The 56,375-nt window shown below is 65.1% G+C and carries 55 protein-coding genes and 2 pseudogenes (2 of these 57 running past the window's edge); 32 read left to right on the top strand and 25 right to left on the bottom strand.

The window, feature by feature from the left end:
* The 4 genes from rnpA to U741_RS0105755 all read right to left on the bottom strand — a co-directional run.
* Positions 1-44 carry the beginning of a ribonuclease P protein component gene (gene rnpA / locus U741_RS0105770; protein WP_029889534.1) on the bottom strand. 295 nt of this gene lie to the left of the window's left edge, so 44 of the gene's 339 nt are visible here — the first part of the coding sequence; the start codon lies at positions 42-44; its stop codon lies beyond the left edge, outside the window.
* Positions 45-83: 39 nt separating this feature from the next.
* Complete coding sequence (rpmH, locus tag U741_RS0105765; RefSeq protein ID WP_029889533.1) at positions 84-221, bottom strand: 50S ribosomal protein L34; 138 nt, start codon at positions 219-221, stop codon at positions 84-86.
* Between the two features lie 127 nt (positions 222-348).
* On the bottom strand, positions 349-2,844 hold the full coding sequence (locus U741_RS0105760) for an ABC transporter permease (RefSeq protein ID WP_029889532.1): 2,496 nt from the start codon (positions 2,842-2,844) through the stop codon (positions 349-351).
* Entirely contained in the window at positions 2,841-3,521 is a 681-nt protein-coding gene (locus tag U741_RS0105755) for an ABC transporter ATP-binding protein (RefSeq protein WP_029889531.1), read from the bottom strand. The genes U741_RS0105760 and U741_RS0105755 overlap by 4 nt, the downstream gene beginning before the upstream one ends.
* Between U741_RS0105755 and U741_RS0105750 the strand changes: the two genes are divergently transcribed.
* The 7 genes from U741_RS0105750 (at position 3,508) to U741_RS0105720 (ending at position 9,283) form a co-directional block, all read left to right on the top strand.
* Positions 3,508-4,149: an arylesterase gene (locus U741_RS0105750; RefSeq protein WP_029889530.1), complete on the top strand. Its 642-nt coding sequence runs from the start codon at positions 3,508-3,510 to the stop codon at positions 4,147-4,149. The genes U741_RS0105755 and U741_RS0105750 overlap by 14 nt on opposite strands.
* 83 nt (positions 4,150-4,232) lie before the next feature.
* A complete protein-coding gene (locus U741_RS0105745) occupies positions 4,233-5,516 on the top strand; it encodes an NAD(P)/FAD-dependent oxidoreductase (protein WP_029889529.1) in 1,284 nt (427 codons plus the stop codon).
* On the top strand, positions 5,513-6,271 hold the full coding sequence (locus tag U741_RS0105740) for a DUF1365 domain-containing protein (protein ID WP_235200078.1): 759 nt from the start codon (positions 5,513-5,515) through the stop codon (positions 6,269-6,271). Before U741_RS0105745 ends, U741_RS0105740 begins: the two co-directional genes overlap by 4 nt.
* Positions 6,271-7,545 (top strand): SAM-dependent methyltransferase, encoded by a 1,275-nt coding sequence (locus tag U741_RS0105735; RefSeq protein WP_043110206.1) that lies wholly within the window; start codon positions 6,271-6,273, stop codon positions 7,543-7,545. Before U741_RS0105740 ends, U741_RS0105735 begins: the two co-directional genes overlap by 1 nt.
* On the top strand, positions 7,542-7,892 hold the full coding sequence (locus tag U741_RS0105730; protein WP_029889526.1) for a DUF1475 family protein: 351 nt from the start codon (positions 7,542-7,544) through the stop codon (positions 7,890-7,892). Before U741_RS0105735 ends, U741_RS0105730 begins: the two co-directional genes overlap by 4 nt.
* A 10-nt stretch (positions 7,893-7,902) precedes the next feature.
* On the top strand, positions 7,903-8,370 hold the full coding sequence (locus tag U741_RS0105725) for a DUF2062 domain-containing protein (protein WP_161776138.1): 468 nt from the start codon (positions 7,903-7,905) through the stop codon (positions 8,368-8,370).
* A gap of 4 nt (positions 8,371-8,374) precedes the next feature.
* A complete protein-coding gene (locus U741_RS0105720) occupies positions 8,375-9,283 on the top strand; it encodes a DMT family transporter (protein ID WP_052378534.1) in 909 nt (302 codons plus the stop codon).
* Here the strand turns inward: U741_RS0105720 and U741_RS0105715 are convergent.
* Positions 9,246-10,034, bottom strand: coding sequence for a PhzF family phenazine biosynthesis protein (locus tag U741_RS0105715; RefSeq protein WP_029889523.1), 789 nt, complete (start codon positions 10,032-10,034; stop codon positions 9,246-9,248). The two genes, U741_RS0105720 and U741_RS0105715, sit on opposite strands and share 38 nt — an antisense overlap.
* A 58-nt stretch (positions 10,035-10,092) precedes the next feature.
* Between U741_RS0105715 and U741_RS0105710 the strand changes: the two genes are divergently transcribed.
* Positions 10,093-11,757 carry a cation:proton antiporter gene (locus U741_RS0105710; RefSeq protein ID WP_029889522.1) on the top strand — a complete coding sequence of 555 codons (1,665 nt, stop codon included), beginning with the start codon at positions 10,093-10,095 and terminating at the stop codon, positions 11,755-11,757.
* Positions 11,758-11,768: 11 nt separating this feature from the next.
* Here the strand turns inward: U741_RS0105710 and U741_RS0105705 are convergent, their stop codons facing one another.
* From U741_RS0105705 to U741_RS18275, 7 genes are all read right to left on the bottom strand, one after another.
* Positions 11,769-13,415 carry an isovaleryl-CoA dehydrogenase gene (locus U741_RS0105705; protein ID WP_029889521.1) on the bottom strand — a complete coding sequence of 549 codons (1,647 nt, stop codon included), beginning with the start codon at positions 13,413-13,415 and terminating at the stop codon, positions 11,769-11,771.
* A 3-nt stretch (positions 13,416-13,418) separates the two neighbouring features.
* The gene (locus U741_RS0105700) at positions 13,419-14,333 is read right to left on the bottom strand and encodes a crotonase/enoyl-CoA hydratase family protein (RefSeq protein WP_029889520.1); all 915 of its coding nucleotides are present in this window, start codon (positions 14,331-14,333) and stop codon (positions 13,419-13,421) included.
* 116 nt (positions 14,334-14,449) lie between these two features.
* Positions 14,450-15,223, bottom strand: a complete 774-nt coding sequence (locus tag U741_RS0105695) for a crotonase/enoyl-CoA hydratase family protein (RefSeq protein ID WP_029889519.1) — start codon at positions 15,221-15,223, stop codon at positions 14,450-14,452.
* Positions 15,220-16,203 carry a fatty acid desaturase family protein gene (locus tag U741_RS0105690; protein ID WP_029889518.1) on the bottom strand — a complete coding sequence of 328 codons (984 nt, stop codon included), beginning with the start codon at positions 16,201-16,203 and terminating at the stop codon, positions 15,220-15,222. The genes U741_RS0105695 and U741_RS0105690 overlap by 4 nt, the downstream gene beginning before the upstream one ends.
* Positions 16,200-17,054, bottom strand: coding sequence for a PaaX family transcriptional regulator C-terminal domain-containing protein (locus U741_RS0105685; protein ID WP_084154680.1), 855 nt, complete (start codon positions 17,052-17,054; stop codon positions 16,200-16,202). Before U741_RS0105685 ends, U741_RS0105690 begins: the two co-directional genes overlap by 4 nt.
* 177 nt (positions 17,055-17,231) lie before the next feature.
* Positions 17,232-18,143, bottom strand: a complete 912-nt coding sequence (locus tag U741_RS0105680; RefSeq protein WP_152551506.1) for a hypothetical protein — start codon at positions 18,141-18,143, stop codon at positions 17,232-17,234.
* A gap of 104 nt (positions 18,144-18,247) precedes the next feature.
* Entirely contained in the window at positions 18,248-18,937 is a 690-nt protein-coding gene (locus U741_RS18275) for a lysophospholipid acyltransferase family protein (protein ID WP_052378533.1), read from the bottom strand.
* 77 nt (positions 18,938-19,014) lie between these two features.
* Here U741_RS18275 and U741_RS0105670 point away from each other — a divergent pair, with 77 nt between their 5' ends.
* Together U741_RS0105670 and U741_RS0105665 are read left to right on the top strand one after the other, a co-directional pair.
* Entirely contained in the window at positions 19,015-19,962 is a 948-nt protein-coding gene (locus tag U741_RS0105670) for an alpha/beta fold hydrolase (protein ID WP_052378532.1), read from the top strand.
* The gene (locus tag U741_RS0105665) at positions 19,959-20,474 is read left to right on the top strand and encodes a DUF2939 domain-containing protein (RefSeq protein WP_029889513.1); all 516 of its coding nucleotides are present in this window, start codon (positions 19,959-19,961) and stop codon (positions 20,472-20,474) included. The genes U741_RS0105670 and U741_RS0105665 overlap by 4 nt, the downstream gene beginning before the upstream one ends.
* A 47-nt stretch (positions 20,475-20,521) precedes the next feature.
* Here U741_RS0105665 and U741_RS0105660 read toward each other — a convergent pair whose 3' ends face one another.
* Positions 20,522-20,842, bottom strand: coding sequence for a high-potential iron-sulfur protein (locus U741_RS0105660; RefSeq protein ID WP_029889512.1), 321 nt, complete (start codon positions 20,840-20,842; stop codon positions 20,522-20,524).
* A 231-nt stretch (positions 20,843-21,073) separates the two neighbouring features.
* Here U741_RS0105660 and U741_RS0105655 point away from each other — a divergent pair, with 231 nt between their 5' ends.
* The 5 genes from U741_RS0105655 to U741_RS0105635 all read left to right on the top strand — a co-directional run bounded on the left by U741_RS0105655 (position 21,074) and on the right by U741_RS0105635 (position 27,238).
* Positions 21,074-22,024, top strand: a complete 951-nt coding sequence (locus U741_RS0105655; RefSeq protein WP_029889511.1) for an SPFH domain-containing protein — start codon at positions 21,074-21,076, stop codon at positions 22,022-22,024.
* 3 nt (positions 22,025-22,027) lie between these two features.
* Complete coding sequence (locus tag U741_RS0105650) at positions 22,028-22,459, top strand: NfeD family protein (protein ID WP_029889510.1); 432 nt, start codon at positions 22,028-22,030, stop codon at positions 22,457-22,459.
* Between the two features lie 84 nt (positions 22,460-22,543).
* The gene (locus U741_RS0105645; protein WP_029889509.1) at positions 22,544-26,173 is read left to right on the top strand and encodes a class I SAM-dependent DNA methyltransferase; all 3,630 of its coding nucleotides are present in this window, start codon (positions 22,544-22,546) and stop codon (positions 26,171-26,173) included.
* Position 26,174: 1 nt separating this feature from the next.
* Positions 26,175-27,002, top strand: a complete 828-nt coding sequence (locus U741_RS0105640; protein WP_029889508.1) for a hypothetical protein — start codon at positions 26,175-26,177, stop codon at positions 27,000-27,002.
* A 23-nt stretch (positions 27,003-27,025) separates the two neighbouring features.
* Positions 27,026-27,238 carry a type II toxin-antitoxin system HicB family antitoxin gene (locus U741_RS0105635; RefSeq protein WP_029889507.1) on the top strand — a complete coding sequence of 71 codons (213 nt, stop codon included), beginning with the start codon at positions 27,026-27,028 and terminating at the stop codon, positions 27,236-27,238.
* On the opposite strand, the pseudogene U741_RS17705 reads toward U741_RS0105635, so the two are convergent.
* Together U741_RS17705 and U741_RS0105625 are read right to left on the bottom strand one after the other, a co-directional pair.
* Positions 27,239-27,451, bottom strand: a pseudogene (locus U741_RS17705) (type II toxin-antitoxin system RelE/ParE family toxin); the annotation flags it as partial.
* Positions 27,452-27,540: 89 nt separating this feature from the next.
* Positions 27,541-27,780, bottom strand: a complete 240-nt coding sequence (locus U741_RS0105625; protein ID WP_029889506.1) for an addiction module protein — start codon at positions 27,778-27,780, stop codon at positions 27,541-27,543.
* A 412-nt stretch (positions 27,781-28,192) separates the two neighbouring features.
* Between U741_RS0105625 and U741_RS17700 the strand changes: the two genes are divergently transcribed.
* The 3 genes from U741_RS17700 (at position 28,193) to U741_RS0105610 (ending at position 32,750) form a co-directional block, all read left to right on the top strand.
* On the top strand, positions 28,193-28,801 hold the full coding sequence (locus U741_RS17700) for an inorganic diphosphatase (protein WP_152551505.1): 609 nt from the start codon (positions 28,193-28,195) through the stop codon (positions 28,799-28,801).
* A gap of 85 nt (positions 28,802-28,886) precedes the next feature.
* Entirely contained in the window at positions 28,887-31,700 is a 2,814-nt protein-coding gene (locus tag U741_RS0105615) for a TonB-dependent receptor (RefSeq protein ID WP_084154678.1), read from the top strand.
* A gap of 297 nt (positions 31,701-31,997) precedes the next feature.
* Positions 31,998-32,750 carry an SDR family NAD(P)-dependent oxidoreductase gene (locus tag U741_RS0105610; protein WP_029889503.1) on the top strand — a complete coding sequence of 251 codons (753 nt, stop codon included), beginning with the start codon at positions 31,998-32,000 and terminating at the stop codon, positions 32,748-32,750.
* 61 nt (positions 32,751-32,811) lie between these two features.
* On the opposite strand, the gene gpmA is transcribed toward U741_RS0105610, so the two are convergent.
* Together gpmA and U741_RS0105600 are read right to left on the bottom strand one after the other, a co-directional pair.
* Positions 32,812-33,564 (bottom strand): 2,3-diphosphoglycerate-dependent phosphoglycerate mutase, encoded by a 753-nt coding sequence (gpmA, locus tag U741_RS0105605; protein ID WP_029889502.1) that lies wholly within the window; start codon positions 33,562-33,564, stop codon positions 32,812-32,814.
* A 35-nt stretch (positions 33,565-33,599) separates the two neighbouring features.
* The gene (locus tag U741_RS0105600) at positions 33,600-34,496 is read right to left on the bottom strand and encodes an alpha/beta hydrolase (RefSeq protein WP_043110205.1); all 897 of its coding nucleotides are present in this window, start codon (positions 34,494-34,496) and stop codon (positions 33,600-33,602) included.
* 86 nt (positions 34,497-34,582) lie between these two features.
* On the opposite strand from U741_RS0105600, the gene U741_RS0105595 reads away from it, so the two are divergent.
* From U741_RS0105595 to U741_RS0105555, 8 genes are all read left to right on the top strand, one after another.
* On the top strand, positions 34,583-35,173 hold the full coding sequence (locus U741_RS0105595; RefSeq protein ID WP_029889500.1) for a LemA family protein: 591 nt from the start codon (positions 34,583-34,585) through the stop codon (positions 35,171-35,173).
* A gap of 6 nt (positions 35,174-35,179) precedes the next feature.
* Positions 35,180-36,124 (top strand): GIDE domain-containing protein, encoded by a 945-nt coding sequence (locus tag U741_RS0105590; RefSeq protein WP_161776136.1) that lies wholly within the window; start codon positions 35,180-35,182, stop codon positions 36,122-36,124.
* A 73-nt stretch (positions 36,125-36,197) separates the two neighbouring features.
* Positions 36,198-38,228 carry a M3 family metallopeptidase gene (locus U741_RS0105585; protein ID WP_029889498.1) on the top strand — a complete coding sequence of 677 codons (2,031 nt, stop codon included), beginning with the start codon at positions 36,198-36,200 and terminating at the stop codon, positions 38,226-38,228.
* A gap of 52 nt (positions 38,229-38,280) precedes the next feature.
* The gene (locus U741_RS0105580) at positions 38,281-39,693 is read left to right on the top strand and encodes an NfeD family protein (RefSeq protein WP_161776134.1); all 1,413 of its coding nucleotides are present in this window, start codon (positions 38,281-38,283) and stop codon (positions 39,691-39,693) included.
* Positions 39,694-39,695: 2 nt separating this feature from the next.
* Positions 39,696-40,493: a slipin family protein gene (locus U741_RS0105575; RefSeq protein ID WP_029889496.1), complete on the top strand. Its 798-nt coding sequence runs from the start codon at positions 39,696-39,698 to the stop codon at positions 40,491-40,493.
* Positions 40,494-40,782: 289 nt separating this feature from the next.
* On the top strand, positions 40,783-41,532 hold the full coding sequence (locus U741_RS0105565) for a hypothetical protein (protein WP_029889494.1): 750 nt from the start codon (positions 40,783-40,785) through the stop codon (positions 41,530-41,532).
* A complete protein-coding gene (gene xth, locus U741_RS0105560; protein WP_029889493.1) occupies positions 41,529-42,293 on the top strand; it encodes an exodeoxyribonuclease III in 765 nt (254 codons plus the stop codon). Before U741_RS0105565 ends, xth begins: the two co-directional genes overlap by 4 nt.
* Before the next feature lie 85 nt (positions 42,294-42,378).
* Entirely contained in the window at positions 42,379-43,344 is a 966-nt protein-coding gene (locus tag U741_RS0105555) for a hypothetical protein (protein ID WP_052378528.1), read from the top strand.
* Positions 43,345-43,380: 36 nt separating this feature from the next.
* Here U741_RS0105555 and gtfA read toward each other — a convergent pair whose 3' ends face one another.
* Complete coding sequence (gene gtfA / locus U741_RS0105550) at positions 43,381-44,823, bottom strand: sucrose phosphorylase (protein ID WP_029889491.1); 1,443 nt, start codon at positions 44,821-44,823, stop codon at positions 43,381-43,383.
* Between the two features lie 87 nt (positions 44,824-44,910).
* Here gtfA and U741_RS0105545 point away from each other — a divergent pair, with 87 nt between their 5' ends.
* The 5 genes and pseudogenes from U741_RS0105545 to U741_RS17695 all read left to right on the top strand — a co-directional run bounded on the left by U741_RS0105545 (position 44,911) and on the right by U741_RS17695 (position 50,259).
* A complete protein-coding gene (locus U741_RS0105545; protein ID WP_029889490.1) occupies positions 44,911-45,939 on the top strand; it encodes an AraC family transcriptional regulator in 1,029 nt (342 codons plus the stop codon).
* Positions 45,940-46,025: 86 nt separating this feature from the next.
* Positions 46,026-46,898: a metal-dependent hydrolase gene (locus tag U741_RS0105540; protein ID WP_029889489.1), complete on the top strand. Its 873-nt coding sequence runs from the start codon at positions 46,026-46,028 to the stop codon at positions 46,896-46,898.
* A gap of 100 nt (positions 46,899-46,998) precedes the next feature.
* Positions 46,999-48,120 (top strand): pyruvate dehydrogenase (acetyl-transferring) E1 component subunit alpha, encoded by a 1,122-nt coding sequence (pdhA, locus tag U741_RS0105535; protein WP_084154677.1) that lies wholly within the window; start codon positions 46,999-47,001, stop codon positions 48,118-48,120.
* The gene (locus U741_RS0105530) at positions 48,110-49,123 is read left to right on the top strand and encodes an alpha-ketoacid dehydrogenase subunit beta (RefSeq protein WP_052378527.1); all 1,014 of its coding nucleotides are present in this window, start codon (positions 48,110-48,112) and stop codon (positions 49,121-49,123) included. The genes pdhA and U741_RS0105530 overlap by 11 nt, the downstream gene beginning before the upstream one ends.
* Positions 49,124-49,143: 20 nt before the next feature.
* Positions 49,144-50,259: pseudogene (locus U741_RS17695) on the top strand (dihydrolipoamide acetyltransferase family protein).
* 11 nt (positions 50,260-50,270) lie between these two features.
* Here the strand turns inward: U741_RS17695 and U741_RS0105520 are convergent.
* The 5 genes from U741_RS0105520 to speA all read right to left on the bottom strand — a co-directional run bounded on the left by U741_RS0105520 (position 50,271) and on the right by speA (position 54,796).
* The gene (locus tag U741_RS0105520) at positions 50,271-51,317 is read right to left on the bottom strand and encodes an alpha/beta fold hydrolase (RefSeq protein ID WP_029889486.1); all 1,047 of its coding nucleotides are present in this window, start codon (positions 51,315-51,317) and stop codon (positions 50,271-50,273) included.
* A gap of 88 nt (positions 51,318-51,405) precedes the next feature.
* Positions 51,406-52,191 carry a sulfurtransferase gene (locus U741_RS0105515; protein WP_200872682.1) on the bottom strand — a complete coding sequence of 262 codons (786 nt, stop codon included), beginning with the start codon at positions 52,189-52,191 and terminating at the stop codon, positions 51,406-51,408.
* On the bottom strand, positions 52,173-52,601 hold the full coding sequence (locus tag U741_RS0105510; RefSeq protein WP_052378526.1) for a TA system VapC family ribonuclease toxin: 429 nt from the start codon (positions 52,599-52,601) through the stop codon (positions 52,173-52,175). Before U741_RS0105510 ends, U741_RS0105515 begins: the two co-directional genes overlap by 19 nt.
* Entirely contained in the window at positions 52,598-52,843 is a 246-nt protein-coding gene (locus U741_RS0105505; protein WP_029889483.1) for a hypothetical protein, read from the bottom strand. The genes U741_RS0105510 and U741_RS0105505 overlap by 4 nt, the downstream gene beginning before the upstream one ends.
* Positions 52,844-52,900: 57 nt before the next feature.
* Positions 52,901-54,796: a biosynthetic arginine decarboxylase gene (gene speA / locus U741_RS0105500; protein ID WP_029889482.1), complete on the bottom strand. Its 1,896-nt coding sequence runs from the start codon at positions 54,794-54,796 to the stop codon at positions 52,901-52,903.
* A gap of 66 nt (positions 54,797-54,862) precedes the next feature.
* Between speA and speE the strand changes: the two genes are divergently transcribed.
* Positions 54,863-55,708 carry a polyamine aminopropyltransferase gene (speE, locus tag U741_RS0105495; protein WP_029889481.1) on the top strand — a complete coding sequence of 282 codons (846 nt, stop codon included), beginning with the start codon at positions 54,863-54,865 and terminating at the stop codon, positions 55,706-55,708.
* On the opposite strand, the gene U741_RS0105490 is transcribed toward speE, so the two are convergent.
* On the bottom strand, positions 55,677-56,072 hold the full coding sequence (locus U741_RS0105490) for a DUF6713 family protein (RefSeq protein WP_052378525.1): 396 nt from the start codon (positions 56,070-56,072) through the stop codon (positions 55,677-55,679). The two genes, speE and U741_RS0105490, sit on opposite strands and share 32 nt — an antisense overlap.
* Before the next feature lie 71 nt (positions 56,073-56,143).
* Positions 56,144-56,375 carry the 3' portion of a TauD/TfdA family dioxygenase gene (locus U741_RS0105485; RefSeq protein WP_052378524.1) on the bottom strand. Its footprint extends 818 nt past the window's final position, so 232 of the gene's 1,050 nt are visible here — the last part of the coding sequence; its start codon lies off the right edge, out of view; the stop codon is at positions 56,144-56,146.

Below are 56,375 nucleotides of genomic sequence, written 5' to 3'. Positions count from 1 at the left end.
GATGCCGGCGTGAGCAAACGGGCGCTGCGGGGGAAGCGGTTCATGGAGCGTCCCCGAATCAATCAACGGTCGAAACGGCCCGCTTAGACTGCGAGGCGCTTACGACCCTTGGCACGGCGGCGGTTGATCACGGCGCGGCCGCCCGGCGTGGCCATACGTGCACGAAAACCGTGGGTGCGTGCGCGGCGGACTTTGCTGGGTTGAAAGGTACGTTTTGACATGACGAGGCTCTAGAAACCGACGGCAAAAAAGGGCGCGGAGCGTACCACCCGAACCGGAGCGCGGCAAGCAACGGGGGAATTGCGGCGCCAGATCGAATCAAATGTTGGAAGCGCTGCACTGGCCCCCTCAGGCACCGCGCAACACATGCGCCGGCGGCGTGTTGAGCGCGCGGCGAACGCTCAGCAGCCCCATCAGCGTGACCAGTGCGGCACCGGCCAGCCCCCCGCCCAACCAGATCAGCGGTCGCGGGCCGTAGCCGATCTCGAACACCTGGGTGGCCAGCACCCAGCCCACGCCTTGCGCGGTCAGCGACGCGGTCAATCCCGCCAGCAGGCCCAGCACCGCGTACTCGGCGAGCAGGCCGGCACGGATCACCGAGCGCCGTGCGCCCAGCGTGCGCAGCAGGGCGACCTCGCGGGCGCGCTCGTCGCGGGTGCCGATCATCGCCGAGGCCAGCACCAGCAGCCCGGCGACCAGCGCGAACAAAAAGATCAACTCCACCGCGCGCACGATGCGGTCCATGATGCCGCGCACCTGCGCCAGCAAGGCGTCGATGTCCAGCGCCGTGACGTTGGGGAACTCAGCCACCAGATCACGCAGCACCGGCCGCTGCTCGGCACTGAGGTAGGCGCTGGTCAGATACTGCGTCGGCACGGCGCCGTCATCGAGCGCGCCGGGCGGCGCCAGCAAGAAGAAGTTGGGCTGAAAACTGTCCCATTGCACGCTGCGGATGCTGGTAACGGTCAAGGTGACCGCTTCGCCTGCGAAGTCCAGCGTCAGGCGGTCGCCCAGGCCGATACCCAGCCGCTCGACCACGTAATCGTCGATCGACAGCCACGGCTGGCCGTCACCCTCGTCACCCCACCAATCGCCGGTGTGGACACGGTTGTCATCATTCAGCACCGCGCTCCACGACAAGTTGAAGTCACGGTTGATCCAGCGCCGGGTTTCCGGATCGTCGAACGAATCGACGGTAACGGCCTCGTCGTTGATCGCCCGCAACCGACCCCGCGCCTGCGGCCAGAAGCGCGGCGGGGGAATGTCGCGCGCGGTGAAGAACGCCTTCAGGGGCTCAACCTGCTCGGGCTGAATGTTGATGAAGAACTGGTTCGGCGTGCCCTCGGGCAACCGCTCACGCCAGCCATCGAGCAAGTCGCGCTGCACCACCGACACCAGCAGCAGCGCCACCAGCGCCACACCCAGGGCCACCAATTGCCCCACCGTGGCGCCCTGGCGGCGCACCAGGTTGCCCAGCCCGAAGCGCCAAGCCGCGCCCCCCGCCTGCCGCAAGGGGCCCAGCAGCCGGACCAGCGCGAAGCCGACGCCGCCCAGCAACAGCGCCAACGCCAGACCACCGCCGATCACCGCAGCTGCGGTCTTGACGCTGCTGGTCTGCCACAGCAGCAGCGCCAGCACCGCCGCCACACCGCTGAGCCGCGTGCCCCAGCCCAGTCGATCTGACGCTGCCGCACGCTGAAACACGCGCGCGGGAGGGGTGTTGCGCGCCGCCATCAGTGGCGGCAGACCAAAGCCCAGCACCAGCAACAGGGCCAGCACGCCGCCGCCGAACAGGGGCGCCAGTGACGGCGGCGGCAATTCAAGTTGAATCAGCTCGCTGAGAATGGCCGCGATGCCGGCCTGCCCGGCCCAGCCCAGCGCCGCGCCGACCAGCCCGCCGAGCACACCCAGCAAGGCCAGCATCAGCCCCAAGGTTTGCAGAATGAAACCGCCCGAGGCGCCGAGGCATTTCAGCAGGGCCACTTCATCGCGCAGCCGCAGACCGAACTGCCACGCGCTCAGCGCGATGGCCGCGGCCGCGAGCAGACTGGCAGCGCTGCTGGCCACGGCTAGAAAGGTGTCGGCGCGTGCCAGCGCCTGGGTCAACTCGGGTCGCGAGCCCTGCGGCGAGGTACGGCGCACGCCGTCGGGCAGTTCAAGGGTTTCGAGTGTGGCGCGACCTTCGGCATCGGCACGCGCCAGAAGGCCATAGCTGGCGCGGGCGCCTTCGTTGAGGAGGCCACTGGCGGCGGCATCGTCAAGGTTCACCATCAACCGCGGCGCCAGGTCGGCAAAGCCCGCGCCGCGTCCCGGCTCGTCAATGACCACGCCCGTCAAGGTCAGCGCCAAACTGCCGAGCTGCACGCTGACACCCGGGTCATCCACGCCCAGCGCCTGCCACAGCCGCGCGTCACCCCAGGCTTCACCGGGCGGCGGGCCGCCCTGGACGATCTCGCCGGGCTCGAAGGGCCGCGCGGCGACGCGCATCGTGCCGCGCGTTGGAAACGCTGCGTCCACGCCCTTGATGGACGCCAGCGCCGAGGTCTCGTCAACGAACACCACCGACGGGAACACCGTGTGCGCCGAGGTTTGTTGCGACAAGGCCGCAATCTCGCCGACCACCGATTCGGGCAGCGGGTTGCGACTGCTGAACAACCAGTCACCCCCCAGGGTGTCGCCGGTCTGCACACTGATCGCCTGGCTCATGCGCTCGCTGAACAGCGCCACGGCGGAGTGGCTGGCCACGGCAACGGCCACCGCCAGCATCAGAATCACCAGCTCGCCGGAATGTCCGGCACGGCGCAATCGACGCAGCGCCTGCGCCACCACCGCGGCCGGCCTCATGCGCCGCTTGCCTCGACCAGTCGGCCATCCTGCAAGGTCAACAACCGATCACAACGCTCGGCCAACGAACGGTCGTGGGTCACCAGCACCAGGGTCGCGCCGTGCTCGCGGTTCAGGGCAAACAGTTGTTCGACAATGGTTTCGCCAGTGGCGGTGTCGAGGTTGCCGGTGGGCTCATCGGCGAACAGCAGCTGCGGCTGCACAGCAAAGGCGCGCGCCAGGGCCACGCGCTGCTGCTCACCGCCGGACAATTGCGTCGGATAATGGCCCAGGCGCTCCCCCAGACCGATGGCCGACAGCGCCGCCGTCGCCGTCTGCCTGGCCCGGCGATGACCGGCCAGCTCCAGTGGCAACATCACGTTTTCCAACGCTGTGAAGCCGCCCAACAACTGGAACGACTGGAACACGAAGCCGACCTTGCCGGCGCGCGCGGCGGCACGGCCGTCTTCGTCCAGCGTGTCGATACGCTGGCCGCTCAACCAAACCTCTCCACCACTTGGCGTGTCCAAGCCGGCGAGCAGCGACAGCAAAGTGGTCTTGCCGGAGCCGGAACGACCGATGATGGCCACCCGTTCGCCCGCGGCGACGGCCAGGTCTAGCTGGTTCAAAATGCGCAGCGGCTGACCGCCGCTGGACACTTCATGACGTAACTGGTGAGCACTGATGACAGGTTTCATTCGAGCATTGACGGTCTTGATCGCGCTGGGGTTCAGTCTGGGCGCAGGCCACGTGGCGGCGGCCGCCCAGGGCGACGCGCCGGTGATCATGGTGTTGGGTGACAGTCTATCGGCCGCGTACGGCATTGACGCGCGACAGGGCTGGGTTTCCCTGCTCGAAGCGCGTCTCGAAGAAAAAGGCCTGCCGCACCGCGTGGTCAATGCCAGCGTCAGCGGTGAAACCTCGTCAGGCGGTCTGGCGCGGCTACCCCGCCTGCTTGAGCGCCACGCGCCCGACTGGGTGTTGATCGAACTGGGCGGCAACGATGGCCTGCGCGGGCTGCAGGTCAGCGAGCTGCAGAGCAATCTGACGCGCATGGTTGACCTGAGCCACGAGGCAGGGGCGCAGCCGGTGCTGTTCGAGATGATGATTCCCAGCAACTACGGCCCGACCTATACCGAGCAGTTTGTCGCCAGCTTTACCCGTGTGGCCAAGGCCAATGACGCACCGCTGGTGCCGTTTCTGCTCGCCAAGTTCGCCACCGACAGCGACGCTTTTCTGCCCGACGGCATTCACCCCACCGCCGCATCGCAACCGGCCATTCTTGACACCGTGTGGACCACGCTGGGGCCGCTGCTCGAAGACTGAGCCATTGGCCGCATCGGCATCCGCAGGCCGCTCGAAGACGTAAATTGGCCCATCGTTTCTCCACTTTTTCGACGTCTTTCCAAATGAACATTGCGGTCATCGGCTCCGGCATCTCTGGCTTGTCAGCCGCCTATTTTCTGGCGGCCAACGGCGCCCACCGCGTCACGCTGTTCGAGGCCGACGACCGGGTTGGCGGCCACACCAACACCATCGAGGTGCCGCTGCCCGATGGCGGCATGCAGCCCGTCGACACCGGCTGGATCGTCTACAACGGCACCAACTATCCCAACCTGACGGCGTTGTTCGAGGAACTGGGGGTGGTAACCCGCCCCACCGGCATGAGCTTTGCCGTGTCGCTGGGCGACGGCGCTTACGAGTGGAAGGGCTCGGACCAGTTGTTCACCGTGTTCGCGCAGAGCAGCAACTTTTTCAACCTCAAGCATTACCGCTTGATGTTCGACATTCTCAAGCTCAACAAGCGTGCCAAGGCTTTGCTGGCCGCCGGCACGCTGCCCACCGGCAGCCTCGGCGACTGGCTGGTCGCCGAAGGCTTTTCGCGTGAGTTGATGAGCCGCTATCTGCTGCCGATGGCCGGCCTGATCTGGAGTTGCTCGCCGTTGAAAGCGGCCGAATACCCGGTCGATGACTTCATGCGCTTCTTCGACAGCCACAGCCTGTTCAACACCCTTGACCAGCCGCAGTGGCGGGTCGTCAAAGGCGGCTCGCACCAGTACGTGAAAGCGCTGCTGCGGGACTTTGAGGGCGCGCTGCGCCTCAACACCCCGGTGCGCAAGATCCGCCGCAGCGACGCCGGCGTGACCTTGGTGCTTGATGACGGCGAGCAGCATTTCGACCAAGTCATCTGCGCCACACACTCCGACCAGGCACTGGCGCTGCTGGATGCACCCAGCGACGCGGAACGCAAGGTGCTGGCGGGCATGCCCTACAACGCCAGCCGCTGCGTGCTGCACACCGACACCTCGTTTTTGCCGCGCCGCAAGCTGGCGTGGGGCGCGTGGAACTATCTGCACCCCAACGACGACATTCACGACCAGCCGATCTCCGGCAGTTACTGGATGAACGCGCTGCAGCACATTCCGGGGCCGGTGAACTACATCGTCACGCTCAATCCGCAGCGTGAAATTCCGGCCGACCAGGTGCTCTACGACATCACCTATCACCACCCGCACTACGGGCCGGCCAGCACCCGCACTCACGCCGACCTGCCCGGCATCCAGGGCAACGGCGGCCTGTGGTGGGCGGGGGCATGGACGGCCTACGGCTTCCACGAAGACGGGCTGAAGTCGGGGCTGCGGGCTGTCCGGGGCGTTGACGCGCAATGCTTGCCGGAGTGGGCGCAGCTGTGAGCGACGCCGCCCTCTACCCCGCCAGGGTGATGCACCGGCGCCACGTGAAACCGTTTTACCGGTTCGTTTATCGCATCTTTTACCTGCTGGTCGACATCGACAAACTCGACGCCATCGCCGCGCGCACCCGCGGCTTTTCCGTCGACCATTTCAACCTCGCAAGCTTGCGGCGGCGTGACTTTGGCGATCAGTCCGGCGACCTGCGCGGCTGGGCCGAGGGCGTGCTGGCCGAACGGGGCGTGCAACTGGGCGGCGGCCGCATCCGCCTGCTGGCCCTGCCGCGCCTGCTCGGCTGGGGTTTCAACCCGATCGCCATCTGGTACTGCGAGCACGCCGACGGCGACCTGCGCGCGGTGATTGCCGAAGTGCACAACACCTTCGGCGAGCGCCATCACTACGTGCTCGCATCCGACGGCAAACCGCTGGCGTATGACCAGCCACACGCCAAAGACAAAAACTTCCACGTGTCGCCCTTCTTCGATCTGGTTGGCCGCTATCACTTCACGCTTTCGGCACCTGCCGAGCGCCTGCGTGTCGCCATTCATGAAACCCGCGAGGGTGCACCGTTGATGGACGCCATCCTGGCCGCCGAGCGCGTCGCGCTGACCAGCGGCAGTCTTTTGTCCCACAGTCTGCGCATGCCATGGATGACCCTGAAAGTGGTGCTAGGCATTCACTGGGAAGCGCTGAAACTGTGGCTACGCGGTGCCCGTTACCACGCCAAACCCTCGCCTCCCGAGCACGAGACCAGTTGATGAAAGACCCCCACGCGCCTGACAAATCAGAACCCCGTCCGCTGCCCCGCGACGGCTTCTCGCCCGAGTTGCCCGAGTCCCTGAAGGCCGATGGCGGTATGACCCTGGGTCTGCGCATGTTGCGTTACATGTTGCGTGGCGTCCGCATCGGCACGCTCGACGTCACCTGGCCCAACGGCGTGCAGGACCGATTTGGCGGGGCCGAGCGTCCCGACCTGCACGGCGTGCTCAACATCCACAACGGCGCGATGATTCGGCACGTGCTGAAAAACGGTGAAGTCGGCTTTGGCGAGGCCTACCTCGACAACTGCTGGGACTCGCCCGACCTCGCCCGCGTGCTGCAGGTGATGTACCTCAACGAGCCACATTACAAAGGTCCGTTCGAGAAAAACCCCATCGGCCGGTTCGCCGCGTGGCTCGGTCACAAGTTCAAGTCCAACACCAAATCGGGCTCGAAGAAAAATATCGAGTACCACTACGACCTCGGCAACGAGTTCTACAAGATGTGGCTGGACGAAACGATGGCCTACAGCTCGGGCATGTTCATCACGCCCAACGAGACGCTGATGGACGCACAGCTCAACAAGTTTCGCCTGATGTACGAGCGGCTGGACCTGAAACCCGAGCACACGTTGCTGGAAATTGGCTCCGGCTGGGGCGGTTTTGCCATCTACGCGGCACAGCACTCAGGCTGCCGGGTGCATTCCATTACCCTGTCGCGCGAGCAGCTCGCCGAAGCCGAAATCCGCGCCGCCCGCGCCGGGCTGGCCGACCGCATCAGCTTCGAGCTACGCGACTATCGCGACGTGACGGAAACCTACGATCGGGTCGTCTCCATCGAGATGTACGAAGCGGTCGGCGAGGAATATTGGCCGGGCTATTTCAAGGCCATCCACAAGGCGCTCAAACCTGGAGGCATTGCGGCGATTCAGGGCATCACCATCAACCCGGCCATCTTTGACCAGTACCGGGCCAAGCGCGATTTCATCCAGAAGTACATCTTTCCCGGCGGCATGCTCTGCCCGCCCGGCCGATTCCAGGACCTTGCCGCCAAGGCCGGCCTGACGCCGGACAACCCGCGCTTCTTTGCCAAGGACTACGCCGACACGCTGGCCCACTGGGACCGCAAGGTCCTCGGCGTGCGCGACAAGATCGTCCAGCAGTTCGACGAACGCTTTCTGCGCATGTGGCGTTATTACCTTGCCTACTGCGAATGCGGCTTCCGCGTCGGCAGCATCGACCTGATGCAGATCAGCCTCAAGCGCGCGGCGTGAAAACCCGGCTGACGGTGTTCTCGGTGGTGGTGCTGGCCGGCATTCTGGCCGCCACCTCCTGGGCAACCTCAGTGGTCGCCCTTGCCCCGGCGATTGCCGAGATCATCGACAACCCGACGGCCGGCTTCAATGCCTGGCAGTGGGCAACGCTGGTCGATGCCTATCTCGCCTTCGCGTGGTTCTACGTCTGGGTCGCCTACAAAGAGCCCGGCTGGGGGGCGCGCATCGGCTGGTTGCTGGCCATCTTGCTGACCGGCAACATGGCGATGGCGGTGTACATGCTGCTGCAACTTCGCGGCCTGCCCGACAACGCCACGGCCGCAGACGTGCTGTTGCGACGTGCCTGAACCGGCAGGCGTGCCGGCGCAATCCGGCCTCAAGGCGCGCCTGCGCGGCTGGTTGCTGCAAGGCCTGACGCCCGAACAGCTTGCGCACGCCATCGCGCTTGGGGTGGTCATCGGCTGCATCCCGGCACTCGGGGTTTCAACGTTCTTGTGCGCGGCCATCGCGCAGTGGCGCGGCATCAATCACGCGGTCATCCAGGCGGTGAACTACGCCGCCTACCCGCTGCAACTGCTGCTGATTCTGCCGCTGTGGCGCGCCGGGGAATGGCTGTTTGGCATGGCGCCACTGCCGCTGCTGGACGTGCCTGCACTGGTCGCGCGCTTCGAGGCCGACCTATGGGGTGCGGCGGCCGACTATCTGTGGGTGGCGGCGGCCGGTGTCGTGGTGTGGGCGCTGCTGGCGGCGCCGGTCACTGTGCTGATTGCCGCTGTTGTCCGACCTTTGTTGCAGCGCTTCGCACGCAGGCAGACCGCACAATAGCGGCATGACGCCCATCTTCTCATCCGCCTCCGCCGGCGGCCTGCTGTTCGTTCTGCTGTGGAGCAGCGGCTACCTGGGCGCGCATTTCGCGCTGCAGGGCTTCGCGCCGTTCACCGCCACCGTGCTGCGCTTTGCCGGCTCGGCGCTGATCATCGGCGTGTGGGTGGCCTTGCGTCGCAGCGCAGGCCCGGCGCCGACAAAACCCGACCTGCTGCGCGCGGCGCTGGCTGGACTGTTCCTGCAGGCCGGCTTCTTCGGCTTCACCTACGCGGCGATGCATACCGGCGCTTCGGCCGCCGCCGCCGGGCTCATCGCCGGCCTGATGCCACTGCTCACCGCCCTCGGTGGCCGGGTGTTTCTCGGCGAGTCGCTGGGCCGTTACACCGTGCCGGGCGCGCTCATCGGCCTGACCGGCGTCGGGCTGGTGCTGACGCCGATGCTGGCCACACCCGGCACCCTGCTGGGCCTGATGCTCGCGCTCTGCGCACTGGCCTCGCTCAGCGGCGGCACGCTGCTGCAGCGGCGGCATCCGGTCGCACTGGAGCCGCGCACCGCACTGCTGGTGCAGCTGCTGGTGGCGCTGGTGATTCTGCTGCCCTTTGCCGCACTCGAAGGCTTTGCCATGACCCCAACCCCAGCCGCCATCGCCGGCGTGGTGTGGGTGACCTTGATCAACTCCTGCTGCGGCCTGTTGCTCTACCTGTGGCTGCTGCGGACCGGCAGCGCACGCGTGGTGTCGGGCTGGTTTTACCTGGTGCCGCCGGTGACCGGGGTCATGGCGATGCTGGTCCTCGGCGATCGCTTCGGGCTCTGGCAATGGACCGGCTTTGCGCTCGCGGCGGTCGGCGTGTGGCTGGCGCAGCGCGGCCCGGCGCTCAGTTCCAACGGTCCAACGTCACCGTCCCGCGAATGACGGTGACGGCGTGACCGCGCAGCCGCACGGTCTGGCCGTCCACTTCACAGTCCACGTCGCCGCCACGCGCCGAGAGTTGCCGCGCCCTCAATCTTTTGCGGCCCAGCCGTGTCGCCCAATAAGGCGCCAGCGCGCAGTGTGCCGAGCCGGTGACCGGGTCCTCGGCAATGCCCGCGTTCGGTGCGAAGAAGCGGCTGACGAAATCCACCCCCGGCGCGTCGCCCTGCGCAGTCACACACAGGCCCCGCACGCCGGCAAAGGCCGGATGTCGCGCCCACTCAGGGTCGAAGCCGCGCACCGCATCGGCATCGGCGAGCACCAGCACCGTGTCCATGCCGACGAACGCCTCAAGCACTGGCACGCCGGGCAGATCGGGAACCTCACCGGGCGTCAGCCGCAGCACCGGCAACGTCAAGCACCAGGCGCCACCCTCGGCGGTGCAGGTCAGGCGCCCGCTGCGGGTCAGGAACTGCCATTGGGTCGCGTCACCCGCCTGCGTTTCAGCGAGCACCTGTGCCGCCGCCAAGGTCGCATGGCCGCACAGGTCCACCTCGGTGGTGGGCGTGAACCAGCGCAGTCGCCAATCTGCCCCCTCGGGCACCAGATAGGCGGTTTCTGACAGATTGTTTTCGGCCGCGAGGGCCTGCAGAAGGGCGTCGTCTGGCCAGCTCTCCAGCAAGCAGACCGCCGCCGGGTTGCCCGAGAAGGCGCGACGCGTGAACGCGTCGACTTGAAAAAAGGGAAAAGGCATCGCCGTTCCGAGGTGTCGCCCGATCTGGGGCATAGCGACTATATTCAAAGCCAACGCCATGCCCGAACTCACCCTGACCAGCGCGTTCTCCGAGATTGCCCTGCTGCTGCTGTTGGCGGCCCTGGCGGGTGCGGTCGCCGTACGACTCAAGCAGCCCGTGCTGATCGCCTACATCGTGCTCGGCATTGCCGTGGGTCCGGCCGGGTTTTCATTGGTGCAGGCCAGCGCCGAGATCCATCTGCTGTCACAGGTCGGTGTTGCGGTGTTGCTGTTCGTGGTGGGGCTCAAGCTGGACCTGCACCATATTCGCCACATTGGCGCGGTGGCGGTTGCCACCGGCCTCGGGCAACTGGCGTTCACCATCTTTTTCGGCTTCGGGCTGGTGCTGCTGCTCGGCAAGTCACCGATGGAGGCGGTCTATATCGCCGTGGCGCTGACGTTTTCCAGCACCATCATCATCGTCAAGCTGCTGTCCGACAAACGTGAGCTGGACTCGCTCTACGGCCGCATCGCCATCGGTTTTCTGATCGTGCAGGACATCGCCGTGGTGGTGGCGATGATGACCATGAGCGCCATGAGCGGTGCCGACGAAGACACCGCCATCGGCATGGTGGCAGTGCAACTGGCCGGCCGTCTGATCGCCGCCGGCGCGCTGATGTTCGTGCTGATGCGCTACGTGCTGCCGAAGCTGGTGGAAACCATGGCGCGCTCGCAGGAGCTGCTGCTGATCTTCGCCATCGCCTGGGGCGTGGGACTGGCCGCACTTGGCGAGTGGGCAGGCTTCAGCCGCGAGGCGGGGGCATTTCTGGCCGGCTTCTCGCTGGCATCGACGAGCTACCGCGAGGCCATCAACGCACGGCTGACCGGCATTCGTGACTTCCTGCTGCTGTTCTTCTTCATCGACCTCGGTGCCCAACTGGAGTTGTCGGTGCTCGGCGACGAGCTGCTTTCGGCCGGCGTGCTGTCGCTGTTCGTTTTAATCGGCAATCCGCTGATCGTCATGGCCATCATGGGTTACATGGGCTACCGCAAGCGCACCGGGTTTCTGGCGGGCCTGACGGTGGCGCAGATCAGCGAGTTCTCCATCGTCTTCGTCGCCATGGGCATTTCGCTGGGCCATGTTGGACGCGAAGCGCTGGGCCTGACCACGCTGGTGGGCCTGGTCACCATCACCGTGTCCAGCTACATGATCGTCTACTCGCACCGGCTCTATGAGTGGCTGGCGCCGGTGCTGGGCGTATTTGAACGCGCCCGCCCGGTGCGCGAGCTGGTGGTCGAGGCCAGCCGTCAGCCGGGGGCCGAACCGCGCATCATCATCTTCGGACTGGGGCGCTACGGCGAGCGGCTGCTGCGTCAGTTGCAGGCGCGCGGGGTGCCGGTACTGGGCATCGAGTTTGATCCCGAAATCGTCCGCCGACTGCGACATCAACGTCTGCCGGTGCGCTTCGGCGATGGCGAAGACCCCGGCTTCATCGAATCGCTGCCGCTGGCCGGCGTCGAGTGGGTGATCACCAGCCTGCCGCTGTGGGACGCCAACCGCGGGCTGCTGCACGCGCTCGCCGAAGGCGGCTATCGCGGCCCCATCGCCGGCGTGGTGCGCGACCACGCACATGGCGACCAGCTCAAGGCCGCCGGCGTCACCCGCGTCATGAACCCCTACCTGGATGCCGCCGATCACGCGGCGCGGCGCTTTGCCGACGAGTTGCACATTGAGGGCGCCTGAGCTGTCGCCCGTCAGCCCAGAAAACTTGCCTCCACTGCGCCTACATCCACCCACTCCGCCGGCAGCGTCCCCAGCGCCAGGCCATGTTCACGGGCAATGCGGCTGCGGATAAACGCCGTTGCATTGGGGTGATTCATGCGCAGCAGACAGGCCGCTTCCAGGGCCAGGGCGACGCGCTCGACGATCTGCCGCGAGCGGACTTCCAGCGTCGCCACGTCGTCGAACAGCCGCGGCAGGGCGGCCAGTTCACGGTCAAGATCGGGGTCGGCGCCCTGCATGGCCAACAGTTCGCCGAACAATGCTTCGCGGGTGTCGGGTTCGCGTGACAGCGCGCGCAGCACGTCGAGGCACTGCACGTTGCCGCTGCCTTCCCAGATCGAGTTGAGCGGCGCCTGCCGGTACAGCCGCGGCAGCAGGGTTTCTTCCACATACCCCGCGCCGCCCAGGCATTCCTGCGCCTCGTTGACCACTGAGGGCGCGCGGCGGCAGATCCAGTACTTGCCGATGGCGGTGGCGATGCGCGCAAACGCGGCCTGCGCGGGGTCGTTCGGACCCTGATCGACGGCCTGGGCGACGCGCATCGCCAGCGCCAGATGGCCGTCATTTTCAAGTACCAGATCGTGCAGCACGTTCTGCATCAGCGGCTGGGTGATCAGCGGCTTGCCGAAGGCGCTGCGCTGGCGGCAATGGTGAATCGCCTGCACGGTGGCCTGGCGCATCAGCCCCGCCGAGGCCACCATGCAGTCGAGCCGGGTCAGCGCCACCATTTCGAGAATGGTGCGCACACCGCGCCCTTCCTCGCCGACGCGCAGGCCCACCGCGTTGTGAAACTCGACCTCGGAGCTGGCGTTGCTGCGATCGCCCAGCTTGTCCTTGAGGCGCTGGATGTGGATGCGGTTGCGGGTGCCGTCTTCCAACATTTTCGGCAGCAGAAAACAGGTGATACCGGCCGGCGCCTGCGCCAGCACCAGCCAGGCGTCGCACATTGGCGCCGAGAAAAACCATTTGTGGCCGATCAGCGTGTAGTGGCCATCGGCCTGCGCGGTGGCGGTGGTGGTGTTGCTGCGCACGTCCGACCCGCCCTGCTTTTCGGTCATGCCCATGCCGATGGTGCAGCCATGCTTCTGCGAGGCAGGCAGCATCCGCGGGTCATACACCTTCGAGGTCAGGCGCGGCACCCAGACCTTGGCCAGCTCGGGGCTGTGGCGCAGCGCCGGGATGGCCGCGTAGGTCATGGTCAGCGGGCAGCCGGTGCCGGCCTCGAACTGGGCGTGCTGGTAGGTGATGGCCGAGCGGGCGACGTGCGCCGAGGGCTGATCGGCATGCCACCACGCAAAGGCGTGCAGGCCGTGTTTCATGGCCAGGGTCATGCAGCGATGGTAGGCGGGGTGAAATTCCACCTCGTCAATGCGATGGCCAAAGCGGTCAAAGGCCTTCAACCGGGGCGGGTTTTCATTGGCGATGCGGCCCTGTTCCAGCAGTTCGGAACCGGCCACCGCGCCGTAAGCGCTGAGCGCGGGGCGGGCCCAGTCGGCGCCGTAATGGCGCACCGCCGCCTGCAGCATCGGGTCGGTGTCGAAGGCGTTGAAGCCTTCGAGCACCGACGGCTGGTTGCTGACCTGATGGGTGTCGAACGAGGGAAATGTGGTCGCGGTCATGGATCAGCCTTTGAACGTGGAAAGCCCGAAGTCACCAAACGGTTCGTCGCGCTCGCGCACCGCCTGCTTGAACCCGGCCTCGGCAGCGCGCTGCTGAAAGGCGTAGCCCTCGGCGGTGTGGCGGGTGATGCCGTCAAACACCGTGCCCAGCACCTGGGTGGAGTGCAGGCCCTGCTGCATGACGCTCTGGTTGAGCAGCAGCTTCATCATCACCAGTTGGTTGATGGGCATGCGGGCGATGCGCGCCAGCAGCGCTGCGAAGCGCTCGTCAAGCTCATCTGCGGGTGCCGACTCGATGGCCAGGCCCCATTCCTTCGCCTCCTTGCCCGACAGGCAATCGCCGGTGAACAGCAGCCGCTTGGCCTTTTCCAGGCCGATTCGGTGAACCCACAGCGACGTGGTGGGCGAGCCCCAGACCCGCGCCGGCGGATAGCCGATCTTGGCGTCGTCGGCAATCACCAGCAGGTCGGAGCACAGCGCCATGTCGGTGCCGCCAGCCACGCAGAATCCGTGCACCTTGCAGACCACCGGCTTCTCGCTGTGAAACAGGCTCATGAAGCCCTTCACATTGCGCGACATCATCGCGTAGTCGGTCATCGGGTCCCAGGTGCGGGACGGGTTGTGATTGGCGGCGATCACCGCCGGGTCCAGCGGCGACCCGGCCTGCCCGGCGTCGCCGAAGGCCTGCGCGCCCATCTGCTCGGCCGACTGCAGCAGGTCGTAGCCGCCGCAGAAGCCGGTGCCGTTGCCGGCCAGCGCGATCACGTGCACCGCCGCGTCGAGATTGGCGCGCTCCACACAGGCTGACAGTTCGCGCGGCAGGTCCTGGGTGATGGCGTTGCCGCGCTGCGGGCGGTTGAGCGTGATCCGGGCAATGCGGCCGGTCACGGCGTAGGTCATCGTGTTCAGGGTGTCCATGGGGTCAATCTCGTTGCGACGCTTGGGTGGGGTTGGGGTCGGTCATCAAGCCGATGTTGCGCCTTGCCGGTCGGGTTGAGGCCACGCCTACGGGCCGGCCTGTGACCGTCATCGCCTCAAAACTGACCATGACGCCCGCTGCCATCCCGAAACCGGCTGGCACCGGCAACGGTCTCGCCGGCTTCAAGCGCCGCGAGGCCGTGCTGAAACTCGTTGGCGATCGCGACGCCTTCGATCTGGCCCCATTGCGCGCAGGCACTCAAGCGATCGCCGCGCAGGCAGGTCTGCGGAAATCCGCACAACTGTTCGGCCAGTTCCAGCGCGGCGTTCAAGGCCTCCCCGGCAGGTACGACGCGATTGGCCAGACCGAAACGCAGCGCTTCGGCCGCATCCACCGGGCGCCCTGTGAGGATCAGGTCCATCGCCCGGCTGTGCCCGATCAGGCGCGGCAGACGCACCGTGCCGCCGTCGATCAGCGGCACACCAAAACGCCGACAGAACACGCCGAACACGGCGTTGTCGGCTGCCACGCGCAGGTCGCACCAGCAGGCCAGTTCCAGCCCGCCAGCCACGGCGTGGCCTTCGACGGCGGCGATCACCGGCTTGCTGAGCTGCATGCGACTGGGGCCCATGGGGCCGTCGCCTTCGACCTCGATGCGGTTGACCCGATCAGGCACGCCGCTGGCCACCGCCTTCAGGTCGGCCCCGGCACAGAACGCGTCCCCGGCACCGGTCAGAATCGCCACGCGCAAGTCGGCATCGGCCTCGAAGGTACGGAACGCTGCCACCAAGGCATCGGCAGTCGGGCGGTCGACGCAGTTGCGGACCTCGGCTCGGTTGATCGTGACGATCCAGACTGCACCGCGTCGCTCGGTGAGGACCGTGCTCATCGCGCAGCGCCCGCTGTGGCAGCGCGCCAAACACCGAGATAGGTCGGCGGCTCGGCGACCACACCGCGTGCACGCAACAGCCGGTGCAGCGTCGGCAGGCGATAGCAGGGCACGGCGGCCATCAGGTGATGGTCCTGGTGGTAGTGCACGTTCAGCGGCGCCAGGGTGAGTCGCGCCAGCCAGCCTGCACGGGTGGTGCGGGTGTTGCGGCGCACGTCGGGGTCGCGGTCCATCGCCGCGTGCTCGGCAATCGCGCGCAGGCGGATGAACAGACTGAAGGTCGTCAGATAGGCCACCGCCCAGGCGAGGTAGGTCCAGCCGATGCCCAGTGTCATCAGCACCGCCAGCATCAAAAGGTTGGTGAGCACGAAGCCACTCATGTGCCGCACGCCGCTGCGCAGGTAATCGGTCCAGCGGCGGCCGTCCTGCGGCAGACGCTCGACCTCGGCGGCCACGGTGTAGCGAAACACGCCGATGTCCATCAGAAACTGCGCGGCGAGACGCCGCAGGCCGGTGAGGCCCAGCAGGTCGCGGATCACCCGCTTGCGCAGGGCGCGACGCGATCCCGGATACGGTCGGTTCAGCGACCGATCGGGGTCAGCATCGCTGCCGGTGTGGGCGTGGTGTTTCAGGTGGTGGGCGCGGTAGCGCGGCACGTCCTGCCAGACCCAGCGCGCGCCCAGCCAATCACCCAGAAAATCCCCCAGCCGCTCGTTGCGGCACAAGGTGCGGTGCGCGGCCTCGTGACCCAGCACCGCCAGCGCGTGCTGACGCCCGCCGAGCAGCACCACCACGGCGATGAACACCAGCGGATTCGGAAACAGCGCCAGCAGCGCGAAGCAGGCTGCGATGCTGGCCCAGAGGCCGGCGGTGACGGCGACGCCGGCCAGATCAGAACGCCGCGTCAGCGCCGCCAGTTCCTCGGGCGTGAACACGGCTCGGGGGCGAAACGGCGGTTCGGTCACGGCACTCGGACTCATGGCGCGCTCCTCAGGGATTCGGCAGCAAATACGGGGCGGGTTCGGGAACTGCGGCGTCCGCTGGATGCAGCCGTTTGGCTGCCAAGCAGATGCTGCCAACACGCATGGCCCAGCCGGTCGTACTGCAGCACGGCGTCGGTGAAGGCGGCGCGTGCGGCGACGTCGACCAAGGGTTCCGGCAACAGCGGGTCGAAGACCAGCGTTCGGATCGCGGCGTCGCCGATCACGAAGGCTTCGCGGGCGGCCACATCGGGCGCCAGGGTCGCGGCGTGCGCCATCCACTGCTCCAGTTGTGCGCGCTGTTGTCGGTAATGGGCCGAACACGCGGCGCCGTCCCAAAGGGATTGGGCACGCTGCCGCAGCCCGTCGTCCAGTTCATGCATGCCGAAGACCAGCGCCTCGGCCGGCATGCCCAGTGCGTGCAGGCGGCTGCGCACGGCCGCCACGCCGCCGCGCAGATTGTCGGGGCGCACATGCAGACCGGGCTGCAATTCGCGCAGGCCCAGCAAGCCGAAGGCACGTTCGCGTTGGCGCAGCACGCTGCGGTCACTGCGGCTCAGGGCGGCGGTGTGCACGGCAACCCAGTGGCCTGACCACGGCACCACCCGTGCCTCGCCGGAGCGCCAGCGTTTCACGTCGGCGGCGAGGCTCTGCCCGGCAGGGCCCAGGTGATAGGCGCCGCGCCCAAAGGCTTCGATCAGATGCTGGCTGGACAGCCGCGCCAGCGCCACCCGCACGCTGTTTTCGGTAAAGCCCATCAACTGCCCGGCCGCGACGGCCTCACGCGTGGAAAGCACGCCGCGATCGGCGGCGAGCAACAGCTTGAGAACGAGGCGTCGGGGGTTGAGCATTTGTTACATGATTTTGCGATCTACGCTAATCATCGACACATTACGCTTTTTTGCGGCACGTGCAACCGCCCGCTCGCGAGGGGGCGGCCACACGCGCGAGACGGCCCGTGCACGGCACGAACCGGTCGATGAACGGGGGTTGACCTTCACCACCGCGCCGGGCGCGGGATGGGCGCCTCAGTCGATGAGTGCTGCCTCACCGGCCAGGCGGCTTTCCTGAAAGCGCATCAGCCGCTTGAACAGGCGATCCGGGTCCACCCCCAGGGTCTCGAATGAGCTGGCGATGGGTTCGAGCATGCCGACCATGCCGCTGCGGGTCAGGTCGTAGCACTCGTGAAACTGGTCGGGGTTGAAGCCCAGGTCCACCGCGTGGTCGCGGCTCTTTTTGACGTGCGTGGCTTCGTCGCGACGAATGTGTTTGATCAGCCGCGCGAAGCCTTCAATCTTGTTGACCTTGGCCGAGCCCAGCAGCGCGCTGAGCGAGATGCACACGCCCGAGTCCAGTCCGGTGAGCCGCGCAAAGTGTGTGGGCACGTCACGGCTGGCCACGCGCATGAACAAACGCCGGGTGCGGCGGCGTATGGCGTCGATGTCGTCGGGCACCGGCAAGTGGCTGCGCGCGGCGTGAATCAGCCAGGCATGGACGCGCTCTTCGGTTTCGATTTCGCGCAGCGCCTGGTGATCGGCGGCAATCTGCGCGTCGCTGAGCCGGTGGCACTCGTGGTGAAACACGTTGACCGCCGACTCTTCGGCACAGACCAGAATCGCCAAAATTCTCGACACGGCGAGTTGCGATTCATCGTCAACGCCGCGCAGCAAGGTCTCGCGCGTGGCCGCGTCATCGGCGTAGGCGGTGAGCATGGCGCTGGCGCGGTCGTGCGAGCCGGCATCCCAGGTCAGGTCGGCCAGCAGGGCAGCGGGATGCTGTGCGCCACTGTCGGAATCGGGCTTCGGGTAGCCGAAGCAAAAGGGCGTGAAGTCGGGGGTTTCGGTCAGCCGCGCGTTAACGCCGGGGGCCACGGCAGGCCCGGTCTCGGCCTCGATAGCTGCAAGCTGCTCGGCAAAACTGGCTTCAAAATCATCCCGCATGAACCGCTCCACTGGGGCCGCAAGGGCCGTAAACATTGACTGATGATAGGTCAGGCGGCTGACGGCCCCAAGTGTCGGGCTTGCCGGCCGCACTGGCGCGCCAGTCAATCGGGCGCCGTGTCGGCCAATACGGCCACCTGATCATTCAGACGCAACAATGACTGCTCGACCTGCTTGCGCACCGCGTCCATCTGCTCGTCGCTGGCGCCATTGGGCACGGTGAACGGTCCGTCCCAGCCATAGGCCAGCGTGGTGAACGGTGACGGCACGATCATCCGGTCCCACGATTTGAGCCGTTTGTGGCGCTTGGCGTGGTAGCTCATGGCGATGATCGGCAAGCCGGTGAGCCGCGCGGCGGCCACCACACCGGCCTGCACCTCGTAAATGGGGCCGCGCGGGCCATCCGGGGTGATGCCCAGGTCGGCGCCCTGTTTGGCAGCACGCAGCATCTCGCGCAAGGCCTGTGTGCCGCCGCGACTGGACGAGCCGCGAATGCAGTCAACGCCCAGGTTCTGCATGGTCATGGCCGCCAGCGTGCCGTCGCGCGAGGCGCTGGCCAGCGGCCGAAAGACGCGGCCCTTGGGCGCATGTGCGACGTAACCCATGGGTCCGACAATGTTGCGGTTGTGCCACGCAACCATGATGAAGCGCTGGCCACTGGCAAAATAATGCTCGAGCAGCGCCCGGTTGTGAAACCGTTTGCGGCTGCTGACGTAAATGAACCGCGTCAGGGTGGCAAGGCACCACCCGAGCATGCGGGCTTTGAGCGTGATCGGTGCGATATCGGTCGACATGGATAACTTTTTAGACGGTTCGGGCGAGCGACGACATCGCGATCATGCCGCCCACTCGGTGAACGGGAGCATAGGCAATGCTGGGATACGGGGTACTCGGGCTCATCGGACTATTGGTGGGCATGGCGCTGTTCAGCCTGTGGGGTCAAAGCCGTATCGAGCGCGACCTGCCGCCCATCGGCGAGTTCATCACCGTCGATGGCGTGCGACTGCATTACGTGGATCGCGGACGCGGCCAGCCCATCATTCTGATGCACGGTGCCAGCTCCAACCTGCGCGATTTTGCCAGCAGCATTCTCGACGACCTTGCCAACGACTACCGGGTGCTGGCTTTCGACCGACCGGGTCACGGCTACAGCCAGCGCATGCCCGGTGACTGGGCCGACCCGGCGGTTGTCATGGACCTGATCCTGCGCGCCAGCACCCAGCTGGGTGCCGAGCAACCCATCGTGCTGGGGCACTCCTGGTCCGGCTCACTGGTGATGAGTGCGCTGGTCGAATACCCGGACCGCATTCGTGGCGGCGTGTCGCTGGCCGGCGTGGCCGGTCACTGGGCCGGCTCGGTGGGCTGGACTTACGACGTCGGCCAACTGCCCATCGTCGGGCCGCTGTTTGCCTGGACGGTGGTCTACCCGGTGGGTCGTGACCGGCTCACCGAGGCGGTGACCGGTGTGCTGGCGCCCGATCCCGTGCCACCCGGCTATGTGGACGGCATCGGCGCCATGCTGGCGCTGCGCCCGCGGCCCTTTCTCGACAACGTCGAAGACATGACGCGGCTCAACGAATACATGCAAAACCTCAGCCCGCGCTACGACCAGATCACCCAGCCGTTGCTGCTGATCCATGGCGAGGCCGATACCCTGGTGCCGTTCTGGAACCACGGACGGCGCGTGCTGCCGGTGGTCAAGCACGCCGAAGTGGTGATGATTCCCGGCGCGGGTCATGCACCGCATCATGCCCATCCCGATGCCGTCACCCGCGCCATTCGCCAGGCCTTTCCACCCACCGTGCAGACTTCGCCATGAAAATCCTTTTCGCCGTGTTTCTTGCCCTCGCGGGCGGACTGGTGTTCGCGCAGCCGTACTACACCGCCTACCAGATGCGTGAGTCGGCCGACCAGCGCGACCACGAGCGGCTGGCCAGCTTCATCGACTTCCCGGCCGTGCGCGACAGCCTCAAGGCACAGGGCGGCAAGCTGGCGCAGCGGCGCGTCGAGCAGGAAATTGGCAGCGGCCCGCTGGCAGAACTCGGCGGCGCCGTGGGCGGCATGTTCAGCGACCGAATGATTGAGGCCGCAGTCACACCCGAAAGCCTTGCGCGGCTGATGGAGCAAGACCCCCGCAACGATTCTGGGCCGTCCGAAAACGGCGAGCCAGCCTCAAGCGCCGGAGCGCAAGACGACCCCGACGTGCGCCTGGGGTACACCGCGTGGGACCGTTTCGTGGTCGACGTCGACGATGACGACAAGACCACGCGCATGGTGTTGGCGCGACAGGGGCTGGCCTGGAAGCTCGTGGCGGTCGAACTGCCGGAGTAGGTGCCGGGGTCAATGCCGGCCTCACGCAGAGGCCGGCTCAGACTCGATCAGGCCGGCGCCCACACTTTGCACCAGCCCGCCTTGGCGACAAGTTTGCCGCCCACGGCACGGCACGGCGCGAATCCGTCCGCCTCGTCGGCCGTCACGTAGAGCGCGCAATTGCCGCAGTTGTTGCCCGACTTGAATCGGGGATTGGCCTCGGCATCCACTTTTGACGCGTCCTCAAGGTAGGCAAGTGACTTTGCGATGGGCTCGTCCTCCGCAAGTTTTGCGGGCGCCTGCGCCAAAACGGTGACCGGAATGCCGGCAAGCGCGGCGGCGCCACAGGCCTTCAAAAACGCTCGACGTTGCAGGGTGTTAATCGACATGGCAATCCTCAGCTGTGATGAATAACGGGGGCGTGCTTCGACACGGGCGTTGCACACATCCGCGAGCCAGGTTCCATGCCGATTGGGTCGGCACATCGAGGGCGCGAGGACGACGGAAATACGGACGTCACCCCTGGGTGGACGCAACTTCCATGCCGCAAGACGCCTGCGTGCTCGTGCTCAGGCACACTCCGCTCCACATTGCGCGCCGCGCATTCGGGGAGTGGAGCGATGGGCATGGCATCGATACTGACGTTGGCGTTTCTGGTGTTCGTCGTGGTCACGCTCTACAAAGGCGTGGTCACCGTGCCGCAGAGCATGGAGTTCACCGTTGAGCGCTTCGGCAAATATCGCGGCACCTTCGGGCCCGGCCTGCACTGGCTGATCCCGTACGTTGACCGCGTGGCGCGCAAGATGCCGATGATGGAGCAGGTGCTCGACGTGCCCACCCAAGAGGTCATCACCAAAGACAACGCCATGGTGGCGGTCGACGGCGTGGTGTTTTACCAGGTGCTGGATGCCGCCAAGGCCGCCTACGAAATCCACAACCTCGAATACGCGGTGGCGCAGTTGGCACAGACCAACCTGCGCACGGTGATGGGCTCGATGGACCTCGACCAGCTGCTCAGCCAGCGTGACTCGATCAACAGCCATCTGCTCACCGTCATCGACGAGGCCACCACGCCGTGGGGCCTGAAGGTGACGCGCGTCGAGGTCAAGGACATTCGCCCGCCGCAGAATCTGGTCGATGCCATGGCCCGGCAGATGAAGGCCGAGCGCGAAAAGCGCGCCAACATTCTCGATGCCGAGGGCTTTCGCGCTGCAGCGATTCTGAAAGCCGAGGGCGAGCGCCAGGCGCAGATTCTGGCCGCCGAGGCCGAGAAGCAGCAGCAGATTCTGGAAGCCGAAGGCCGCAAGGAAGCCGCCTTCCGCGATGCCGAAGCCCGCGAACGTCAGGCCGAAGCCGAAGCCAGGGCCACCACCATGGTCAGCGAGGCCATCGCCAAGGGTGACATTCAGGCCATCAACTACTTTGTCGCCACCAAATACGTCGAGGCGCTCACCGTCATCGGCGCCGCGCCCAACCAGAAACTGGTGCTGATGCCGCTGGAAGCCAGCAGCGTGATCGGCGCCATCGGCGGCATCGCCGAACTCGCCAAGTCGGTCAACAAGGCGGACTAAGCCATGACCGAGATCGTCTTCTGGCATTGGTGGGTGGCCGGCCTGCTGCTGCTGGCGCTGGAGGCCTTCTTTCCGGGCGCCGTGTTCCTGTGGATGGGCGTCGCGGCCATGGCCACAGGGCTGGTGTCGTGGGCGGTGCCAGGCCTCGGTTGGCAGTGGGAACTGGCGCTGTTCAGCGCCCTGGCCATCGCCAGCTTCTTTGCCTACAAACGCTTTCGTCCGGCCGCCAAACCCACCGATCAGCCGCACCTCAACCGCCGTGGCGCGGCCTACATCGGGCGTCGCCTGACCCTGGACACGACCATCGTCAACGGCGTGTCGCGCATCCGCATCGATGACACCCAGTGGCGCATCACCGGCCCCGACCTGCCCGCCGGCACCGCAGTGGTGGTCAAAGCCATTGATGGCGCCACCTTGGTTGTCGAGCCGGCCTGAGCCGATTGGGGCGCGTGCCCGTCAGGTCGATGGCCGAGCACACGCCATCGGCCTGAACCCGCATCGCCCGGCCTACAATCGGCCATGACCGCCGACATCGAAACCTTCATCACCCGCTGGCAATCCACGGGTGGCAGCGAGCGCGCCAACTACCAACTGTTTCTCACCGAACTCTGCGCCGCGCTGGACCTGCCGCAGCCTGACCCGGCGCAGGACGACACCCGCGACAACGCCTACGTGTTCGAGCGCCGCGTCACCTTTCGTCATGGCGACGGCAGCAGCTCGCAGGGTTTCATCGACCTGTACCGTCGCGGCTGCTTCATCGGCGAAGCCAAAAAGGTCAAAAAGAACGAGGGCAGAGCCTTCGACGACGCCCTGCTGCGCGCCCGCAGCCAGGCCGAGAACTACGCCCGCGCGCTGCCCGCCAGCGAAGGCCGCCCACCATTTTTGATGGTGGTGGACGTGGGTCACGTCATCGAGCTGTACGCCGAGTTCAGCCAAAGCGGCGCCACCTACACACCGTTCCCCGACCCGCGCAGCCACCGCATTCGCCTCAGCGACCTGCGCCAACCCGAAATCCAGCAACGCCTGCGGCAACTTTGGCTGGAGCCGCTGGAGCTGAACCCCGCGCGTCGCACCGCCGCCGTCACCCGGCAAATTGCCGCACAACTGGCGCTCATCGCCCGCGCGCTGGAGGCCGACCAACACCCGCCGCAAGCCGTGGCCGGGTTTCTCACCCGCTGCATCTTCACGTTCTTCGCCGAAGACGTGGGCTTGCTGCCGCAGCGCAGCTTCACCGAACTGCTGGAAACCCTGAGCCAGGCGCCCGAGCAGTTCGTGCCGCTGGTGGCCGACCTGTGGCAAACCATGGACCGGGGCGGCTTCTCGGTGCTGCTGCGCAAAGAACTGCTGCGCTTCAACGGCAAGCTGTTCAAATCGCCCGACGTATTGCCACTCAAGCGGGCGCAGATTGACTTGCTCATCGAGGCCGGCAAGGCCGACTGGACGCAGGTGGAACCCGCCATCATCGGCACCCTGCTGGAACGCGCGCTGGAACCGCGCGAACGCCACAAGCTGGGCGCCCACTACACCCCGCGCGCCTACGTGGAGCGGCTGGTGCTGCCCACCGTCATCGAGCCGCTGCGGGAAGACTGGCAGCTGGCCCAGGCCACCGCGCTCACCCTGGCGAAAGAAGGTGACACCAAGAACGCGCTCAAGGCCCTGCGCCAGTTTCACCAACACCTGTGCAACGTGCGCGTGCTCGACCCCGCCTGCGGCAGCGGCAACTTTTTGTACGTGACCCTGGAGCACCTCAAGCGGCTCGAAGGCGAAGTGCTCAACCAAATGGAGTCGCTCGGCGCCAGCCAAAGCTTCGAGACCGAAGGGCTCACCGTTGACCCGCACCAGTTTTTGGGGCTGGAAGTAAACCCCCGCGCCGCCGCGCTGGCCGAGCTGGTGCTGTGGATTGGTTACCTGCAGTGGCACTTCCGCACCCGCAAAGACGCCACCCCGCCGCTGCCCGTGCTCAAAGACTTTCGCACCATCGAATGCCGCGACGCCGTGCTGGATTACGACAGCGTGGACTTTGTGGTCGACGAGCACGGCAAACCCGTCACCCGCTGGGATGGCCGCAGCTTCAAAAAGCATCCAGTGACCGGCGAAGACGTGCCCGATGAAGCCGCACAGACGCCGCAGGAGCGGTACCTGAACCCGCGCAAGGCTGTGTGGCCCGAGGCGGAGTTTGTGGTGGGCAATCCGCCGTTTATCGGTGCCTCCCGCATGCGCGATGCGCTGGGCGACGGCTACACCGAAGCCCTGCGCAACACCTGGCCCCACGTGCCCGAAAGCAGCGACTTCGTCATGTACTGGTGGCACCACGCCGCCGAACTCACCCGCGCCGGCGCGCTGCGCCAGTTTGGCCTGATCACCACCAACAGCATTCGCCAAACCTTCAATCGGCGGGTGATTGAGCAACACCTCAATCCCGTCATTCCCGCGAAGGCGGGAATCCAGGCGGCGCGCGCAGCGCGGCGTACGGCCACCGAGGAAACGACCGAAAAGCTGGATTCCCGCCTGCGCGGGAATGACGGCGCTGCTTTGGTGCTGACCTTTGCCGTCCCCGACCACCCCTGGGTGGACAGCGGCGATGGCGCCGCCGTGCGGATTGCCATGACCGTGGGCGCGGCCCCCGGCGCTGACGCGCCGCCCTCTCCCCCAACCCCTCTCCCGCGTGCGGGAGAGGGTGGCCGAAGGCTGGGAGAGGGCGCGGCCACCGGCCGCGTGCTGCGCGTGCTCAAGGAAACCGGGGAGCGCGAGGCGGAGGGCATGCGAGCTGAGTTTGCTAGCCAATGTGGCGCCATTAACGCTGATCTCTCCGTTGGCGCCGACGTGGCCGGGGCGAAGCAACTGATCAGCAGTAAAGGGGTGAGCGTGCGGGGGCTCGTGCTAATGGGGGCAGGCTTTGTCGTTAACGAAAGTCAAGCCAGAGAGTTAGGACTCTCCAGAGCCGGCCATGAATCAATCATTCGCCCCTTTCGGAACGGACGAGACCTGACCGAGCGGCCAAGAAACGTCTATGTGATTGATGCTTTCGGATTGTCGGAAAATGTCTTGCGCAGCCAATTTCCAGCGATCTTTCAATGGCTGCATTCAAGAGTGAAGCCCGAGCGAGACCTCAACCCTCGAAAGGGGCGCCGAGAAAACTGGTGGCTTTTTGGCGAACCAAATCCTCGATTGAGGGAGAGCCAAGCAGGGTTGCAGCGCTACATCGCCACCGTTATGACGGCAAAGCATCGAATTTTCCTATTCGTGGATCGAGAGATCGCAGCTGATCAAGGCCTGGTGTCAATCGCACTTGATGACGGAGCCTCGCATGGGACGCTATCGAGCCGAGTTCACGCGGCATGGGCACTGGCATCGGGCGGCAGACTGGGGATGGGGAACGACTCGCGATACAACAACTCCCGCTGCTTCGAAACCTTCCCCTTCCCCAATCTCAACCCCGATCAGTCGACCCGCATCGGCAAACTCGCCGAAGCCATCGACCGTCACCGCAAGCAGCAGCAGGCGGCGCATCCCAACCTGACGCTCACCGGCTGCTACAACGTGCTCGAAGCGCTGCGCCAGCAGCGGCCGCTCACTGCCAAGGAAAAAGTCATCCACGAACAGGGCCTGGTGAGCGTGCTCGCCAGCCTGCACGACGACCTCGACCGTGAAGTGCTGGCCGCCTACGGCTGGGGCGACCTGGCCCCCGACCTGGTCGGCAAGCCCGGCGGCACCACGCCCTTCGCCGAACCCGACGACGCGCAAGCCGCCGCGCAGGCCGAGCTGCTGAACCGGCTGGTCGCCCTCAACACCGAGCGTGCAGCGGAAGAAGCGCGCGGCCATATCCGCTGGCTGCGGCCCGAGTTCCAGAACCCGCAGGGCGGCACCGCGAACACCCAGATCGAAGCCGATATGGACGTCGAAGACGACAGCCCCGCGCCCGTGGTGGCGCCGATCAAACGCCAGCCCTGGCCGCCAGAACTGCCCGCCCAGGTACGCAGCGTCGCCGACGTGCTCACCGCCGCCCGCGTTCCGCTCAGCCTTGAGGCCATCGCGGCCTGCTTCACCGGAAAAGGCCCGTGGAAAAAACGCCTGCCGCAAATCCTCGACACCCTGGAAGCGCTGGGGCGCATCAAGCCCGAAGGCGCGGGTTATCGGGCGGTGAATTGAAATGGAAACCCCCGAGGGGCTCAGCCCAGAATCTCGCTTTCTCGAGTTTCTGACGGGTGTGGCAAAACTTACCGTCACGGCATCGCTGATGGGGGACGTGGTGCGAGACGCCATGCGACAGACCCAAAAACTTGATGCCAATCTTGATCAGGAAACGTTGGCGCTCACGGGAGGGTCTTCAGCGGGTTACAGCTTCAGCTTTTCCAGTGCAAACGATGGCCAACCCATCAGCGCAGGAATGATCGAGCACAACACTGATGACACGCTTCGAGAACTTGCCCTTGCCGGCATCTTCGCTCAGTCGTGGCTGCTCGCGACGGCATACGAGCTGTATGAAAACCTGCTGTTTGACTTGCATGCGACGGCAGAACGCCAACTGATTTGCTCGCTGGTAGCGAACAACTCTGAGCGCAGCAAAAAGCCCGAAAAAATCCTCAAATCATTCCGTGAGACTCTGCCCGGCATGCGCATCAGGGAAGAGCGATATCGCAATGGCATCGATCTGTCGCTGGTACCTGCAGCGGCGGCTGCATTGAGGCATAGGATCGTCCATCGTCAAGGAACGACTGAAGATCGACATGAGGTTGCAAAGGACGTGGTTGAGCGATGCCAACAGGCTGGCGTCTCGCGAACTAAGCGCATTGCCTTGGAATTTATTGCGCCATATTTCGGCTCAGGCGACCATCAACACACGGTTGTCATGGCCCGTCGCCCAATTAGAATCGAACAGCTTCGGGCCTACTTTGTGCCGCTAGATGATCTGCTAAAGCTGCTGGCCGCACAGGGACACCTGATCGCCACCCTTCTGGAACAAAAGATCAACAGCTAGTTCAGCCCATTTGGAATACCCCAATGCGCTACGCCATCGTCATCGAAAAAGTCGCCGACAACTATTCGGCCTACGTGCCCGATCTGCCGGGCTGCGTCGCCACCGGCAGTAGCGAGGCGGAAGTGGAGGCGGAGATTCGCGTCGCCATCGGCTTCCATCTGGAAGGCATGCGGGAAGACGGCATCGTCATTCCACCACCCTCAAGCCGTGTCGATTACGTCGACATTGCGGCTTGATCAGCCAGGGTTTCCGGTGCGCCGATGACGCCAGTATCTCGGCGCACGGTGGCAGTGCATGACGGCCACAACGAGAATATGGTCCGGCTCGATGGTGTAGAGCACCGCATACGGAAAGCGCTTTGCCAGGCAGCGGCGCACGTCCTGCTCGAAGACTGCGTAGGTCTCGGGGTGATCGGCAAGGCTGTTGATGACCCCTTCCACCTGCTCGACGAAGCGGAGTCCAAGTCCGGGCTGCTGCGTCGCCTAGTACTGCGCTGCCTCCTGAAATTCCGACAGCGCTTCAGGATGAAACTCGACCCTCACCGGGGCAGCGTGACGGCTTCACGAACTTTTGCAAAGGCGTCTGCTGCCGGCACTGTCGCCACGCGGCCATCCCGCACCTCATCCCTGCGACGCAGGGCTTCAGAGGCCCAAAGTGCCTGCTGGGCGTGATCATTGACCGGATCAAGGCTCTCGATCAGACGGTCGACCAACGCCGCTCTGACCTCGCTGGGGAGCGCCAGAACCGCTGCGGTCAGATGTTCAGTCGAAAGGTTCATGTGACAAGACTGCGCCGCGAACAGTCCGGCCTCAAGACACGGCGACACCGTTGGAGCAACCCGCCCGGCACGAGAGATGCGCTCTCGCTAGCCCTCATCGCTTGCGCTGAACCTCGGCGCCTACGGGGTCGGAAGCCTTCCGACGCCGGGCGGATCACCGCCCCACGGTAGCCGAAACACGCGGGCATGACCGTCGCCTTCCGCTGCGTGGCGGGCGGCCCGAGAGCCGGACAAGTCGCATCATCCGCAATCAGCGGCCGGCCCCGACTCCGTCACACCGGAATGAGCGGCGCGCGGCGCGGTCACAAAAACACAATCACGCCGTCATAAAAAGATAACCCCGCGTGCCTAGCCTTCCGGCATGCACATTGGCTTACGACTCGGGGGCGCGACGCGCTCTGCCTGCGCGGTAATGGGATTGACGCTGGCGCCGCAGGTGCCAAGCCTCGGCGCTCAGATGCCCCACCCGTTCTCGGTGGCCCAGCCGGCCACCGCGCCCGAAGAGTTTCTGGCGCTGATCGAGATCCCCCAGGGCAGCTTCACCAAGTACGAGATCGATCCCGCCAGCGGCCATGTGATGGTCGATCGCTTTCAGAGCATGGCCGTGCGCTACCCGGCCAACTACGGCGCCGTGCCGTCCAGCCTCGGGGATGACGGCGACGCGCTGGATGTGCTGGTGCTGACCCGCGAGCCGATCGTGCCCGGCGCACTGATCCGGGTGCGACCGATTGGCATGCTGAACATGGTTGATGGCGGTGAAGGCGACGAGAAGATCATTGCAGTACCGACCTCTGCCGTGGACCCCCACTACGACGCCTTCCGGGACATCGATGACCTGGCGGTGATCGAGCGCCAGGCAATCGAAGAGTTTTTCAACGTCTATAAAAACCTGCCCAAGGGACGCAAGGCCGTGGTGACGTCCGGCTTTGGCAACCGTGACGCGGCGATGACGCTGCTCCGTAGCGCGATCAGGGCCCATTCGAATCCGTCAACACCCGACGCAGACGGTACCGCCCGATAGCCGGGCATTACGGCCGGGCAGCGCCACCTCGAATCGCTCGCCGCCCGGACACCAACACGATCCATTTCAGATCAGGGGACATGAGATGCGCTATTCCAGTTATCACGCCGGCTTGATCGCCGCCTTTCTGGCGACCACGCCCTACTTTGTGCAGGCGCAGGATGTGGCCCGCAGCGGCTCGGTGCAGGGTACGGTTCGTGCCGCCGACACCGGCCGGCCACTGGTTGGCGCCCGGGTGCAGGTGGTTGGCAGCGAAACCTCGGTGGTCACCGATGAGGCCGGGCGCTTCGTGCTGACCGGTCTGCCGACCGGCGCGGTCGTGCTCGACGTTCGCTATGAAGGCAACGACAGCGAACGCGTCGATGCCACGGTGACCGCCGGTGCCCGTACCGATCTGGACATCGCGGTGGGTGCAGAGCCGACCGCCGTGGACAACATTGTGGTGCGCTCGCAGCGCATCGCCCTGAACGATTCGCTGAACCGGTACCGCACCAGCGACAGCATCAGCAACTACCTGTCGGCCGACGACACCGGTCAGTTTGTGGACCAGAACGTGGCCGAAAACCTGCAGCGTCTGCCGGGCATCTCGATCACCCGCGACCAGGGCGAAGGGCGGTTCGTGTCGGTGCGCGGCGTCAATGCCAATCTCAGCACCGTGACCATCAACGGCATGCGCATCGGCACACCGGAAGCGGGTGATCGCGCGGTACCGCTGGACGTGATTCCCTCGGGCTCGGTCGATCTGCTGGAAGTGACCAAGATTCCGACGCCGGACATGCCGGGCGATGCCATTGGCGGCGCCATCGACGTGCGGTCCGGCTCGCCGTTTGATGCCGACCGTGACAACCCCTTCCGGGTGCGTGCCGAGGCGGAGTACAGCGAGCTGAACGACGAGATCAACCCGGATCTGCGCGTCAACTACGACCAGGTGGTGAGCTTCGGCTCGGGTACCGACAATCTGGGCATCTCGATTGGCGCCAACTACGTCAACCGCGACTTCGAGTCGGACAACATCGAGGGAGCCTACGACTTCATCACCGATCAGGCCGGCAACGAGCAGTTCGCACTGATCGAGACCCAGCAGCGCAAATACTTTGTCGAACGTGAGCGCCTTGGCGCCAACGTCAATCTTGAATACCGCCCGACCTTCGACGATTCGGTGTTTTTCAACATGCTGTACAGCGAGTTCACCGACGCCGAGGAGCGTCAGCGCAGCATCGTGGTGTTTGAAGACGGCACCCTCACCAACTTCGACGGCGTGAATGGCACTTACGAGGGCATCGAGCCGGATTCATTCCGTCGTCGCACCCGCTTCCGCACCAAGGAGCAGGACACCGTGGCGGCATCGATCGGCGCCGAACACATTCGCGGCGACTGGACGATGGATTACCGGCTGGGTCACTCGATCACCCGCGAGCGCGTGCCCGACGAGCGCGAGGGCCGCTTTGAATATGACCTGGGGCCACTGGATGCCACGTTCACGCAAGGCAGGGGGATTCCCACGTTCGAGATCCTGTCGGCTGGCGCGCCAGACACGACCTACTTGCGCAATGCCAACTACCTGTTGGACCGAGTGGTACTGGAACCGATTGCCGTTGACGATAACGACACCACCCTGAGTTTCAATGCCGAACGTGACCGGGCGTTCGGGATTGACGGCTTGGTGATGAAGGCCGGTCTTGACTATCGGCTCAAGTCAAAGGATTCGAATGTCGACGAGACAGAACTGCGCGACGTCGCCGCCGTGATTCTTGACGACTTCACCACCGGCGCGCCCAGCTATCCGTTCGGAGACATCGGCGACGGCATAAACGGCCGTGCCTTCCAGGGTTTCTTCGCCGCCAACCGGAATCAATTCAACGAGCGGCCTCAGGATGTACAGGAGAATCTCGAACTGAACTCGGCCGAGGACTTCACCGCCGACGAGAACGTTCTGGCGGGGTACGTCATGGGCACCGTCGAGTGGTCGCGCTGGAAGCTGATCACCGGGGTGCGCGTCGAGCAGACCGACTATTCGGCCGATGGCAACCAGCTTGAGTTCGACGTCAACGGTGACCTGACACTGAATCCGCGCAGTGTTGATTCGGACTACACCAACGTGTTGCCGGCGGTGCATCTGCGCTATGAGCCCAGCGACACGGTGGTGATGCGGGCGGCATGGTCCAACACCATCGCCAGACCGAGCTTCTCCGATATTTCGCCGCGCGCCAGCATCAATCGCGAGGACATGGAAGTGGAAGTCGGCAACCCGGAACTTGACCCCTTTGAGTCGATGAACCTCGATTTTCTGGTGGACTGGTATCCGGGCGGCGGGGCGGTACTGTCGGCCGGGGTGTTCTACAAGGACATCGACAACTTCGTGGCCGAGTTCACGACCGACAACGATCCCGAATTTGCGGGCTTTGAGGTCACCCGGCCGGTCAACAGCACTGAGGCCTCCATTGTCGGGTTCGAGTTCAACGTCGAGCAGCAGTTGGGCGCGTGGGTGCCGGCACTCAACGACTTCCTGGTGGGCGCCAACTTCACCTTCCTCGACACCGACCTGAAACTGGCCGAGCGTCAAGGCGAGTCGTTCTCGCTGCCGCAGTCGCCGGACGAGGTGGCCAACCTCTACATCGGCTACGAACGCGGCCGGTTCAGCGGTCGCCTGAGCTACTCGCAGCGCGGTGAGTTCATCGATGAAGTGGGTGACGACCGCAACTTCGACATCTTCGTTGAGCAGAGCAGCCAGCTTGATCTCACGGCGGCATATCGCCTGACCGATGCTTTCGATCTGCTGGCTGAAGCCCGCAATCTGGTCGACGACCCGCTTGAGCTGTATCAGGGCAGCCGGGCGAACACGCTGCAGTTCGAGGAATACGGACGCAGCTTCGCGCTGGGTATTCGCGGCCGCTTCTGAGCGTTGTGAACGCAGAGCAGTAGCAGCAACACCGAAGGCGCCGCAGGGCGCCTTCGGTGTTTTCGGTGGCGGCGCGGGCAACCCCAAGGTGGGGAGCGGCCGTCGCCCTCTGGCAGCGAGCGGATGTTGCGGATGTATGTCGCGCGGCAGGACTGGGGACGGTCTCATGTCGGCATTGAAGACGCGGCCCACGACGCTGGCGCGGAGCGGCGGGGGCTGGGGAACCCACGCACCGGCCCACGACGTCGCCAGTGTGCTTTTAGACTCTGCTCAAACCCCGTTCTCGGAGACCCCGACATGCTCGTCTTGATCACCGGTGCCAGTGCCGGTTTCGGCACCGCCATTGCCCGTCGTTATGTTGCCGAGGGCCATCGCGTGATCATCACCGGGCGCCGCGCTGAGCGCTTGCAGGCGCTGGCCGCCGAGTTGGGCGACAAGGCACACGTTGAGGTCTTCGACATTCGCGCTGCCGAGGCGGTGGCCAGCCTACCGCAGCGGCTGCCCGAGGCGTGGCAGGCCATCGACGTACTGGTGAACAACGCCGGTCTGGCGCTGGGTCTGGAACCTGCACAGCGCGCCGAGCTGGACGACTGGGAACGCATGGTCGACACCAACATCAAGGGGCTGATGCACATGACCCGCGCGGTGCTGCCGGGCATGGTGGCGCGCGGTCGGGGGCACGTGATCAACATTGGTTCGACGGCCGGAGAGTGGCCGTATCCCGGCGCCAATGTGTACGGCGCCAGCAAGGCGTTCGTGCGGCAGTTCTCGCTGAACCTGCGGGCCGATCTGTACCAGACGCCGATTCGCGTGACCAACATCGAGCCGGGTCTGGCCGGCGGCACGGAGTTTTCCAACGTGCGCTTTCACGGCGACGACGACAAAGCCGCGACGGTGTACGCCGACACCCAGCCGCTGTCCGCCGAGGATGTGGCCGAAGCGGTCTACTGGAGCAGCGCGCTGCCCGCACACGTCAATGTCAACACGCTGTCGCTGACGCCGGTGGTGCAGGGTTTTGGGCCGGTGGCCGTGCATCGCGGCAAGGCGTGACGCGACGTCTTCAGCTCGATACCGAATCTTGCGGTCGGGCTGAAGCCCAACCGCCATCGGCTCACGCCTTGGCCTTCGCCTGATTGGCCACCGCTTCGGCCGCGCGTTTGGCCGCCTCGGGGTCGCCCAGGTAGCGGTAGGACTGCACCTTGAGGGCGTCGTCCAGCTCGAACAGCAGCGGGATGCCGGTGGGGATGTTGATCTCCAAAATCTCGGCTTCGCTGACGTTGTTCAGGTACTTGTAGAGCGCGCGCAGCGAGTTGCCGTGGGCGGTGACCAGCACGGTCTTGCCGGCTTTCAGGTCGGGCGCGATGTGGTCATGCCAGTAAGGCAGCACGCGCACCAGGGTGGTGGCCAGTGACTCGGTGCCGGGCAGCGCGCTGGCGTCCAGTGACTGATAACGCCGGTCCTGTGCCGGGTGGCCGGGGTCGTCAGCGGCCATCTCGGGCGGCGGAATGTCGTAGCTGCGGCGCCAGATCTTGACCTGTTCTTCGCCGTGCTTGGCGGTGGTTTCAGCCTTGTCCAGACCCTGCAGCGCGCCGTAGTGACGCTCGTTAAGGCGCCAGCTCTTGTGCGTCGGCACCCAGAGCTGGTCCATCGCGTCCAGCGCCATCCAGCACGTGCGCAGCGCGCGGGTCAACACCGAGGTGTAAGCGACGTCGAAGTGCAGGCCTTCGGCTTTCATCAACTCGCCGCCGGCGCGGGCCTCGGCGCGGCCCTGCTCGGTGAGGTCAACATCGACCCAGCCAGTGAAGCGGTTTTCGAGGTTCCACTGGCTTTGGCCGTGGCGCAGCAGCACGAGGCGACGGGTCATTCGCGGGTGTCCTTCAGCAATCGGGGGGCCGAATCTTACAGATCGATCGGCGTGGTTTGAACGCCCGGGCCGCGAACGCGCGGCGTTTCGTTGGCCCGCCGATTGATAAATTCGCTGATGTTGTCGAGCACGTCGGAGCGCCCACGCAGGGGCCGGGCAATGTTGGCGATGATCAGCCGGTGGCCCAGCTTGGGGTAAATGATGGTCTCGACGGCGCCGCCCGCATTGCCGACAGCCTGGGCGAGGTTACGGCTGTTCTTGACCCAGACGACGTCGTCGTCTTCACCGTGAATGAGCAGCAGCGGCGGGTTGCGTCCGTCGGCAAAGAAGATGGGCTGCGACTGCTCGAAGCGATCGGGCGGGCCAAACAGGTCGCGCAGGTCGGGCGCCGAGATCGGCATGAAATCGTAGGGGCCGGCCAGACCGATCATGCCGCGCAGCCATTGGCGAGAGCCGCCTTCGGCCTCCAGATACTTGCCGTTCATCGCGAGCATCGCCGCCATGTGGGCGCCGGACGAGTGCCCCATCACGAACAACTTGCCCGGGTCGCCGCCGTACTGGGCGACATTGTCATGGGCCCATTTGACCGCCTTGGCCGCATCTTCAACAAAGGCCGGGAAGCGCACCGCCGGGTATTTGCGGTAGTCGGCAATGACCGCCACATAGCCCCGCGAAGCCAGCGCTTCACCGACAAACTTGAACTCGTCCTTGGCGCCGTCGGTCCAGCGACCACCGTAGAAGAACACCACCACCGGCGCGTTATCGCTCTCGGTCGGGGTGTAGACATCGAGTCGCAGGCCACTGCCCTTCTGGTAAGGAAGGTTGGTGGCGACGGTGTAGCCGCTGTCGGGCGTGAAGGAATTGAGCGCCGCCGTGCCCGCGCAGGAACTGAGGCCCAAGGCCAGAATCACGGTCAAGATCAGTCTCTGCACAGCATCACCTCGTTAGCGAAACGGCCACGGACCGCGCAATGGTAGCGCGGGGGCTGCGATTGACGCATGCTCCGGGCGTCTAATGGATGAACAAGGGAGCGGGCCAGATGGTGTGGTTTATCGGGCTGGGCATTGTCGCGGTGCTGCTGCTCTACGCGGTGGTCATCTACAACGCTTTGGTCAACCTCAAGCACGCGGTGTCGAAAAGCTGGAGCAACATTGACGTACTGCTCAAGCAGCGCAACGAAGAATTGCCGAAGCTGGTCGAAACCTGCCGCCAATACATGCAATTTGAGCGCGACACCCTCGAGCGCGTCATGGCCGCCCGCCAGGGCGCGCAACTGGCCCAACAGAAGGGCGACGTCAGCGGTATCGGCAAGTCGGAAAGCATCATCCGCTCGGCGCTGGGCAACATCACCGCCACGGTCGAGGCCTATCCCGAGCTGGCGGCCAACCAGTCGATCCAGACCCTGCTGTCGCGGGTCACGGCGCTGGAAAACGCGATTTCAGACCGGCGCGAGTTCTACAACGAGAGCGTCAACGTGCTCAACGTGCGCATCGAGCAGGTGCCGGACGTGATCATTGCCCGCATGACCGGCTTTCAGGCGGCGACGCTGCTGGAATTCCCTGCCGAAGAACTGCGCAACCCCGACATCAAGGCCCTGTTCGAAAGTTGATTGCGCGTGCTGGATCAACTCGACGCCCAGTTCACGACCGCTGCCGCCCTGCCTGACGCCCAGTTTTATGGCGTTGTGGCGGTGCTGCTGCTGGCCACGCTCGGCGCGCTTTATTTTGGGCTTCGGGCCCTGACCCACGCACGCTGGATCGCCGACCTGCCCACCTCGCGCATCGCCAGTGCGGCGCAGGGGTATCTCGAACTTGAAGGCAACGCCGACCTGCTGCCCGGCCCACAGATCATCTCGCCGCTGAGCCACACCCCGTGCGCGTGGTGGTGGTTTCGTATCGAGAAGAAGGTGACGCGCTACCGCAACGGACGTCGCGAAACACGCTGGCAAACCCTTGATCACCGCCAATCGGACGAGCTGTTCCTACTACGCGACGGCAGCGGCGAGTGCATCGTCGACCCCGACGGCGCGCAGGTGATTCCCAGCCTCAAACGTCGTTGGACCGGCCCCAGTCGCCACCCCGGACCGCCACCGGCCAAGCGCCAGTGGCTGAGCTTCGGCAACTACCGCTTTACCGAACAGTTGCTGCAACTGGGCGACGCAGTCTGCGCGCTGGGTTACTTCCGCACCCAGCACGGCGTCCAGGACTTCGATGAACGCAGCGACGTGCGCCAGTTGCTGGCGAAATGGAAAGCCGACAAAGCCGGCCTGCTGCAACGCTTCGATGCCGACGGGGATGGCGAAATCAGCGTCGAGGAATGGCATTCCGCCCGGCAGGAAGCCCTGAAAACCGTGCGCCAGCAGCATGTCGAGCAGGCCGTCACGCCCGACTTCAACGTACTCGGCGCCCCACCCGACCGCCGTCCGTTTCTGCTCTCGGCCGTTCCGCAGGCGCAAATCCAGGGCCGCAAGCAGTGGCAGGGCTGGGGGCTGGCGGGGGTCAGCATTGCGCTGTTCACGGTATTGGCAACGCTGATTCAGACCCGTCTGGCGATGGCCTGAGGGCCACTTGAAATGACCCGGCGCGCACCGACATCAATTGATCAAACTTTGCGGCATTTCTTGGAGTCTCCCCATGCGGTCTGACGTGCTTCCTCCCGCCCTGCCGGCCTTTGACACGCTGGACCCCGCTGCCGCCCTCGCCCACCTGAAAGCCACGCTGGAATCCCAGCGCACCCGCGTCAAGGCCCTGAGCGAGCATCGCAACCCGACGTGGGAAACCTTGGTGGAACCCTTGGACGACGTCAGCGACGCGCTGTCCAACGCCTGGGGGCCAATCAGCCACCTGTTCAGCGTCACCAGCACGCCGGAATGGCGCGCGGCGCATGACGAAGGCCAGCCACTGATCACCGACTTCTGGCTGGAACTGTCGCAGTCTGAGGCGCTGTGCGAGGCCTACAAAGCCATCGCCGCGCGTGAGGACTTCGCCGCCCTGTCGCCCACCCGGCAGAAGATCGTCAACGACGCGCTGCGCGACTTCACCCTGTCGGGCATTGGCCTGCCTGCCGACGACAAGGCGCGCTACAAGGCCCTGTCGATGGCGCTGTCCGAAAAGGCCTCGAAGTTTGAAAGCCAGTTGATGGACGCCGTCGAGGCTTACGGCTTGCACATCACCGACGCTCAGCGGCTCACCGGCATGCCTGAGTCGGCGCAGCAGCGGGCCCGTGCCAAGGCCAAAGCGAAAAACCTCGACGGCTGGTGGATCGGGCTCGACTTTCCGTCGTTTGACGCGGTCATCACCTACGTCGACGACCGCGATCTGCGCGAGACGCTGTACACCGCGTGGGTGACCCGTGCCTCGGACCAGGGCCCGCTGGCCGGCAAGTTCGACAACGGCCCACTGATGCTGGAGATCTTGAAGCTGCGCCAGCAAAAGGCCGAATTGCTGGGCTTTGCACACCCGGCGGCGCTGTCGCTGGAGACCAAGATGGCCGAGTCGGTCGAGCAGGTCGAGGCCTTTTTGCTCGATCTTGCGCAGCGTGCCAGGCCGCGTGCGCAGGCCGAGTGGGACGCGCTGCAAGCCTTCGCCCGCGAACTCGGCGGCCCCGAAACCCTGATGCCGTGGGACGCCGCCTACTACGGCGAAAAGCTCAAGGACCGCGAACTGGGGCTGTCGGACGAAGTGCTCAAGCCCTATTTCCCGGTCACGCAGGTGATCCAGGGCTTGTTCGACCTCGTCGAGTCGCTCTACGGCGTGCGTATCGAGCCGATTGCCGGCATCAGCACCTGGCATGCGGATGTGACCACCTACGCCGTGCGCCACGCCAACGGTGAAATCACCGGATTGTTCTATCTGGACCCCTACGCCCGCGACCAGAAGCGGGGCGGCGCATGGATGGACGAATGCCTGGGCCGCCACCGCCGCGACCACGACCTGCAGGTGCCGGTGGCGTATCTGGTGTGCAACTTCACGCCGCCGCATGGCGACGAGCCGGGGCTGCTCACCCACGACGAAGTCACGACCCTGTTCCACGAGTTCGGCCACGGCCTGCATCACCTGTTGACGCAGGTGGACGAGGCCGGCGCTGCGGGCATTCGCGGCGTCGAGTGGGATGCGGTCGAACTGCCCAGCCAGTTCATGGAGAACTGGTGCTATCACCCCGAGACGCTGAAGCGCTTTGCGCGGCATTACCAGACCGGCGAGCCATTGCCGGAGGCGCTGATCGACCAACTGACGCGCGCCCGCACCTGGCAAAGCGGCCTGTCGACCGTGCGCCAGGTCGAGTTCGCGCTGTTTGATTTGCGCCTGCACCGCGACCCGCCGGCCGACACGGCGGGGGTGCTGGCGCTGCTGGAGCAGGTGCGCGACGAGGTCGCCGTGACCCGCCCGCCCGCGTTCAACCGCATGCCGTGGAGCTTCAGCCATATCTTCGCCGGCGGTTACGCGGCCGGCTACTACAGCTACAAGTGGGCCGAAGTGCTATCGGCCGACGCCTTCGCGGCCTTCGAAGAGAGCGACTTCGATCCGCAAACCGGACAGCGCTTTCGCGACGCCATTCTGGCGCGTGGCGGCTCGGCGCCGGCGATTGACCTGTTCACCGAATTTCGCGGCCGCGCGCCCGAGCCTGATGCGTTGCTGCGGCATTCGGGGCTGCTGGCTGCCTGAACTGACGCGCTGACTTTTTCGCTGCGTATACTCGGACGCAATGAAAAAAGCCTTGTCAGCGCTACTCCTGCTGACCGGACTGGCAGGTCTGGTCGGCGGCCTATGGGCCGAGACCCCGCCTGAGGACCACGCCGCGCTGATCCGCGTCGAGGGCGCCATCGGCCCCGCCACCAGCCAATACTTCGAGCGCGCGCGGCAGCAGGCGCTGGACGACGGCGCGCAGTTGATCATTGTCCAGATCGACACGCCGGGCGGCCTTGCCGAGGCGATGCGCGACATGATCAAGGGCATTCTCGACACGCCGGTGCCGGTGGTGGGCTGGGTCGGCCCCAGCGGCGCCCGCGCCGCGAGCGCCGGCACTTACCTGATGTACGCCGCCCACGTCGCGGCGATGGCGCCCGGCACCAACCTGGGGTCGGCCACCCCGGTGCCGGTCGGCGGCACCATGCCGGTGCCGAAAACCCCGGCGGGTGAGGCCAAGGACCGACTCGAAGACGCAGCTGAAGACGACGAGGCCGACGCCGACGAGACGCCCCCCGAAGCCGAAGACACGCCCGAGAGCGGCGACGCGATGACCAACAAGGTGCTCAACGACGCCATCGCCTACATCCGCGAGCTGGCCGAACTGCGGGGTCGCAACGCCGACTGGGCCGAGGACGCAGTACGCACCGGCGCCAACATTGGCGCCAGCGAAGCGGTCGAGCTCAATGTCATTGACCTGCAGGCCGCTAGCGTCGAGGCGCTGATGCAGGCGCTGGACGGCCGCGAGGTCACCGTCGATGACGAAGAAACCGTGACCTTGGCCACCGCAGCGCTGCCGGTCATCGCCATCGAGCCCGACTGGCGCGACCGGCTGCTGTCGACGCTGACCAACCCCACCGTGGCCTACCTGCTGATGATGGCCGGTATCTACGGCTTGTTGCTGGAGGGCTACAGCCCCGGCGCGATTCTGCCCGGCACGGTGGGTGCAATCTGCCTGCTGCTGGCGCTCTTTGCTTTTCAGATGCTGCCGGTCAGCTACACCGGCCTGGCGCTGATCGCGCTGGGGCTGGCGTTGATGATCGGCGAGCTGTTCGCGCCCAGTTTTGGCGTGCTCGGCCTCGGCGGCCTGGTGGCATTCGTGCTCGGCTCGATCTTCCTGATGGACACCGACGTGCCCGGCTACGGCCTCAACCTGTCGTTGGTCGCCGGCATTGCCATCGCCATGGGCGGCCTGCTGGCGGCCACCCTGTATCTGCTGTGGGGCGCGCGCAAGACTCGGGTCAGCGCCGGCCTGTCGGTGTCGGAGGGCGCCCGGTTGCGGGTGCTCGAATCGGAAGGCCCGCAAACCTGGGGCATGATCGATGGCGAGCGCTGGCAACTGCGCGCCGACGTCCCGCTGGCACCCGGCAGTGAGGCCCGGGTGCTGCACTGTGACGGCCTCACCCTGACCGTTGAACCCATTTCCGCGAACAAGGAGCGCTAATCATGCTCACCACCCTGCTGCCCGTCGTGCTGGTCGTTGTTTTCATCCTGTTTTCGGCCTTCAAGGTGCTCAACGAATACGAGCGCGCCGTGGTGCTGACCCTGGGGCGCTACACCGCCACCAAGGGGCCAGGCCTGATCATCATCATTCCCGGCATTCAAAAAATGTTGAAGGTCGACATGCGCACGGTGGTGATGGACGTGCCGCCACAGGACGTGATTTCGCGCGACAACGTATCGGTCAACGTCAATGCAGTGGTGTATTTCCGCGTGGTGGACGCGGCCAAAGCCAAGCTGCAGGTCGAGCACTATTACGAGGCCATAAGCCAGGTGGCGCAGACCACCATGCGCTCGGTGCTGGGCCGGCGCGAGCTGGACGAAATGCTCACCGAGCGCAGCAAGCTCAGTACCGACATCCAGGAGATTCTCGACGAGGCCACCAACCCCTGGGGCGTGAAGATCACCAATGTCGAACTCAAGCACGTCGATCTGCAGGAATCGATGATTCGCGCCATGGCCCGCCAGGCAGAAGCCGAGCGCTCACGGCGCGCCAAGGTCATTCACGCCGAGGGTGAAATGCAGGCCTCCGAAAAGCTGCGTGAGGCGGCCGCCATGCTCTCGCAGGAGCCGCAGGCCATGCAGTTGCGCTACATGCAAACCTTGATCGACATTGCCGGCGACAAGAACTCGACCATTGTCTTCCCACTGCCGATGGACCTCATCACTCCCTTCCTCAAAACCCTGCAGGGGGCTAGGCAAAACGATGAGGGAGCTACCCCACCAAACACTGATCAAGGCTAGCGGGTCAACTCAGCCAATCCTCAGTCGGCTGAACCTTAGCCGGCAGCGACCAGGGTCATAACTCACGGAAAACTTATGGCATTATTGGCCACATGAAAGCACTGAAAAGTTCTCTCGCCGAAAAAGTTCTGGCTGATGAGTCAGCCAGAAACGACTTGCGCAAGTTCCTTCAGATGAAATCCAACCACTTGGATTCTCATCAGAATCAGAGCGCCTTTATCACGATCACTGCTGACGGTAGGAGTCGAAAGTACAGACCGATGGTGGTTGCCAAGGCCAGCTAAAGGCCATGAATCTGGCGCTGCCAGCACTCGTGGTGTTCGTTGTGTTGCTACCGGGCTTCATCGCTCGATCACGAGCTCGGCGAGTTGAGCGATCCTCGCTCGATTACTCCCCCTTCGGACAGACCGTCGCCGAAGCTGTGCTGTGGACTCTCGTCCTACACTTCCTCTGGGTCCACGTGACGTATTGTCTGACTTCTCAGGAGGCAAGCCTCGGAATAGTGCTAGCACTACTGTCTTCAGACGCTTCCATTCAGACGAAAGCGTTGGACACCGTGGCGAATCAGGCAGGGCCGGTAATACTGTACTTCACGACCCTGCTTGTATTTTCGTGGCTGGCCCCACTTGCGCTCCGCGAACTCGTGACTTGGGGACGACTTGATCGAGCCACCTCCAAGCTGAGCAGTCTCCTGCGTTTCTCAGCAGCACCTTGGTATTACTTGCTCAGCGGGGCCGACTTCAAACGAGCCGAACAGCCAGACCTCATCTCCATCAGCGCCATTGTCGATCTTTCTGGCGCGCCATGGCTCTATACAGGTGTATTAGATGAATACTTCCTTGACCAAGAGGGCGAGCTTGACCGGCTAGTACTTCGCGAAGTTATGCGGCGTCCTCTGAGCCGCGATAAATGCCCTGAAGATGTAGAAAATGTAGCGAGATTCTATCGCGTGGACGGCGACTGCTTCGTGCTTCGTTACCGGGAAGCCATCACGCTCAACGTTCGCTACATAAAGCTCACCGACGAAAGTGAAACATGAAGATCGCCACCTGGAACGTCAACAGCCTGCGCGTGCGGCTGCCGCACCTGCTCGACTGGCTGGCCACCGAGCAACCCGATGTGGTTGGCCTGCAGGAGCTCAAGTGCACCGAGGACCAGTTTCCGTTTGCCGAACTGGCTGCTGCGGGCTACCAGGCGGCGGTCAACGGCCAGAAAACCTACAACGGCGTGGCCCTGCTGGCGCGCGAGATGCCGCAGGATGTGACGTACGACATCCCCGGCTTCGAGGACGAGCAGAAGCGCGTCATCAGCGGCACGGTCAACGGCGTGCGCATCGTCAATGCATACGTCGTCAACGGCCAGGCGGTCGACAGCGAGAAGTACGCCTACAAGCTGCGGTTTCTGGCGGCCTTTCGCGACTTTCTCGCAGCCGAGCATGCCGCCCACTCGCAGATGGTGGTGATGGGCGATTTCAATATCGCGCCTACGCCTGAAGACACCCACGACCCGGCGCAGTGGGAGGGCAAGATTCTCTGCTCGCCGCCTGAGCGCGCCGCGCTCAAGGCCATCACCGATTTGGCGCTCGCCGACAGTTTCGAGCTGGCCGCCGAACCCGAGGGCCGCTTCACCTGGTGGGACTACCGACAAGCCGGCTTCCGCCGCGACCTGGGCCTGCGCATCGACCATCTGCTGGTCAGCCCTGCGGCCGCCGCGCGGCTCACCGGTTGGCGGGTCGACAAGGCGCCGCGCAAACTCGAGCGCCCGTCAGATCACGCGCCGGTGATCATCACGCTGGACTGACGTCGTCTGCCAGCCGTACGATCTGCCGATAACAAACTGTGATGTCATCCCTTGACTGGCTGGAGCAAGGACCCATCGTTTCGACATGACTGCCGCGCGCCGCAATGATTTTGATGTGACCGACACCGTCTGCGTGGCGGACCCGCGCGCGGTAGAGGCGGCGGTGCTGGCCATCCTGCGCGGCATGGACCCGAGCGCAAATCTGGCCCCCGTGAAAGCCGGCTTCCGCCTTTTCACCCAGCTTTTCACCGGCAGACTGCCCGGCTACGTGGGCTGCGACACGCCGTATCACGACGCCCGCCATTCGCTGGACGGCGCCCTGGCCTTCGCCCGGCTGATCAGTGCGCACGACGGTGCCGTGGCGCCTGGGCAGCGGCTGGGCGTTGATCGGGCCGTTCTTGGCGTCGTTATCGCGCTGTTTCACGACGCCGGCTATGTGCGCCACATGTCGGATACCGCCGACAACGGCGCGGTCTACACCCTGACCCATGTCACCCGTGGTGCGGCGTTTCTGCGGGAGCACCTGCCGCTGCTGGGGTTGGGCCCACAGGCCGAGTTGGCGGCCAAACTCATCCACTTCACCGGTTTCGAGATTCCACTCGACACTCTTGAGGTGCCGACCGAGGCTGACCGGGTGCTGGGCCACATGCTCGGCACCGCCGATCTCATGTCACAGACCGCTGACCGCTGCTATCTCGAAAAATGCCGCGATTTTCTGTTTCCGGAATTTGTGGCCTGCGGCCTTGCCGGTCCCGCAGCGCCCGGCAGCACCGCGTGCGATCACCCTGACGCGATGGCGCTGCTGGCGACCACCGAGCCGTTCAACGAAACCATGCGCCGCACACGACTCGACGGCGAATTTGGCTCGGTTCATCGCTATTTTGCCGACGGCTTCGGTGGCCGTAACCGCTATCGTGAAGCCATCGACGACAACCTGGCGCGCGCCGAGCTCGCACTGAAGGCCGAAGACCCGTGCACGGTGCTCACCCGGCGCCCCAAGGCCTTCACTCGCGAGCCACTGAAGCAGCTGCTGCGCCAGACGGTCTCGTAACTGGGGCTGCAGCCCGCCCGGTCAAAAAGCGAAACATCACAGGGTTTTGGCCACCCAGCGCTTGGACTTGGTGTCGATGTAACGCACGGTCGTCTTCTTGAAGTTGAGGTCGACGAACAACTTGCACAGCCATTCGCCGTTGCGCCACGCCATCATCACGCTGCTGTTGTTCGAATAGTGCAGCTCGAACTGGCCCTGGAACGCCGGATATTGGTTGCGAAAGCGCATCAGCTCCAGCAGGCGACGCACCACCGGTCGCTGTACGTGGGTGGCCACGTCTTCGAGCGTCAGCCAGTGGCGGTTGATGTCGCGCAGCTCTCCGGTCTTGTCCATCAACTCATGATCGTTCGACAGCGCCAGCAAGCCTGAGTAGTAGACCTGCGGCACGCCAGGGGCAAAGAACTGGATGGCACGCGCGGCGATGTAGGCGTCGTCATTGCCCTTGAGCGCATCGTAAAACGTGCAGGTGAGCTGATAGATCGCGCCGACGCTGTGCACGTTGGCGGCCGAGCGCCGCAGGATGGGGTCGGCCGAGCGCTCGCTGACGTTGTCGACCATGGCCTGAATCTTGTCCTGCGGCAGCACGCCCTCGACGTCCGGAATACAGATGCCGTCGTGGGTGTCGAGCACCGTGACCTGCTCGCGCGGACAGGTGCGCAACCACTGCTTGAGGTAGACGCTGTTGGCGTCGAGCAGGGTGTAGATCAGCAGCGGCGGCAGGGCGAATGCATAAGGCCGCATACCGCGTTTGGCGATGGCGTACTGGTAGCTGGAATGGTCGTGCACTTCGGGCAGAATCTCGGCGCCACACTCGGCGGCGATGCCGTTGGCCCAGTCGAGAATCTCGTAAACATCGGGCTCGACCAGGAAGCAGCTGGTGCCAATTTTCTTGGTGGTGTAGCCAAACGCATCCAGCCGGAACAACTTGACGCCGCGCGCCGCCAGAAAGCGGATGTAGCGCTCCATCAGCGCGTAGCTTTTTTCGTTGGCGAAGTTCAGGTCGATCTGCTTCTCGGTAAACGTGCACCACACCCGTCCCTTGCTGCCGTCGGCAAAGGTGATCTCGCGAAACGGCTCTTTCTCTTTGCGGATGTGAATCTTGGCCAGATCGTCAGGGGTGATTTCACCCATCTCGTCAACGTCAACGAACAGGTCGGCAAACTCGCTTTTCTTGCCGTGCAGCAGGTAATCCTTGAACTCGACCGACTCGTCCGAGATGTGGTTGACCGTCAGGTCCAGACACAGGTCATAGCGCCTGGCAATGCGCTCGACGTCGTCCCAGGTGCCGTAGGCGGGGTCGACCTCTTCGTGGGTCAACGGCGAGAAGCCGCCGTCGGCGTTCGAGGGGTACAACGGCAGAATGTGCACACCCCCCACCGCGCCGTCGAAGTGCTCATCCATGGCGGTGTACAGGTCGGCAAGGTTGTTGCCGATGCGATTCGGGTAGGCGATCAGCTGGATCTGGTTGTTGAGGGCCATCGGGTAAGCGGTTCGTGGGCAAAAGGACGCAAGAGCCTCGCAGCCCGGCCGACGAATCGCAAGCCTTTGGCGGCGGCATACTGCGCCATGGTCGACACTTCCGGCGCCCGTCGCATCCCCTTCATCACCTTGCCCAACTGGATCAAGGCGGCAGCGGCCTGTTGCATAAATCTACAAGGGTTGCTCGATGAGCTGGACATCGTCGTCGACCTGCATCGGCTGGAGCAGGCCACGGTCGAAGAAGCCCAACTGGCCCGCGTGATGGCCGAGTGCGTGCGTCGCGCCAAAGGCCGGCACTTCCCGTTCGTGCTGGGCGATACCTACGCGTTCGAATATCTGGCTGATCTTGAAACCTTCATCACCACCAGCCCGACCCTGCGCGAGGCCACTGTGGTGTTCGACTGGGTGCAGGCACTGATCAACCCCAATATCGTCGTGCGCCTCACCGAGTCCGGCCGCGAGGCGCGGCTGGTGCTGCAGCCGCGGGCGACCGGCTCATCCGAAGACCCGCCGTGGTTTGCCGAGGCGCTGTTTGCCTCTGTATTCCGCTTTGGCCGCCTGCTGATGCCGCCACCCAGCGATTTTCTGCGGCTGGAGATGTGCTGCCCGGCGCCGCCTTACGCCGACGCCAGCCGCGCCTTTTACGGCGTCGAGGTGCTCTTCGGCGCCGACGAAGATGCGGCGGTGTTCAGTCGCCACCTGCTTGATGAGCCGCTGGGCGGCAACTTTCCCAGCCTGCACACCCAGGCGCGCGACCGGGTTGAGCAACAGTTGCAGCGCGTACTGCCGCAGGAAGCCCTGGTCGATCGCATAGAGCGCGTGCTGCAACGCAAGCCTGCCCTGCTGGGGCTGGGTGCCGACGCCACGGCCGACGAATTGGGGCTGCACCTGCGCACGATGCAGCGAAGACTGGCCGCGCTGGACACACGGTTCGACGTGATTCAGACCCGCATCCGTTACCAACGGGCCTGCGAGGCCCTCGCTCATCCGCAACGTTCGCTGGACGACATCAGCACTGCGCTGGGCTTTTCAGACCGGCGCAGTTTCACCCGCGCCTTCACCCGTTGGAGCGGCATGACGCCGAGTGCCTGGCGCCAACGCGCACTGTCGCGATAGGTTCCCTAGGGTCGCGACACGTCATCGACGCGGTCGCAGGCACCGCCTAGCATCCACCCATTACTAGCTTGGTTTGGAGTCTGCTCATGGACGGTCTACACGCGCCCGCATCGTTGGCCCTCGGCATCGTGCCGCGCAAGGCACCGGCGCTCGATATCGCGTCCATCCCGCGCTTCTGGTTCGACAACGACCCGTTCAAAACGCGCTTTTTCGACGCGCTGTCACTGCTGTTTCCCGAAGGTGAAAAATTCTTCATCGCCTGCGTGCGCGACTACCGCGCCAACATCACCGATCCCGAGTTGCAGCAACAGGTCAAGGATTTCATCTATCAGGAAGGCCAGCACGGCGCGCTGCACACCGCCTTCAATGACCGCTTGAAGGCGCAGGGCGTGCAAGTTGACCGCATCCTCGCCAAACAGCGGACCATCATGTTCGACGGCTTTCGCGGCAAGCTGCCCAAGCGCTACACCCTAGGCCAGACGGCCGCCGCCGAGCACATCACGGCGATCATGGCGCACCGCTTTACCCACAGCGACGTTTTTGCCAGCGCCCATCCCGTGGCCCGGGCACTGTTCGCCTGGCACGCGGTGGAAGAAATCGAGCACAAGGCCGTGGCCTTCGACGTGCTGCGTACCGTGGCCAAGGGCAACTGGTTGATCCGCGCCGGCTCAATGTTGCAGGTGTCGGTCACCTTCCCGCTGCACGTGGTCCTGCTGATGAACCACCTGCTCAAGCTCGACGGCGTACTGCCCAACCCGCAGGTCTGGAAAGACGGCCGCCGGTGGTTACTGGGCGCCGAGGGCCTGCTGCGGCCGATGCTGCGCGACTACCTGGACTACTACCGCTTCGGCTTCCACCCCAACAACCATGGGAACCTCGCCAAGATTCAGCGCTGGCGCGAGGAATTCGCCGAGCATGGGGATGCGCGGTTGGCGACCGATCGAACCTTGCACGGCTAAACCGGCCCACCGGTCGGTGATCCCATAGGTCATCGGCCAGGATTGACGGCACGCGTCGGCGGCGTAAAGTGAAGCCACATGCATCGGCCACGGGTGCGTCATGCCGAACTCGCGCTTACCGCCGTTCGATGAGAGTCCTCCGCGACCCGAGGCGCCCCGCAGCGTCTACCGCGCGCACGGCTATATCGGGCAATCCGGCAGGGTCGTGCGCCCTCTGCCCGCATTTGCCGCAGACGCCGAGGCGCTGATCGCGCTGTATCGGTGGATCCTCCTGTGCCGGCACTTCGACACCCGTGCCGTTGCTCTGCAACGCACCGGCCAGCTCGGCACCTATGCCGCCGCCACCGGGCAGGAAGCGGTCCCGGTGGGCGTGGCGCACGCCATGATCGACGCCGACGTACTGATCCCCACCTATCGTGAGGCCATTGCCCAGGTAATGCGCGGCGCGCGGTTCGACGACATCCTGCGCTACTGGGGCGGCGACGAGCGCGGCGCCGACTATGCCGCCACGCCGGCGCGGCATGATTTTCCCCCCGCAGTCCCCATCGCCAGCCAGGTTCCGCACGCCGCCGGGGTGGCATTCGCCCTGAAGCACGGTCACCGCAACGGCGCCGCCGTGTGTTTCATCGGCGACGGCGGCACCTCGAAAGGCGATTTCCACGAGGGAATCAACCTGGCCGGTGCCTGGCAGCTGCCGCTGGTGGTGGTCATTGTCAACAACCAGTGGGCGATTTCGGTGCCGCGACGCGCACAGACGGCAGCGGAAACCCTCGCTCACAAGGCCCTGGCGGCCGGCATCCAGGGCGTTCAGGTCGATGGTAACGACGTCGTTGCCGTTCGCGAGGTGCTCGATCACGCATTGCGCGCCGCCCGCACCAGCCATGCGCCCTGCGTCATCGAAGCGCTGACCTACCGCCTCTGCGACCACACGACCGCCGATGACGCCTCTCGCTACCGCAGCGACGCGGAACTGAGGGAGGCGCGCAAGCATGATCCCGTCGCACGACTGCGGACCCACCTGCAGCATCAGGGTCTGCTTGACGCCTCCGCCGAGCGGGCCCTGGAGGCCGATTGCGAGGCGACGATCACCCACGCGGTCGACGCCTATTTGGCCACGCCATCGCGTTCCACCGCGTCGATCTTCGAGCACCTGTACGCCGAGCTGCCCGCTGAGCTGGTCCGTCAGCAGGCCCGCCTGGCCGAGACCGACCATGGCCCGTAAATCATCCGGAAGCCCTCGTTTCGACGATACGCACACTGTGGTCGAAGCGGTGAATCTGGCCCTCGCCCGCGCGCTGGATGATGACCCGCAGGTGGTGGTGTTCGGTGAGGACGTCGGTGTCAACGGCGGCGTCTTCCGCGCCACGCTGGATCTGCAGACTCGTTTCGGTCCAACCCGCGTGCTCGATACGCCACTGGCCGAGGCACTGATTGCCGGCATGGCGGTGGGTATGGCCGCGCAAGGTCTGCGGCCGGTGGCCGAAATCCAGTTCGCCGGCTTTGCCTATGCGTGCATCGACCAGATGCTCAACCATGCCGCAAGGCTGCGCTACCGCACCCGCGGCCGGCTGAGTTGCCCGATGGTGCTGCGCACCATCTGCGGCGGCGGCATCCACGCCCCTGAACACCACAGCGAAAGCCCCGAGGCGATGTTCGCCCACATCCCGGGTCTGCGGGTGGTGGTGCCGTCTACCCCGGCGCGCGCCTATGGGCTGCTGCTGGCCGCCATCCGCGATCCCGACCCGGTGGTGTTCCTCGAGCCCACCCGCATCTATCGTCTGTTCAGACAGGCGGTGAAAGATGACGGCACATCACTGCCGCTGGACACGTGTTTCGTCGAGCGCGAAGGCGACGACCTGACGCTGGTGAGCTGGGGTGCAGCTCTGGTCGAAGTGCGGGCGGCAGCCGAGGCCCTTGCCCAGCAGGGGATCGAGTCCACAGTGATCGACGTGGCCACGCTCAAGCCGCTGGACATGGCAACGATTGTCGATTCGGTCGGGCACACCGGTCGTTGCCTGATCGTCCACGAGGCGCCGCTGTCGGGCGGCGTGGGGGCCGAGATTGCCGCGCAGATTGGCGAACACGCGCTGCTGCACCTGCTGGCACCGGTGACGCGCGTCACCGGCCACGACACGCCAATGCCGCTGGCCAGACTGGAGCACGCCTACCTGCCCAGTGCGATGCGCATTGAACAGGCCGCCCACGCGTTGTTGCGGTTCGAATAAGCCTCGGAGAGAACACCACGATGGTCATCTTCAAGCTGCCGGATCTCGGCGAAGGTCTCGCCGAAGCCGAAATTCGCGAGTGGCTGATTCAGGCCGGCGACACCGTCAAGGCAGACCAGCCGCTACTCACGGTGGAAACCGACAAGGCCGTGGTCGAGATCCCCAGCCCGCAAGCCGGCACCGTCAAAATGCTGCTCGCCAAGGCGGGCGATATCGTGCCCACCGGCGGGCCACTGCTGCGCTTCTAAGGCACCGACGCCGACCCCGCACCGGCCGGGGAACCGCGCAAGGACCGCGGCGGCGTGGTTGGTGACATCCCGCAGGGTCAGGCCCTGATGCGTGACCGGGTCGGCGGCGCGGCCTCGGTCAAGGCCACTCCGGCGGTGCGCGCACTGGCCCGCAAGAAGGACCTCGATCTGGTCATCGTCACGCCCACCGGTCCCGGGGGGAGCGTCACCGCACGCGACGTCGAGCGGGCGGCGAAGGTACTTGCCGAGGCCGGCCCGCTGGAGCCGCTGCGCGGCGTGCGCCGCGCCATGGCCCAGAGCATGACCCGCGCGCACACCGAGGTGGCCGACGTCACGATTTTCGATGACGCGGACATCCACGACTGGTCACAAGGTAACGACATCACCCTGCGTCTGATCCGTGCGATTGCCGTCGGCTGCACCGCGATGCCGATGCTCAACGCCTGGTATGACCCCCACGTGATCGGCCGCCGCGTGTTGCCGCGCATTGATCTGGGCATCGCGGTGGAAACGGATGAGGGGCTGTTCGTCCCGGTGCTGCGCGACATCGCTCAGCGTTCACCCGCCGATCTGCGCCGCGGCACGGATGCCCTCAAGCGCGACGTGCGGGCGCGGAGCATTCCGGCCGAGGAGCTGCGCGGCCATACCTTCACGCTGTCGAATTTCGGACGCTTCGGTGGCAAGTACGCCAATCCGCTGGTGGTGCCTCCGGCGGTGGCGATCCTCGGCGCCGGCCGGGTTCACGAGGCGGTGGTCGCCCACAAGGGCAGGCCGGCGGTGCGGACCCGGCTGCCACTATCGCTGACCTTTGACCATCGTGCCGCCACCGGCGCAGAGGCCAGCGCCTGCCTCATGGCGATGATCGAAGACCTTGAGCGGGCCCGGTGAACCCGCCCGCTCTATTGCTTGGCCAGAAGTTCACGCAGATGACCATCGATCTGCGGCACATAGCCGGGGTCGGCGCCGAGCAGCGCAAAGTGCCCGTCGACACTCTTGATCACCCGCAGCTCGCTGCCCTTGATGAGCTTTTGCTCGCGCCTGCAGTCGGCGGGCGGGAAGAACATGTCGGTGTCGATGGGCATGACGAAGGTCTTGGCCGTGATGCGCTTCAGCGCCGCCTTCAGGTCGCCGCCGGTGTGGCGGGTCACGTCGGCATGACGCCATTTCCAGGCCATGCACAGCAGATCATTCGGGTCCATCAGGCCGAAATAGCCGCCCATGAAGCTGTCGATGAAATCCTGCGCCGAGACCATGCCCAGCGCCTCGAACCGGCGCTGCTGATAGAACTCGGTGCTCCAGCCCATCACGCCCCAGATGCGCGCGTGGCGCTTCAGGCCTTCAGCCACATCCGTGCCGTTGGCATAGCGCCCGCCCTTGAAAGCCGGGTCTGAGGTGATGGCCTCACACAACGACTGGTTGTAGAGCACGTCGTGGTCGGTGATTTTTGCCGTGCCGGCGATGGGCGCGGCGCGTTCGACCATGTCGGGATAGCGCACCGCCCACTCGTAGGTCTGCTGGGCGCCCATTGAGCCGCCCATCACCAGGGCCAGCCTCTCGATGCCGAACTTTTCGGTCAGCAGTTGGTGCTGGGCGCGCACGTCATCGCCAATCGTCACCTTTGGAAAGTCGGCGCCATTGGCCGGATACGCGGCGTTGTGCGGCGAGGTCGACAGGCCATTGCCGATCTGATTGACGATGATGATGAAGTACTTCGCCGGGTCCAGGGCGCGGCCCGCGCCCACATACGCCTGCTCCATGATCTTGCTGGTGCCGGAGTACCAGGTGGTGATCAGCACCGCATTGCTCTTGGCCTTGTTGAGCTTGCCGAAGGTGGCATAGGCCAGGTGGCAGTCCCGCAGCGCGCCGCCTTCTTCCAAGGTCAGCGTGCCGATGTTGTGGGTCTCGTACGGGCCGTGCAGGTCCTGGTTGTAGTACGGGTACGACATGGAAGCTCCTCGGGTCGCAGACCGCTCGTCGGCGACTGCTGGGTTTTAGAGTGGCTGCACGCTATCGCCCTCGCCCACTGCCCCGCGACTACTCGGACAGGTGGCCCGCGGGACCGGGTTTGAAATCGGGCTTGAGGTCGGCGTCGAGCACTGCGCGTTCGTCGAACACGAAGCAGCCACCTTGATAGTGCGCCTGCCCCACGGCCTCGAAATATTTGAGGATGCCGCCGTCGAGTTGGTAGACATGCGCCAGCCCCTGCTCGCGCATCAGCAGCGCGGCTTTTTCGCAGCGAATGCCGCCGGTGCAATAACTGACCACTGTGGTGTCGCGCAGCGCGTTCAGGTGACCGGTGAGCTGCTGGGGGAACTCGGTGAACTTGGTCAATCGCCAATCAATTGCGCCTTCAAACGCGCCGTGATCCACCTCGAAGGCATTGCGGGTGTCCAGTAGCGTCACCGGGCGCCCGGCATCGTCGTGGCCGGCATCCAGCCAGCGCGCCAGGGTGCGCGCGTCCACCGCAGGCGCACGTTCACCTTCGGGGCGAATGGTGGGGTGGTCCATGCGAATGATCTCGCGCTTGATCTTCACCTTGAGCCGCCGGAACGGCGGGGCCGCTGAAACGCTTTCCTTGACCTCGATGCCGGCAAAGCGGGTGTCCGCCGTCAGCACCGTCAGCCACGCGCGCACGGCGGCGGGGTCACCGGCGAGGGACAGGTTGATGCCTTCGTTCGCCAGCAGCACGGTGCCTTTGAGGCCACGCGCGACGGCGGCGTCACGAAGCTGTTCGCGCAAGGTCGGCAGATCGGTCAAGGTGACGAAGCGGTAGGCGGCGATGTTGAGGATGGGGTCGGCCATCAGGCTGCGACCAGACATTCCACCGGGGCTTCTGGAAAGGCGTTGACCAATCTCTGGTCAAGCGTCAGCAACGCAAGGCTGTGGTGGCGGGCGAGATCAATCAGGTATGCGTCGGTGGTCTGGCGCGGCCCGCTCAGCGCATCAAGGTTGCTGTCCAGCAGGCTGGGGTGGTCGCCGACAAACCGATGCTGTTCATCGGCACACAGCCGCGACAACGCGACAAGTGCCTGCGCGGGCGACAACGTGTAGCTGAACACGCCCGGGGTCGATGAGATGCGGACAAACCCCAGTTGCGAGATCGGGCACGTCGCCCACACCGGCGCCGAGCGACCGCTGAGGCGCTTAACGACCGACTCGTGCGCTTCGTGCTGATCCCAGCCCAGTGCCAGCAGAACATTGACGTCGAGCAAAACGGCTTTGGCCTTCACAGCGCGCCTTCGTCATCAATTGCCCGCTGAACCGTCTCGGTGGTGGTTCGGGTTCCTGCAACCGGAGACGCAAGCACCGTAAAACGCCCACTGCGCCGCTGCGGCGGAGCTTGCGCTGCAGGGACCTCGGAGGCCTGTGCGACCACCCGGCCAAGCAGGTGTGACAGCGAAACCCCTTCACGCTGAGCGCGCCGCCGCAGCCGCTGGTGCAGTTGGTCATCAAGTTCGATGGTGGTGCGCATTTTGATTCTCCGCATCAGTGATGTGGTGAATCATAGCAATGACCGCACGCCGCCCGGCTACTCCGACAGATAGGTGTAGCCGCTCAAACCGGCTTCCAGCTCGGCCAGCAGGCTGGCGCGCTGGCCGACGGGGATGTCGCTGGCGGCGAATTTGCGGCGATAGCTCTGCGCCAGCTGTTCGGGCGCCAGGTGCACGTAGCGCAGCAGTTCATCGGTGCGGTCGCCGTGTTCGGCGCCTTCCAGCTTCCAGCCCTGTGGCGCGGCGGCGTCGAGCACCACGTTGACGGCGTTGGTGTCGCCAAACAGGTTGTGCATGTCGCCGAGGATCTCCTGGTAGGCGCCGACCATGAAGAAGCCCAGCAGGTAGCGCTCGCCGCTGCGCAGCGGGTGCAGCGCCAGGGTGGGCATCACGCCTTCACGGTCCACGTAGGCGTCGAGTCGCCCGTCGGAGTCGCAGGTCAGATCGCACAGGCGGGTGCGCTGGGTCGGCGGTTCGTCGAGCCGGTGGATGGGCAGGATGGGAAACACCTGATCAATCGCCCAGGCGTCGGGCACGCTCTGGAACACCGAAAAGTTGCAGAAGTACTGCGCGCTGAGCCGCTCCTGGAGTTTCTCCAGCGCTTCGCGGTGGGCACGAATGCCGGGGTCGAGCTGCGGCATCAGCGCCCGCGCCACGGCCACTTGCGCCCGCTCAGCCCAGGCGCGGTCAGCGAGTGAAATGCGCCCGTCGGTGTACAGCGCGTGGGCCTCGCTGAGCAGGGTGTTCGACTCATACAGGCTCTCCAGCGGGCCGCGCTCGGTGAGCTCACCGAGCAGATCCTGAAACTCGACCAGTACCTGCGGCGCGTCCACGGCCAGCGGCGGCAAGGCGGCATCGCCCAGCACTTCGGCATCGACCACGTCGGCAATCAACACCGCGTGGTGCGCGGTGAGCGCACGGCCGGATTCGCTGATCAGGTCTGGCGCCGGCAGCCCGGCTTCTTCACAGACCGCCTGCACGGTGCGGACGATGGTGCGCGCGTACTCGCGCACCGAGTAGTTCATCGAGCAGTAGCTGCGCGAGCGCGTGCCTTCGTAATCCACACCGAGGCCGCCGCCGACGTCGAGCACTTCCACCGGCGCACCGAGGCGTTTCAGTTCCACGTAAAAGCGCGCCGCCTCGCGCAAACCGCGGGCAATGTCGGCCACGTTGGCCACCTGCGAACCCAGGTGAAAGTGAATCATCTTCACCACGTCCAGCCGACCGGCGGCGCGCAGCAGCTCGACCGCTTCGAGGATCTGCGGCGTGGCGAGGCCGAACTTGGCCTTCTCGCCGCCGGTGTTCTGCTGGGTGGATTCGCTGCTGGCCGCAAGCCGCACGCGCAGGCCGATCATCGGCGTCACGTCCAAGCGCTGACTTTCTTCGAGCACCAGCGGCAGTTCGCTGAGCTTTTCGACCACGATGTACACGCGGTGCCCCAGCTTGCTGCCGATCAGCGCGCGGCGGATGTAGGCGCGGTCTTTGTAGCCGTTGCAGACGATGATGCTGCCGGGCGGCGCCAGGCCGAGCACGGCGGCGAGTTCAGGCTTGGAGCCCGCCTCAATGCCCACCCGCGCGCCGCCGTGTTCGACGATGGCCTCGACCACCGACTCCTGCTGGTTGACCTTGATCGGATACACCGCTGTGTACTGCCCGCCGTAGCCGTAGTCGGCGATCACGCCCGCGAAGGCGTCGCAGAGCATGTCCACCCGGTCGCGCAGAATGTCGGTGAAGCGCACCAGCACGGGCAGATCCAGCCCTTCCTTCGGCAACTGCTGGGCCAGCCGGTACAGGTCAATGGTGGTGGCCGAGCGGTCGCGGAACGGACGCACCTGCACATGGCCCTCGGCGCCCACACCAAAGTAACCGTCGCCCCAATGGTCGAGGTTGTAACGCGCGGCAGCGTCAGCGGGGGTCCAGCCGGGGGTGGTCACGTGGGCAGTCACTTATGAAAAAAGACGAGCCGATATACTCGCGCCCTTATTTTACGGGGATGTGAGATGTCGCTCGACAACACCTGGGTTTCCGAAGCCATGGACGCCACCGGCACCGCCTTTGCCCTGAAAGGCGAGCGGGTGCACGAAGAGCAGACGCCGTACCAAAAGATCGAAATCTTCAAAACCGAGACCTTCGGTTACCTGATGACCATCGACGGCTGCACCATGGTCTCGACCCGCGACAACTTTCTCTATCACGAGATGATGAGCCACCCGGCGCTCAACTCTCATCCCTACCCCGAAACCGTGGTGATCGTCGGCGGCGGCGACTGCGGCACCTTGCGCGAAGTGCTGAAGCACACGGAAGTGAAATCGGCCACGCAAGTCGAGATCGACGAGCGCGTCACCCGGCTGTCGGAGCAGTACTTCCCCGAACTCTGCGACAAGAACGATGACCCGCGCGCCACGCTGTTTTTTGGCGACGGTATCCAGTGGATGAAGGACGTTGCCCCCGGCTCAGTGGACGTCATCATCATCGACTCCACCGACCCGGTCGGCCCCGCCGAAGGCCTGTTCGGGCTCAAGTTCTACCGCGACTGCATTAAGGCACTGAAGCCGGACGGCATGCTGGTGCAGCAATCCGAATCGCCCTTGTTGCACCTGACGCTGATCCAAGACATGCACGCCGCGATGAAGGAAGCCGGATTCGCCGAAACCACGCTGCTGCACTTCCCCCAAGTCATCTACCCCAGCGGCTGGTGGAGCGGCTCGATTGCGCTGAAAAAAGCGGGCGGCCTGATTGAACGCCTGGAGCATGCCGAATCGCTGGACACGCAGTACTACAACCGCGACATGCACCGCGCCTGTTTCGCGCTGCCTAACTTTGTGAAGAAGGCGCTGGCGGGCTGAGCCAGCCGTCTGACACGAGATAGACCAGTCCGGCCACCCCGGCGCCAAAAATCAGCAGGTTGGAATCCCAGCCGGCAAAGCCATAGTCCACGTGCCCGGACAGCCGCGCGTGCAGGCCGGCATGGACAACCAGAAAGGCCATGAAGACGCGCCGGCTCCAGATCCTGACGGCAAACTGGGGATGGAACAGCAGCCAGAGCAGGGCCACGAACAGCGGCACATGCGCAAGGGTGAATGCACGCGCCGCCACAGGCTCATCCAATCCGCGCAGTCCGTAGAGCAGCCGCCATTCGGCCGCAAGCGCGGCGTCGATTTCGTGGCTGGCCAGCAGGGCGAAGCCGAACAGAAACAGGGCGTGGCGCATCGGGGGATCTTCGGGTGGCGAGCACGCAGTCTCCGGTCGCCGTCAGCGCCCGGCAATAACCTCTGACGTCATCAGGCCCAGCACACCGACACCCGTCTTGGACCGCGATACGGCAAGCGGCCGTGACCAACGGCGTGGTTGTCGATGGCCACGACGTCGCCTTTCCGCCACGGAATAACCACGAGGTTTCGCCAGATGGCATCGCGCACCGCGTCCAGGTCGGCACGGTCAATCTCTGAACCATCGCGCCAGGTGCAATGCATCGCCTGATCGTCTGAGGCCACGCGCCGCTTGCGCGCCGTC

The sequence above is a fragment of the Polycyclovorans algicola TG408 genome (assembly GCF_000711245.1).
Classification (GTDB): Bacteria; Pseudomonadota; Gammaproteobacteria; order Nevskiales; family Nevskiaceae; genus Polycyclovorans; species Polycyclovorans algicola.
Note: the sequence above shows the minus strand (reverse complement) of the source record. Positions and strands in the feature narration are given on the sequence as shown.

Coding starts and splice junctions, on each gene's coding strand:
- rpmH (WP_029889533.1), bottom strand. CDS start 221: ATGTCAAAACGTACCTTTCAACCCAGCAAAGTCCGCCGCGCACGCACC.
- U741_RS0105760 (WP_029889532.1), bottom strand. CDS start 2,844: ATGAGGCCGGCCGCGGTGGTGGCGCAGGCGCTGCGTCGATTGCGCCGT.
- U741_RS0105750 (WP_029889530.1), top strand. CDS start 3,508: ATGACAGGTTTCATTCGAGCATTGACGGTCTTGATCGCGCTGGGGTTC.
- U741_RS0105755 (WP_029889531.1), bottom strand. CDS start 3,521: ATGAAACCTGTCATCAGTGCTCACCAGTTACGTCATGAAGTGTCCAGC.
- U741_RS0105745 (WP_029889529.1), top strand. CDS start 4,233: ATGAACATTGCGGTCATCGGCTCCGGCATCTCTGGCTTGTCAGCCGCC.
- U741_RS0105735 (WP_043110206.1), top strand. CDS start 6,271: ATGAAAGACCCCCACGCGCCTGACAAATCAGAACCCCGTCCGCTGCCC.
- U741_RS0105720 (WP_052378534.1), top strand. CDS start 8,375: ATGACGCCCATCTTCTCATCCGCCTCCGCCGGCGGCCTGCTGTTCGTT.
- U741_RS0105715 (WP_029889523.1), bottom strand. CDS start 10,034: ATGCCTTTTCCCTTTTTTCAAGTCGACGCGTTCACGCGTCGCGCCTTC.
- U741_RS0105710 (WP_029889522.1), top strand. CDS start 10,093: ATGCCCGAACTCACCCTGACCAGCGCGTTCTCCGAGATTGCCCTGCTG.
- U741_RS0105705 (WP_029889521.1), bottom strand. CDS start 13,415: ATGACCGCGACCACATTTCCCTCGTTCGACACCCATCAGGTCAGCAAC.
- U741_RS0105700 (WP_029889520.1), bottom strand. CDS start 14,333: ATGGACACCCTGAACACGATGACCTACGCCGTGACCGGCCGCATTGCC.
- U741_RS0105695 (WP_029889519.1), bottom strand. CDS start 15,223: ATGAGCACGGTCCTCACCGAGCGACGCGGTGCAGTCTGGATCGTCACG.
- U741_RS0105690 (WP_029889518.1), bottom strand. CDS start 16,203: ATGAGTCCGAGTGCCGTGACCGAACCGCCGTTTCGCCCCCGAGCCGTG.
- U741_RS0105685 (WP_084154680.1), bottom strand. CDS start 17,054: ATGCTCAACCCCCGACGCCTCGTTCTCAAGCTGTTGCTCGCCGCCGAT.
- U741_RS0105680 (WP_152551506.1), bottom strand. CDS start 18,143: ATGCGGGATGATTTTGAAGCCAGTTTTGCCGAGCAGCTTGCAGCTATC.
- U741_RS18275 (WP_052378533.1), bottom strand. CDS start 18,937: ATGTCGACCGATATCGCACCGATCACGCTCAAAGCCCGCATGCTCGGG.
- U741_RS0105670 (WP_052378532.1), top strand. CDS start 19,015: ATGCTGGGATACGGGGTACTCGGGCTCATCGGACTATTGGTGGGCATG.
- U741_RS0105665 (WP_029889513.1), top strand. CDS start 19,959: ATGAAAATCCTTTTCGCCGTGTTTCTTGCCCTCGCGGGCGGACTGGTG.
- U741_RS0105660 (WP_029889512.1), bottom strand. CDS start 20,842: ATGTCGATTAACACCCTGCAACGTCGAGCGTTTTTGAAGGCCTGTGGC.
- U741_RS0105655 (WP_029889511.1), top strand. CDS start 21,074: ATGGGCATGGCATCGATACTGACGTTGGCGTTTCTGGTGTTCGTCGTG.
- U741_RS0105650 (WP_029889510.1), top strand. CDS start 22,028: ATGACCGAGATCGTCTTCTGGCATTGGTGGGTGGCCGGCCTGCTGCTG.
- U741_RS0105645 (WP_029889509.1), top strand. CDS start 22,544: ATGACCGCCGACATCGAAACCTTCATCACCCGCTGGCAATCCACGGGT.
- U741_RS0105640 (WP_029889508.1), top strand. CDS start 26,175: ATGGAAACCCCCGAGGGGCTCAGCCCAGAATCTCGCTTTCTCGAGTTT.
- U741_RS0105635 (WP_029889507.1), top strand. CDS start 27,026: ATGCGCTACGCCATCGTCATCGAAAAAGTCGCCGACAACTATTCGGCC.
- U741_RS0105625 (WP_029889506.1), bottom strand. CDS start 27,780: ATGAACCTTTCGACTGAACATCTGACCGCAGCGGTTCTGGCGCTCCCC.
- U741_RS17700 (WP_152551505.1), top strand. CDS start 28,193: ATGGGATTGACGCTGGCGCCGCAGGTGCCAAGCCTCGGCGCTCAGATG.
- U741_RS0105615 (WP_084154678.1), top strand. CDS start 28,887: ATGCGCTATTCCAGTTATCACGCCGGCTTGATCGCCGCCTTTCTGGCG.
- U741_RS0105610 (WP_029889503.1), top strand. CDS start 31,998: ATGCTCGTCTTGATCACCGGTGCCAGTGCCGGTTTCGGCACCGCCATT.
- gpmA (WP_029889502.1), bottom strand. CDS start 33,564: ATGACCCGTCGCCTCGTGCTGCTGCGCCACGGCCAAAGCCAGTGGAAC.
- U741_RS0105595 (WP_029889500.1), top strand. CDS start 34,583: ATGAACAAGGGAGCGGGCCAGATGGTGTGGTTTATCGGGCTGGGCATT.
- U741_RS0105585 (WP_029889498.1), top strand. CDS start 36,198: ATGCGGTCTGACGTGCTTCCTCCCGCCCTGCCGGCCTTTGACACGCTG.
- U741_RS0105575 (WP_029889496.1), top strand. CDS start 39,696: ATGCTCACCACCCTGCTGCCCGTCGTGCTGGTCGTTGTTTTCATCCTG.
- U741_RS0105565 (WP_029889494.1), top strand. CDS start 40,783: ATGAATCTGGCGCTGCCAGCACTCGTGGTGTTCGTTGTGTTGCTACCG.
- xth (WP_029889493.1), top strand. CDS start 41,529: ATGAAGATCGCCACCTGGAACGTCAACAGCCTGCGCGTGCGGCTGCCG.
- U741_RS0105555 (WP_052378528.1), top strand. CDS start 42,379: ATGACTGCCGCGCGCCGCAATGATTTTGATGTGACCGACACCGTCTGC.
- gtfA (WP_029889491.1), bottom strand. CDS start 44,823: ATGGCCCTCAACAACCAGATCCAGCTGATCGCCTACCCGAATCGCATC.
- U741_RS0105545 (WP_029889490.1), top strand. CDS start 44,911: ATGGTCGACACTTCCGGCGCCCGTCGCATCCCCTTCATCACCTTGCCC.
- U741_RS0105540 (WP_029889489.1), top strand. CDS start 46,026: ATGGACGGTCTACACGCGCCCGCATCGTTGGCCCTCGGCATCGTGCCG.
- pdhA (WP_084154677.1), top strand. CDS start 46,999: ATGCCGAACTCGCGCTTACCGCCGTTCGATGAGAGTCCTCCGCGACCC.
- U741_RS0105530 (WP_052378527.1), top strand. CDS start 48,110: ATGGCCCGTAAATCATCCGGAAGCCCTCGTTTCGACGATACGCACACT.
- U741_RS0105520 (WP_029889486.1), bottom strand. CDS start 51,317: ATGTCGTACCCGTACTACAACCAGGACCTGCACGGCCCGTACGAGACC.
- U741_RS0105515 (WP_200872682.1), bottom strand. CDS start 52,191: ATGTCTGGTCGCAGCCTGATGGCCGACCCCATCCTCAACATCGCCGCC.
- U741_RS0105505 (WP_029889483.1), bottom strand. CDS start 52,843: ATGCGCACCACCATCGAACTTGATGACCAACTGCACCAGCGGCTGCGG.
- speE (WP_029889481.1), top strand. CDS start 54,863: ATGTCGCTCGACAACACCTGGGTTTCCGAAGCCATGGACGCCACCGGC.
- U741_RS0105490 (WP_052378525.1), bottom strand. CDS start 56,072: ATGCGCCACGCCCTGTTTCTGTTCGGCTTCGCCCTGCTGGCCAGCCAC.